The following is a 56,687-nucleotide window of genomic DNA, read 5'->3' on the forward strand; positions in this document are numbered from 1 at the left end:
CATGACCGGAAGCGCCTCCTCGCATTCGAGGTAGGTCGTCACCGTCGGCAAAGCCTGCAACAGCGGCTCGTGGCGTCGACTGAGAGCCTGATACGAACCGGCGACGAGCACGGCGCTGTTCGGGTTTTCGGCGATGAATTCATCGGTGTCTTCACGACTGTCGTTCCAGGAAGAGTGGGAATCGCAATGGTACGGGTAGCCGAATGAATCTTCGGCATCGGCGACGCGTACTGCCTCGACACCGTTCACCAGGGCGGTATGGTGCTCCTGAACCTCTGTAGAAGACCCGTCCGGCAGTTTTAGCACGGCCCTTCCGCGCAGGATTGTAATCATGCGAAGGGACGCCGAATTGTTCAGGTCGACCACCCAGGGCGGCTGAAGGGATGCGCGACAGACCATGGCGCCGTCGGATCGGATTCCGCGTAGAAAATCACTCAAAGGGTCCATGACCAAACCATAGACGATCGAATATCGGAACCCGATGGTGAAGCATCGACGGTCCGCCGGATTCGGCGTGTACTTGACCCGTACACGTTGAACAAAGGAGACCATATGAGCCACAAAGGAAACGCCCTCGTCGTCCACCCCCATCACCGCGATGATTCGTTCACCGCCACCCTTGCCCGTCTCGCCGAAAAGAACCTCATCGAAGCGGGGTGGAGCGTCGACTACCTCGATCTCGCCGCCGAAGGTTTTGACCCGAACATGAACCTGGCCGACCAGCCGGACTGGTTCGACCGGGACAAGGAGTACTCGCCCGAAGCCACCGCTCACATGGATCGTCTGTTGGCCGCGGATCTGGTCGTCATCGCCTTCCCGGTCTACTGGTTCAGCTTTCCCGCCCTCCTCAAAGGGTGGATCGACCGTGTCTGGAACTACGGCTTCGCCTATGGACGCAGCCGGCCACGACTGGCGGATACGCGCGCGCTGTTCATCGCCACGGCCGGAGCCACCGCCGATGAAGAAGGCACCGACGAGATATTGCTGCCCAGTCTCAACGCACAGGTCTATGGAACCGGGCACGTATGCGGCCTCAAAGAGACTCGGCTGCACCTCGTGTTCAATGCCGAGGGCGAAGGCGTCGACGATCGCGACGCTCACTATGCGGAGCTTCAAGCGCAGGTGGAGAAACAGGTGAGTGAACTCGCCGCGGCGGGCGAACGCTAAAGAGAAGAGGCCGCACCCGGAGGTGCGGCCTCTGACCAAGAAGAAAAACCCGTCAACGCGGAGGGCGACATGGCAAGCTCCAGAACGCCCTGCGACGAGTCGCAAACCAGAATTTTGATCCCGGCGGGAAACATGAGCTCCTCGCCGTCCACCGGTCCGCGTCGATCGGTAATGACCAGATCGCCCTGGTACAGAGTGAGCCGTGGTTTCCAGGACAAAGAGAACATTCGGTACCAATGGAGGGCGGAACCCTCGTATACGGCGTAACCGGGCGCCCAACCGCGTCCCGGAGTCTTAAATCGCAGATGAGCGGCCATCGGCATGGATGCCACCCGGCGAGTCAGTACTCTCCGGCGCAAATAGGTGAGCGCGAGGCACACTGCTAGCCCTACGACGATGGCGAGGAGGGCCAATAGCAGTGCGATCCACATCGTTACGCAGTCGCCGCCTCTACTTGACGGGCCGATTCGGCGAGAACGGTGACCCCGTCGGCGGTGATGGAAATGAATCCGCCGGTAACCTCGAAGTCGAGGCGCTCGCCTTCGGTGGTGTACAGGTGAACGTTGCTGTCCACGGCCACTTCGCCGAGCATGGGGATGTGGCCCGGGTAAACACCCAGTTCACCTTCGGTGGTGCGGGCGTAGACCGAGGAGGCCTCACCTTCCCAAATCTGGGCTTCCACCGCTACCAGCTTCACAGTCAGGGGAGAATGAGTAGCCACGGCTCTCCTTAAAGTCTTTTGAGAACGAGTTAAAGAAAAGTCTAGCTCAATTGTCCAAGTAACGTACAACACGCCACGCTGTCGCGGTATGAGCCGCGAACGGTGGCGGTGTTCCCGATCGAGCGGACCCTGACGGCCGGACTCGACCGAAAAGAGGGCCGCCCACGAGCTCGGTGTGAGCTACGTGGGCGAACTCTGTATTCGTTCTCTCTCCGGCCCCGACCGAACGTGGTCGTTCGGCCCTTAAACGCGGGCCCGGCGAGCCAAACGCTCGGGGTCCATGATGATGACGCTCTTTCCGTCCAGACGCAGCCATCCACGACCCGCGAAGTCGGCGAGCGCTTTGTTCACCGTTTCGCGGGAGGCCCCGACGAGCTGAGCCAGTTCTTCCTGGGTCAGGTCGTGCGTGACGCGCAGGACGCCACCGTCACGGGTGCCGAAGCGGCTGGCCATGTGCAGCAGGGCCTTGGCGACACGCCCGGGTACGTCGGTGAAGATCAGGTCGGCCATCGAGTCGTTGGTGCGGCGCAGGCGACGTGCGATGACGCGCAGCAGCTGCTCGGCGATCTCGGGACGGTTGGTCAACCAAGGACGTAGCGCGGTCTTGGACAGGCGAGCCAGGCGCGTGTCGGTGAGCGCGGTTGCCGTGGCGGTCCGTGGACCCGGGTCGAATAGGGCCAATTCACCGACCATGTCACTGGGGCCCATAACCGCGATGAGGTTTTGGCGCCCGTCAGTGGAGCGACGACCGAGTTTCACCTTGCCGGACATTACGATGTACAGGCTGTCCCCGGGCTCGTTTTCGGTGAAGACGGTCTGGCCCTTGTTGACGTCGATGTACTCCATCTCTTTGATGAGTGATTCGACTGCTTCGGGGTCGACGCCCTTGAAAAGGGCGGCCCTGGCCAATACATCTTCCATGTCCTTCTCGCACCTTTCTAGTGAGCACTCTGGTGAGCACTATTCATGCTGTATCTCTGAGTCTATGTCCGCGATCATGTCAAGAAAAGCAAAATGTTCCTTTTTATGACCGCACCCCCGTCATGACATCCACGTTCCCACGACTTCCCTGGTCAATCAGTGAACCTAAAGGCGCTTTAAAGAGTCACTTACGTAATCCACGGGAGTTCGACGTTCACGTGCTCTCGCTCCAGTGGCGTTTGTGTGGACCCGTTTTCGTGGGCCTCTGCGTATTCACTTTTCATCGGAGGTATAAAAACGACATTTAGGCTTAAACATCATTTTTTATCCACGCACTAATGTATTAGTACTTTACCGGATGAATTAAGAGGTGTGGTAACGCCCTCGTTGAGACTCCCTAGACGACCGGCCTCAAAAACCTCACAAAATGAGGACCCAGACGGCGTGCGAGCAGGAAGTCGCCAATGTCAATTCAGTGTGACGTTCTATAGCGTACTGCTAATTGTGACCGCTGCCCACACATGTGAGGACTGACTCAGTGCTCGTGCGTGCGTCTTGGTATCGGCGCGTAATCTGAATAACATTCTCCTTATCTTATTCACAAGATCACTCGTCCGTGCCGAGCCCCTGGGCACGGCCTCACGATTCCGCCGCGGGCTAGGTGCACGCCCCCGTTCCCACTTCCGCGTTGGAGGACAGTCCGGCCTCCAACGCCGACTGTGCCTCGTTCATGGTCAAGGCGTAACCCGTCTCGGGGTCGTCAAGCGCGGCCGCGAAAATGACGCCGATAATGTACCCGTCCGTGGTAAGAAGTGGACCGCCGGAATTGCCGCTGATGATTTGAGCGCGCAATTGATACACCTCACGTGTCGTCGAGCCGTTTTCATATATGTTCGGGCCCGTCACCATGCGCGAATCGCGGATTCGAGCCGCGGTCGGAGTGTAATCACCACCGCCCGGATAACCCAACACAATGGAGTCCTCCCCGTCGGGAGCCGGTTGGTCCGCCAAAGGCAGGGCGGGGGCCTCCAGCCCCGGCACGTGGAGGATCGCCAGGTCGGCGTCGGAGTCGAACACCGTCACCCGCGCGTCGTACCTCGCGCCGTTCGACTCCACTTGGACGGAGTCGGTTCCCGCCACCACATGTGCATTGGTGACGACACGGTCGTCGGCGTAGACGAACGACGAGCCTTCGATCTGGCGACTGCACCGCGACGCCGAACCGTGTACCTTCAGCACCGAGGCCTCGGCGTCGCGAACCAACGGAGACGCCGCCAGCTCGGGGTCGGGAGGCGGCACGTCCGGAGCGTCGGTAGGACGTAGACCGCCGAATACATCCGGAATTTCGGACGTGTTGAGCTCGTCGCGCATCGACTCGTAGACGCCTTGGACGGGCGAGGGCATGTGGTCGTCGATGGTGCGAACCAATTCGGAATGCCGCACGGCACTGGCGACCTCGGGGATCGACGACATGGCCAGGGGAGCGGCGATGAGCCACGTGGCCAGGAAAACCGCGCTCAACGAAACGATCGGTCCACCGATATGGTCGAGCTTACGGAGTTTCTCCCATCGCAGGTGACGCCGCAGCTTATGGCCGAGGAAGGTGCAGACGGCCTGGCAGATCAGGGCGGTGGCGAAAATGACAATCAGAGCGGCGAGCAGCTTTGTGGAAGGATCGTGGTAATACCCGGCGATCCAGGGGACCAGCTGAACCCCCAAAACGGCCCCACCGAGAAAGCCGACGAAGGTGGCCGCCGAGATGATGAATCCCTGCCGGTAACCGTGGCCCGCAAAGAGCAGGGCAAGTACCACGATGACAATATCAATGACCAGTCCACCGGTCTCACCTGGCATTACTCAACTCCCTACCTTATGAGCGCCGCTGCCACACCCTGCGTTGCTGTTCCAGGGAGAAAAACCGATCCGGGTCCCAATCGCGCTCCATGCCCATGTCGGAAATCAGCCACGAGAGAACTCCACCGGTGAACCCCCAGATCAACGGCACTCCGTCAACGTGAAAGCCTGGCCCGGTTCTTCCACTGGGATATGTGACGGTACCACGGTTTTCGGGGTGAGCCAGAGTCCGCAAGGAAACGCTGTGCACCGCCGCAACCTCGTTGACGTCAACCGGCTGAACCGGATGCGGCTCGCTCCATCGCGCCAGCACACAGGTGACGAGATAACTCGACACCGGTATCCACAACGGAGGCAGCTCCACCCCGATCTCGACACCGGCGGGTTTGACGCCCAGCTCCTCCTCGGCCTCACGGAGCGCCGCGTCCGTCGCGTCCGCATCGCACTCCTCAAGAGCGCCCCCGGGAAAGGACATCTGCCCGGGATGGTGCCGCAGATGGTGCGCGCGCTCCTGGAGCACTATCTCCGGTCCTTCGTCACCATCGGCGAGCAGCACCAAAACCGCCGCGGAGCGAGCCCCCGACGCCCGCTGTGCGGTCGGCAGAGACGACAGGGAACCCGACCGACCGGACTCGTCGTCCACCGCACGTAGAAGATCGAACCACCATTCGGGAGCATCGCTCATACACTCAACTCCAGACCGAAGGCATCGTTGGACCGCTCCACCAACGTCTCGTAATCCACCCCCGCCTCGGTGACGACCTCGGCGATAGACCCGTCGGGACGTACCAGAACGAGAGCCGGCAGGGCCGGAACCGAAAAGTCCCGACGCAAAGCCTCCTCCGGATCGAAAACACTCGGGAACGTCACCTCGAAGTCCTCCGCGAACCAGCGAGCGCGATCACGAGTATCACCCGTGTTCACCCCGACCACATCCACCTGATCGGAATGGCTCTGAAAGAAACGCTCCAACTCCGGCATTTCCTCCCGGCACGGACCGCACCAACTCGCCCACAGCGACAACACCAGCGGTTGATCCGTCGGTCCGACGGTGAAAGGCTCGTCGGTCCCCAAACACGTCAAGTCGTGATCGCCGACCTCGGCGATGTCCACCTCGGCCTCATAGTCACCACACGGCACCTCCCACGCCGGAGCGGCGTCGCTCTCCTCGAGTGGAGACGACGACGATTGCGACGGGGACGTACAGGCCGACAGCGCCGTCACCGCCGCCAACACCACACCCCACGTCAAACGTGACCGTTTCCCCGCGATCCTCATGCGCCGCCCTCCGCTGAGACGCCGGCCAGATCGAGCAACTCCACCCGACGATCCCCCTTCACCAGGGGTGCCGCCTCGGCCGGATCGGTGGGGCCGTCTCCGAACGAGGGACAGTAACGCGCCAGGGTACAGGCCCCGCACGCGGGTTTACGCGCCTGGCATACGCGCCTGCCGTGGAAGATGATCCGGTGACTGAACATGGTCCACTCCGATTCGTCCAGCAGCTCGCGCAGGTCGAACTCCACCTTCACCGCGTCCGAGTTCTCGGTCAAACCCAGTCGGCGGGTAATCCGCAGCATATGCGTATCGACGGTGATTCCCGGAAGACCGAAGGCATTGCCCCGAATGACGTTCGCGGTCTTACGGCCGATACCCGGCAGCGCGGTCAACGCCTTGAGATCCGACGGAAGCTCCCCGTCGTACTTCTCCACCAGAGCCCGGCACATCCCGATGATCGACTTCGTCTTATTGCGGTAAAAACCCGTCGGACGGATCAGCTTCTCGACCTCCTCCGGATCGGCGGCGGCGTAGTCCTCCGCCGAACGGTAGCGGGCGAACAGGTCCGGGGTCGTCTTATTGACACGCACGTCCGTGCACTGAGCCGACAGGATCGTGGCGATCGCCAGTTCCAGGGGGTTCGAGTAATCCAACTCGCAATGGGCGTCCGGATGCGCCTCGGCCAGCAGTTTATCGACGGTGCGCGCCCGGCGTTTTCTCGCCAGGTCGGTTTCGGTTCCATTCTTGGCAGCAGCAGCGGTCACAGAGCCAGTTTACGCGAAGCACACGACCTTGATAAGGCCGTGATAACCACTTCATACGCCTACGATCCCGCGCCCGACACGGCCCTACGCCTGGGACGCAAGCACACCGCCGTGACGACCAAAAACCCGACGGCCAGCCCCGAAGCGAGCAATTCCACCATCCCCATCCGCCGAGCCGACGAGGACACGCCCCCGGGGCCGAACGCCGCCGTGTCGGACTCCAGGGCCGCCGGAATGTCCAGCATCCCCGACCCCAGGTCGGCGGGCCCACCGGTCGCGCTCGCCAGCAACATATGACGTAGTTCGGCGACCCCCGCCTGCGGATGGGCCTCCCGTAGCAAGGCCGCCGCTCCCGACACGAGGGCGGTGGAAAACGACGTTCCCGTCGCTCGCCGGTATCCGCCGTCGGGAGCCGGAACCCGTAGTTTCGCCGACGGTGCGGCCAAATCCGCGGCTTCGCCGGTGACGGCGGTGGGCCAGCGCTCGCCGTCGGGGCCTACACCGGTAACGGCCACGGTCAGCGGGTCGCGGCCCGGGTACCAGATTTCGGAGTCTCCGCTGCCGTCGGAGTTTCCGGTGCAGGCAATGACCAGGACGCCGTGGTTGTCGGCGTATTCGAGCGCTTCGGCGAGAGCGTAGGTGGAGCGACTGCCTCCCAGGGACAGGTTGATGATGTCGGCGTCGTTCTGTACGGCCCATTCGATGGCGGTGGCGACCGTGGTGGCGTCGTGGTATTTGTTCTCATCGTCAAGCACTCGCACCGGTAGAACGGTGGCGTCGGGGGCCACGCCGGGGGTGGGGGAGTCCCGTTGGGCGGCGATGAGTCCGGCGATCGCCGTTCCGTGGCCGACCGGGTCGTGGTGTCCGAGGCGCTGCGCGGGTCGATGTTGTGAGTCCGAAGCGGGTACGTATGAGAGGCCGTCTGTGACGTTCGGAGCCAAGGCGGGGTGCGTGGCGTCGACGCCGGAATCGATGACCGCCACCGTCACGTCGTCACCGGTCGCGTGTTCCCAGGCGGTTTCGGTTCCGATGCGGTCGTGGTGCCACGATTGCAAGCCGTTCGAGTGAGCCGCGCTCGGAGCCAGGACCACGAGGTACATCGATGCTACGATGAGGCAAAGGACCGCCGACCACAATGACGACGACGTCGTCGCCATGGCCCCACCGTGGTGCGGTCGTCGACGTCGGGTGCGTGAGGGCCGCGTTCCAGCGAGGCCGTACACCAACCGACGCAGCATTACCTGCAGTGTCCGCATCATCCACATAATGTAGGGATGGTGGCACGAAATGTGCCGCAACGGCGGTAATGACACGAATTCGGTTTACGGTTTTGTGACACTCCCCCGCCCGAGGTAATACGTGCAAGGGTGTCACGCTAACGTGACCGAAGCACGCGATAAAATGAAGTCCCCTCGACAACCTGGCCTATTCGGAGACCGATTCACATGATCCAGAGATAAGAGTGCAGAGTGACTTAGTACGCCTACACCGCTGCGCACCATCTGGTGGATCCCGAGATGAACGGACTTCACGGTAGGAACGACAGCCATAAAGATGCGGTGTGTACGGCTCCAGTTCTTTAGGACCGCGAAAGGGAAGGAATAAGCGGGACACCAATGTGGGAACCTAGCAATGAAATCGAACACCGACTGCGGGAAGCGTTGAGAGCAGAGGACCAGGAAGGCTACTTTTCCATTCTCTCTCAAATCGAACTGCTTCTCCCGGTATCCCAAGACGACCCCTCCGGCGTCAACGCTTCCTGGGCCACCTGGACAAGCGATGATCGCACGCATGTTCTCGCATTCACTTCCGAGACGGCCATGAACGCCTGCCTGTCAGGAGGTGCGGGGCCCGCCAAACCGCACCGCTTGCCCGCTTTGGCGGCGGCGTGGCCCAATGAGCAGTGGTGGTTGGCGGTCAACCCCGGACTTCCCATCGAAGGCTACCTTCCGGCCTGGTTCGTTTCCGAACTCTCGTCCAGTTCACCGCCTCCTCAACCGGCTCCGGGGCCGCCGGCTCAGCAGCCCAACCCCGGCTTCGGCGGTTCGGGTATCGCCTCCGACGCGTTCGGCAATCGCTCGGGGCCGCCACCCGCCGACGACCGCCTCATGATGCCGCCCGCGCCGCATTCACCGGATCTTCCCCCCACTGCGGTCAGCCCCAGTGACCAACAACGACCTCCGGCACCTCCACCCGAGGGCGGGCTGCCGCGACGCCAACCCGCCACGGAGATGGATCCCACCAACCTGCCCGGGCCTCCGCCGAATCAGGCTCCGGCTCCATCGCCCGCACCGGCGGCCACGCCGGCCGCTCCCGGCGGTAATGCCGATCAGCTCAGCGAACTGACCGGCGCGGCGGCCGAAGAGGCGCTTACCTCCGCTGCGACCAGTGGGGACACCTCGGCGTTTCTCATGGCCCTCATGCGGACGACCGTGCTGCTTCCCGTACCGGACACCGAAGTGGCGGCCATGCGCGTGGGCGATCCCAACTTCCGGTGGGACTCCGACATCGTCGACGGCATTCACGGCATCACGGTCTTCACCACCAAGGAACGACTGATCGAGCGCATGGGAGAGCGGCCGTACGTGACGGTGCCTTTCGGTTGGCTCGCCCAGCACTGGCCGGGGCATCAGTACGCCCTGTACGTCAATCCGGGAACCACCGCCGGGGCCAATATGCCCGGCGCGGAAATCGGCTCGCTCATCAAATGGGCCAAAGCAAAAGACCTCCTGGAGTTCTCCAACCGTCTGGAACGCTCCCACTCGGAGGCCGCCGCCGCGCAACGGCAACGGGAACAGCAGAAACGCCAACCTCGTTCCTGGGTGAAACTTCTACCGCACCATCAGGTTCCGTACTATCTGGAACGCGGTTACGACCGCGTGGCCGGACACATCACCTTGGCCGAAGACGTCGCCGGATACACCTCACCGGCCGGGCTGTACTCGGGACTGCAGTTGGACTACAACACCAACTCCGATTTCCACCCCAGTGACAACGAAGCGCACGTCATTCGGTGGGTCGGCTATCGGACGGCGCTGTACAGTCCGAGCCACGAGAAGGCGAACGGAATTCGGGTGTATTCGGTCCATTCCATTCACCTGCCGCACGGGGCGACCATGTTGCGCCTGAACTCCACGGGCGAGGCCACCGAGGTCGCCACGTTCGACGCCGACCGGCGTGCGTGGATTCCGGTGGGGCCGTCCGGACCGGCGGCTCTGGAATCCGCCCCCGCTTCGGGCGCGGGCCACACACTCGACCAGCGTCAGGCACAACAGTGGGGAGGAGTCTAACGATGCGGGACGGATACATCGCACGGTGGAAAGGCGTCGAGTACGACTCCAGTCCAGACGGCATGCACGTTCGCCTCTATTCGCCGACCCCGGGCGAAGGCTTTGTACAGATCGAAGAAAACCGCTACCGCCGCGGCCTTCCGCTGGAGGAGCTGGACGATTTCTTCTACGTCCGCACCACCGCGCGGTGGCGTGGGGAGTCGTTCTACGTACTCGGGGAAAACGGTAACTGGATGCGGTTGGAATACACCGGAAACGATCCGAACGCCGTCGGCATCCTCGGCCTGGAGACCTATGACGTGGGCGTTTACCAGGTATGGGCCCCACGAGAGGAAATCACCGACATCGCGGAGGAATACATCTAGCTCGGCGACTCACATCGTAGGGAGCGGGAAGAGGTCTTCCCGCTCCATTTTTATGCCATAAAACGGGAATTTATGCACGTGAACGGTCCCGTCGCGAAAATAGCAGGGGGGTGTTAACACATCAATTTCGAGACGTAGTAGTCTAGAATCAATCCAACTAGCCGACCGGTAAGTTCACTGACATGAGTTCACAGATTTTTGACCTGGCCGACCGATACATCGGCGAACTGCTCACTCGCAGCCCCATGATGTCCGCACAGCTGGGCATCGACTGCGACCGCGACGTCGAAGACCTCGGTCCCGAGAGCAAACGCGAGAAGGCCGACCTCGATCGCCGTTCCCTCGCCGAGCTCAACGAACTAACCGCACACAGTGCCGCGGACGAACGCGCTCGCGTACATATGCGTGAGCGTCTGGAAGCGCAGATCGCCGCCTTCGATTCGGGAGAGTGGATGCGTGACCTACGGGCACCGTTCGGAACCATGCTCATGATCGTCGGACACTTCGACGCGCTGCCGAAAGAGACCGCCGACGACTGGAAGCGGATCATCCGGCGCGCCAACGGAGTGAACGAAACTCTACGAACCTACCGCGACACCTTGAACGTAGGGTTGGCGGAGAATCGACCGGCCTCGCGTCGCCAGGCCCTCGAAATGGCCGAACAGGCACGCAACTACGTGGCCGGACGGACCTTCGACAAACACCTGGACGCCTACGGCGACGGAGACCTCCGCGAGGAACTGACCCAGGCGTTCGACGCCGTATACCGCGCGTTCGAGGACTTCAGCACCTACCTGGAGAAGGAATACGCCCCCGGTGCCCTAGACGCCGACGGGGTGGGAATCGAGCGCTACCAGGTCGCCGCACGCCTCATGACCGGATCCGACCTCGACCTGCGCGAGGCCTACGACTGGGGCTGGGAAGAACTCCACCGCATCGAAGCCGAAATGGAGGCCGAAGCCGAACGGATCCTCCCGGGAGCAGGGCTCGACGAGGTTATCGATCACCTGTACCGCACCGAAGTCGTCGAAGGCCTGGACGCGTATCGCGCCTGGCTCGAAGAGACGCACGAGCGGGCCTTCGAAAAGCTCGACGGGGTTCACTTCGACATCGACCCCCGGCTGCGCGAACTCGACATTGAAATCCAAACGGACTCCAGCTCCGGAGCGGCCTCCTACAGCCGACCGAGCGAAGACCTGAAACGTCCGGGCAAGACCAACTGGCCGGTTCACCGACGGGACGTGTTCCCCGTCTGGGACGAACTGACCACCGTCTTCCACGAAGGCGTACCCGGACACCACCTGCAGATCGGACAGCTGCGCGTGGTGGGAGACAGCATCTCGCGATTCTCCAAAACCAATATGCCCAGCGCCTACACCGAAGGCTGGGCCCTGTACGCCGAGCGTCTATGCGATGAGCTGGGCTGGTTCGAAACGCCCGCCACGCGACTGGGCATGTTGACCGGATCGGCGACCCGCGCGGCCCGAGTGGTCATCGACATCGGCCTGCACTGCGGCTTCGAGATCCCCGGTGCCGAAGCCGAGCGACACGGTGCGGAGTGGAACTTCGACGTGGCGCTGGACTTCCTGATCAACCGCGGCCGCATCGCACCCGATCGCGCTCGCCCCGAGATCGTGCGCTACGCCGGATGGCCGGGCCAGGCGATCACCTACAAACTGGGGGAGCGAGCCTGGTTGGCCGCCCGTGACGAAGCGAAACGCCTTCAGGGCGAGAACTTCGACCTCAAGGCCTGGCATACCAAGGCCCTCAACGCCGGTCCCGTGGGACTGGACAACCTGACCGCCGTCCTAGCGGACGTGACAAACGAATGAAGACCTTATTCTCTAGGGGGAACTGCCTGGGTATCTGGGATTCCCAGGCAGTAGAAAGGCGCCGACTTCTGGTCCTTTGGTCGGCGCCTTTCATTATGTCCAAAACAGCGAAGAATCTAACTCCATGATGAAATAAGTTCGTTGACCGTTATCTGAATATCGTCGCCGACCCGATGCAGATCCTGCTTCTCCAGCTCGGCCAAGGAAGCAGTGAGCTCATCGGCCCGAGCCTTACCCGGCAACCGCAGCAGCCAGGTGCGGGCCACATTGATCTGGCGGTAGTCGTTGAGATCGTCATGGAGCCGTCCAGCGGAATGCGCGATATCGGCCACCGCCGTACCCAGCACGTCCTGCGCCGCCTCGGCAAGGAACCGAGTCTCCCGGGCCGATTGACGAGTCAATTCCCGAGCGGCGTTGATATCGGCCGCATGGGACATCTTGGCGTACGTGTCCAGCAGATGAGTGCGCGAACGACTGATGATGTCCATCAGGCTACTGGCGGGGCGCTCGCCGTCGGGAGTCAGTTCCGGATGGTCGGAAAACATGCGTACCCGTGCCAACAGGGCCGCGACCCAGGTTTGCTCACATATCCGTTCGATGTCGTGGTAGGAATCGCGGCGTTCTTCCAGCAAGGTGGAATACCAGCTGGGATAGTGGTCCGAGTCGACCGACAGCTGCTCGAACCGATGAGCGAAATGCTCGGCCAGCGTCTCCAGCTCCTGTGTTCGCTTCATCGTATTAAGAAGCTGCTCCAGCTGCGGACCCGCCAAGGGGACGGTGACGAAAAGATGCCGGTAACCACGGATGGCGGTGCGCACTCGATAGATGTTGGCGCGCGTGTCGGCGGCCGAATGCGGCTGTGCTCGGAGAGTGTCGGCCAAGGCGGTGTTCAAGCCGTCTATGTGATCACCGATGTAGTCGGCGATGACCAGACCCGCCGGCGTGACGGTGGGAGTTTTGAGCGTGGCGGTAGCAGACATGGCGGTTCCTCATTCAGTGGTTCTACTGCTGATCTTAAGGCACAAACGGGCCTTATGGTGCGGCTTCGGTGGTACCGGGTTCGCTGTGCGGTGGCAATACGCGATCGTGGTCGCGGGCCGTTTTACGGCAGGGCCCGCGAAATGGCCTCGCGCAACGACAGGCTCGGACGATGGATCAGGTCGGTCAAATCGCTGGAGACGGAATCCAGATCTCCACGTGCGATACCGGCGTCGCGGTCGGATTTCATGGACGCTACTTCCAACGACAGGCCCTGGTCCTGCAAGGCATCGGTGAGGGCCTCCGGATCGAGTTGTTCGAAGTTGACCGTCGTTCCGGACAGGCGCGTCAGCATTTCGGCGAATTCTTGATAAGTGAAGGGTTCGTCGCCGGCAAGCTCGAAGGTCCGATCGATCCCGTGATCTTCGGTGAGAAGAACCGCCGCCGCCTCGGCGATATCGTTGCGGGAGGCCGCCGCGATGCGCCCCTTGCCCGCCGCGCCCAGCATGGTGCCGGTCTTGAGGTAGTGCGGAATATAGTGCGTGTAATTCTCCAAATACCAGGTATGGCGCAGGAAGAGGTGGGGGATGCGGTTTTCCTTGATCAGCTGTTCGGTACCGACGTGCTCGGTGGCCAGCGCCATCATATTCGTATCGGCGTTGAGGATCGACAGGTACAGCAGGAGACCGACACCCTCGTATTTGGCCGCTTCGACGACGTGTTCGGCCTCTATCAGGCGTTTGCCGATGTCGGGGGCGGGGACGAAGAGCAGTTTCTCCACGCCTTTGATCGCGGCGTGAACGGTGGCCGCCTCGTTGTAGTCGACGCGACGAGTGGCGACGCCCTTGTCCGCGACGGCGGATTCGGAGTCGGGATCTTGCACCAGGGCGATGATGCGTTCGGCTGGAACCCCGCGTTCCAGTAGGTTGTCTATGGTCAACGACCCGATAGGACTGCTGGTCACCGTTACACCGATCATGACGACCCCTCTCAGAATGAAGCATGGTTACGGTCACGATCAAATCACAATCGGTCGCCGCTGTTGGCCTAAAAGTCGACTTCGGTCGGCATATGCGGCCGTATCGTCCATTTCGTCGACTATGAAAAACAGGGTTGTGCCCCCGATGGAACACAACCCTGTAATGAAAAATATTCTCAGTGTTTATCGCGCCAACGCCTGCGCCAAGGCGACGAATGCCTTACCTCTATGGGAGATACGGTTTTTCTCCTCCGAGGAGAGCTCGGCGCTGGTGACGTTCTCCGACGCTTCGTCGGGGTAGAACAGCGGATCGTAGCCGAAGCCGTTCGTTCCCTTCGCCGCTCGGCCCAGGCGTCCGGTCATCTCTCCGAAGAAGACCTCTTCGCCCCCGTCGGGTCGGACCAAAGCGGCGGCGCATACGAATCGGGCACCGCGATGCTCGTCGGGAATATCCGACATCTGATCCAGAAGGAGCCGGTTGTTCGCTTCATCGTCTTTCTGGGAACCCGCCCAGCGGGCCGACAGCACACCCGGCATCCCGTTCAAGGCGTCGACCGCCAGTCCGGAATCGTCCGCCACGGTCACCAAACCCGAATGCCGGGCTCCGTCGCGGGCTTTCAACAGTGCGTTTCCCGAGAAGGTCAATTCGGTCTCGGCCGTTTCGGGAAACGACTCCACGTCGTTCAGCCCGACCAATTCGACCTGAGCGGCTTCGGCCGACAGGATGTCGCGCAGTTCGGCGAGTTTCCCCACATTACGCGTGGCAAGAAGGATTTTCACCACAGATTCCTTTTCGATCCTTAGGAGAGAAGCGTGCGGGCCTGCTGCGAGGCCAGTTCCTTACAGCCCTTTTCCGCCAGGTCAAGAAGCTCGTTCAGCTGGGCCCGGGTATAGGTGGCGTCCTCACCGGTGCCCTGAACTTCGACGAACTCGCCCTGACCGGTGAGGACGACGTTCATGTCGACCTCGGCCTTGACGTCCTCCGCGTACGGCAGGTCCAGCAGGGCCTTGCCGTCCACGATCCCGACGCTGATGGCCGACACCGAATCGCGCAGAACCTTCTCGGGCTTACGGGCCAGTTTCTGGTCCTTCAGCCACTGCACGGCGTCGTGCAATGCGACATAAGCGCCCGTGATGGAGGCCGTGCGAGTTCCGCCGTCGGCTTGGAGCACGTCACAGTCGAGGGTGATCGTGTTCTCCCCGAGGGCCTTGAAGTCGATGCAGGCGCGGAGCGAACGGCCGATGAGGCGAGAGATCTCGTGCGTACGTCCGCCGATCTTGCCGCGAATCGACTCCCGGTCGGAACGCGAATGCGTCGAACGCGGCAGCATGGCGTATTCGGCGGTGACCCAGCCTTCTCCGGAACCACGCCGCCAGCGCGGTACTCCGGGCTGCACGGAGGCCGTGCAGAGCACGCGGGTGTTTCCGAACTCCACGAGCACCGATCCTTCGGGGTTCTGGGTCCAGGAACGGGTGAACGTCACCGGACGCAACTGGTCGGCGGCACGGCCGTCGGGGCGGGACACCTTGGCGGAAGCACCGGTCGAGGCGGTTGATTCTTGAGACGATGAAGAGCTGTTCAACATACGATCCAGCGTAGAACAGGACGTGTACTACAGGCACACTGGCATCGACCTCTGCGAGATACGACTAGTGGCACATAGTAGAGTAGAGGCTGTTCCAAACGCGCGAGTGGCGGAATTGGCAGACGCGCTAGATTTAGGTTCTAGTGTCTTAGGACGTGAGGGTTCAAGTCCCTCCTCGCGCACCGATGTCTACCCCACGGTCGCCGACCGTGGGGCTTCATTTTTCTCCGCGTGCTCCAGTGCCCAGGCGGATCGTCCGGGGATGGGGCGATCGTCTTGGTAAAGACTTTGATAAGAGCGCGGCAGTCGTATTCCGCCTTCATACGGATGGCTCAGTGACGGAGCGGTTCGTGGTAAGGCGCGAAATCCTCAAGGAAGTTTCTCTGGAAGCTTTTCCGCATCGCAAATTGTCGCAGTTGCTTATTATCGAGATTCATGACGTCGAGATGCTCTTCAATCACGATTAGTACCTGTTCAAGCATTGATTGAAGGTCGTGATCATCCCAGATGGCTGAGAGGTTCCGGTCAAACTCCTTCCGTGATTTCTTTCCAATTTGGAACGAATGTTGGTTGCCGAACAGAAGTTCCTTAACGCCGGACATGAGGTACCACCGCAGTGGTCTGTATATGCTCTGGATCTTTTCGCGTTCCAGGAAGTAATCAATGCGATAGGCGATGCTGGCGGCAGCGAAGTGCAGGTGCGGAGAGACATTGAGATCGAATACTCGACTCCCATAATTCTCGAACTGCGCTTGCGCGCGTACGGCTGCGCGGGGCTTGCGGAGGAACGTGGCAACAAAGGCACGAGTCAGCCGGTTGGGTGTAAAGACGCGTGCGGAAGGTAGATCACGATAACGGCCATCCTTGCGCTCGTAGAAGATGTTCCGATCATTACTCTGATGCGACCGGAAGACCGCCTCGATGGCTTCGTGAACATCGGCGCGGGCAGCCACGTATTCCGGTGCCACGGCAGTTTGACTGTTGAGTCCGGAGATAATCTCGTCGATGTGGTAGACATTGTCGACCTCGGCCAGCGTGACACGGAGATATACATCGGACAGTTGACATCGTTCATGGTGGAGCACATGGCTGGTTTGGGAACCGTCGACAATCTGCGGATACGTCAGGTCGAAGGCACCGCTTCCCTCGTTGACCGAGGTGGCGATAATAGTGACGCCACTGTTCAACACGGGGAATCGTTGCTTTTTGTCGGGATCGCGAAGCGTATCACGTATCTCCTGGTTGACGTCATTCTTGTAACCATAGAAGATCCGGACGTTCTCATCAAAGATCGATTCCCGGAGGCTTCCATCGTCGCTGGACAATATGTCGGATACGAAGGTCTGCGCCGGAACGTAGGCGGTATACACTTTAGCGATACCGGGCATGGGCGGTAGTTTGGTGAATTCCCTGCCGACGATAGGCAAAGAGGCCGTCGATACGCGCTTCAAACGTTGATAGCCCCGCGACAGCGCTGCTCGACTCACGGTTTCCACCGACGCATCATAGTTCAGCGCGCCAAGGTCGTCCTCGAACGCTTTAGCGTCTCGGCGAATCTCCTCAGAAACCCGTTCGCCGGTGGTCGCGTAAGCGATCGTAACTTTAATCTGCCGCGACAGCCTCCGAGGATTGTCCCCGAGAAAGCTGAGTATCTGCTTGAGTGTCTTTAGCTTGGGGTGCGTATTCGCCGGTAGTTCACGGTGTGAATTGAAGAGGTTAAGGCACCGGGTGCGAAAATGGTTGAGTTGCTGGTCGCTGAAGCTGGGGGAGGTCTTCGCCTGAACCGCCACGATATGGAGAGAGATCTCCTTCCGGGATTCCACGGTCTTCAGCGCTTCCTCAAAATCTGAGAAAAGTTCCCCACCAACCAGAATAGCCACGGCGTCGCTACCATGATCACTACCGTCCCCGATAACAAACGCACTCGGATCGAACTCATCCAAGTAGAAGCGGGGAAGAACACTGGCGAACGCGAACGCCTCGAACCGCGCCGGTTCACTCCACGTCGACAGCGACTCGTAACTGTCACAGAACTCAGCAAAATCAGGGCGAATGGTGGGATTCATGGCCATGGACGGTCTCCTTAAGACTTGCTAGCGAGATCCAGAACATCATCATCGGAAGGAGCGCTGGGGGAATGCAGCGTCAAACACATACGACTGTGAAACGCCGAATTCGGCGCGTTTTCTCCCACGAGATAAAATTCCCCACGACCGAGACCCTGGAAATTGAACTTTCGGGACGATATGCCCGCTGCAATCTCCTCGGCCCGTTTCACCTGAGTAGGCTGCACCAACCTGCCATAGACATGGGTCATGCAGTTACCGATAATCTGATTGTCGATACCGCTGGGCGACTGCGTCGCAACCAACAACCCCAGACCGAACTTACGAGCCTGCGACGCTATTGTCCGAGTCGACTGCAAACTCGCCGTTGACTTTTGCGAGGGGGCGATGGTTTGCGCCTCGTCCAACACCAATAGAGCCTGAGGAGTCCCACTCGACGACGGATTCTTCTTCACCCAGGAAAACAAAGCATTGTTCAAGCGATTAATGAACGTCTGTCGCGGCTCATCCCCCGGCAAGCCAGACAGATTCACCACCGATACACGACTGCGCGCACCGTTCTCCGGCGTCAGCAGTTCCGAGACATCAGTAGTCCCATAGCCGCCACCGAAAAACCTGTCATTGACGCTAAGCGCCGTAAGCGTCTCCGCTATGTTGTCGGCGATCTTGAGGGAATCATCGAAAGACTCGGTAATGTTGCCTTCCCTGACGAAGGCAATGAAGTCCTCCATGCTTCCGCTGCCACGACGCGCGAAACCCTCCAGACACTCGCGGAGCACCGCTTCTCCCTTGGTTTTGGTTCGCGGCGTGAAGTTCAACCTGGGAAGAAGAGTCTCACACGCATTATCGATCGCGGTGGCGAAGTCATCGGGATCGTCCATGGCTGCCGCGAAATCCGGGAAAACGGGGAACGACAGCGGACGCCCCTTCACCTTGTTCGGCGTCCACACCACGACGTCGACGTCACTGGCGAAACTCTTCGCATTGTCTTCATCAACCGGAGTCCAACTGCCGGGCGTATCCTCCCGGCCACATTTGAGCAGCGACAAGTCGTTGTTCGGGTCGACAACCACCACCGAAATCCCCGACAACGCCGCCTGTTCAATGATGCGTTTGAGAAGAACCGTTTTACCCGAACCGGTACCCGCAACAATGGCAACGTGTTCGCGAAGCTTCTCGGGGCGTACAAAGACGGATTCCTTCGCAACGTCCCCCAGCTCTATAGGCCGTTGCGGCGCATCGTCCGAATCAGAACGCTGCATCGGGAGGTGGACAGAAGCCTGTTCGTCTTCGGGGGTACGCGTAGCTGCGGAATCGACGGCGGAGGACGGATCGTCGGCAGAATCGGGAGATGGTGCCGGAGAGCGGAGGAAACTCTCTGGAAGATTACTCAATGCGATATCGATTGTGTTCCCGGATTGTTGTGGCGCATCGTCATTGGGCTCTGGTTGCGATACGCCCTTGGACGGGGGGAGATATTTGGCGAACGAGAAGTCATCACACGGTCGGCGAGTCTGCAGCCAGGCGGTCAAGCCCTCGTCGTTTTCCTCCAGGAGGCGATATAGGGCGTACATCTTCGCACGTTCAAGCCGGTTGACCGCTACGACGTCGCCGATATCGGAGAACTCCGCGATCCGTTGCAGCGCACGCGACTTCAAACCCCGGTGACATTCCTCCGAGATAATCAAAATCGAGCGCTCGCCGGGACGAACGCTAGGACGTTGGTGGTGTGTGCGGAATTTGTTCAACTTGGCGGTGACACCTTGACCGGCGGTTGTCGCGGCCACTCGAACGTTCCAGCGGGATCCTTCAGAGTCGATTTCCTGCAGGAAGGCCGGTGCGTCCGCATTGTTGCCGATCCCGTAGGGCGACAGATCAAGATCCATTCGGTTGTTTTGCCGTCGCAGGCATTCCAGAATGGCTCGCGTGACGTTAGGCAGAAGTTGCTTTTCGCTGTCCTTGTTGAAGTAGACCTCATCGGGGTCGCATTGCTCGGTCAACTCCTCAAAACGGGTATCGAATGAGTTCGTTCCGTGCGGCGCAAGCTCGGATAGATCCTCGTCCGATATGGTCAGCGATCCTGATTCCGCTATGTTCCGTACGGCTCTTTCAATGCGTCCCAGGAATTTACGGAGACTGAAGTGGGGCGCTGCGGTGAAGAACGATTCCGGAAAGGGGTAGGTGTTGTAGGGAACGTCCACATCTCGATAGGCAGGCGCAAGTAGGGCTGCGGTGAGTTCTTTGGCGGCGTTGCTGTCGGGAATCCTGCCGAGTTGAATATGATCGGTGAAGCGTCCATCGGCGGCTTCTGAAGCGTGGGATTTCAACAGCTCCCAGGTGGAGAAGATACAGGACATCATGATCATGGACCGTTTCGACTTGTCGCGAAGGTCCATGAGACATTCGGTGATTTCGACAAGATGCTCTTTATCCGCCGGTTCAGCCGAACCGGATCCGATGCTGACGTTCCTGACCAGTTCGTCCGTCTGGTCGATCGCAATGATCGTTCCACCCGCATAGGAACATAGATTCAGAATGTCTGAAACGATTTTTTCTGCGGTTGGCATGGAGGAAGTCGGTGGCCCCCATTGCCCTTCGGGGTCCAGCGGTCCTTCTCCACGCAAATATGATGCTCCGGCTTGATTCATATAGGGGTCGCGGGAAGTATTGTGTAGGAGCGCTCGTATCGTTTCATTTCTCATACGGTAGAAATCGATATCCGAATCCGCTACAGCACGCAACATCGCTTCAATGCCGTCGCGGTCAACGGAACTGCCTAGACGGTGACGATTGTCGTCATCAAGCTCGAATGCGTCGGCGATCTGTGTTATCAGGTGCTGGACTTGGCTTCCACCCCTGCTATGTGGTCGGCTCAGAGCGTCGTAGAACCCCGTGGCGACTTCGCTCCACGGATTCCCATTACGACTGAATTGCAATGGCACGAACAACCCATCGTTTGATTGAACATGTCGACGGGTACGACGTAGCAGATGAGTCTTTCCCGATCCGGGCTCACCGATGAGCGGGAGGATATGGGGGCTGCGTTTGATATCGTTGGACAGTTTGCCAAATTCGTTGGTGATGATGTTGAACGCCGAGCCGTTGATGGACGGAACATCCACGCGGCCTGAATCCGACCACAGTTCCTCTGACGTCATCGCCGTGTCGAGGGATATGCTTTTCAATGCATTGATAACATCGTCAGACATTGCGGCCTTTCATAACGTAGTGCACCTTTGTTCCGCCCAAGAACCATCCTGCGTCGTGCTGTTCTGGTGTAACGCTCGCACGGTTTTCTTCAGGCGCTACTTGAACGATCCCGGCCTCAAACAATTCGGTGAGGACGGCATCGATTTCGTCCTTGTCAATTGGTGCCAGTTCGGAGCGAAGTTCCTGGAGTGGAACCCAATCGCCATCGGCTGCGTCAAGGATGTTGACGACCTCGTCCGCTGCATCGGGCGTGGTATCGTCCTTTATGCGAGTCAGGACGACACCCGCGATCGAGCTTCCATTCGCGCGGTTAGCAGCGGCCAGAGTCTGAGTTATGGCGTGTAGGACCCGAGCTGATCGACCAGTGAGGCTGCCTTTGGGAACAACATCGCCATTTAGGAGGTCATCGACAAGATCCCAACCCGGATCGGTCAGGGTGTAATACAGGGGATGTCCTTGTCCACCATCGATGAGAAGCTTCTTGGCGTCCTTGATTCGTTGGCGCTCCTGAGGTCGTGTTTTGAGGCCAAACCGTTCGACCAGCTCTTTATTGGGAACCTCATTGCCGTCGAGAGCGGCTACTCCAATGAGGAGGTTGTATTCGGGAATTGTGACATTAGTGAAGTCTGACATTAGATTTCTTTCACAGGGCAGGTAAAATACCGGTTCTCTCAAAAAGCTAGCAGTGCCTTGGAGAAAAGTAAACGGCTACTTGTCTCCAAGGCGTACTTGAGTTCCGGTTACGTCGTGATACCGAATGCGGGGAGTGCTCAAATCGGTTTCGTGGCATTGCTCGCGCAAGTCGCGGTGAAATCGGCGGATCCGATGGCAATGGTCTATAACCATCAGCTCTAGTTTCATTCCGCTACTCATCGAGTCTGAGTGAGTACCGACTGGGCGCGACCATAATCCTCAACCGATTTCGGTATTAAGAACCCCTGGAAGCCCTTCAGAACGCAGGTGGACTAAAATCGACTAATGCTTCAGTGGAACTGCAGGTCCTGAAGATAGCCCCCGCCCACGCGGGGATAGCTCTATTTCTGGTGGCGACACGATCGATATCGACCGGTAGCCCCCCGCCCACGCGGGGATAGCTCTGATCGTCCCACCTGTATAGGAGCAGAGACGTAGTAGCCCCCGCCCACGCGGGGATAGCTCTAGTTGGTATGCCTGCACGCATTCTGCGAGGGTCGACATCTGGATGTGAATACAAATCTAAGGATGTCGGCTTTGATGCTTGAGCACGGCAGATCCGGGACAGACCTATTTCCAACAACCCGCTGCTCTGGACGTCAGGCTTCCGACTGGGTTGTAGCAGTTCATTCTCGGAATTCCCGTTTCCTGCCAGGCGTGAGTTATGCATTGTCACACGTGGTCGATACAGTGCTGGTATGGCAGCGAATATACCTGCAGGACACGACATTCGAGATAGCAACGAAAACCCCTTCATTCGTGGGCTGGTCGGGGCGCTATGGGGTAAGTCGGCTAAAAAGGCTGGTGGCCGTACGAATCTGCTTATCGGGCACATGCTTGATACCGCTGCTGTGGCGGAATTGATCTGGGACCAATACCTATCAAGGGGCCTGAGGCGACGGTTTGACCGTTTTGCTGGTGGACTGGGCCGAGGTCGGAGATTGTTTGTGTGGTTGTGTGCGATTCATGATCTGGGTAAGGCAACGCCAGCGTTCCAGCATTGCAACGAGGTTGAGGCGCTTCGCCCCCGCGAGGCGGGGTTGACTTGGAACGAAACGCGCGTTGCGGCAAAGTTTTGGCGGCATGACCGTCTTGGGGCGGTGTTGCTACGGAACGAACTTAAACGCGTTTGGAGTCGCAGACAACTGTCCTGGGTTTGGCCATTGGTGGCGGGACACCACGGTGAGTTTCCTACTGTGGGGAATCTTCCTACTCCAAGTGGATTCGGTGAGCATTTCGGCGTAGGTGACGGCTGGCGGGACGCGCAGCGCGGATTGCTGGAAATGGTGACTGAATCGGTCGGGTTTGCCAACCTTAAAGACGTCGAGCCGGTCGAGCGGCCCACTCGCGCTGATCAATTGGCGATTGCGGGATTTGTTGTCATGGCTGATTGGATCGCCAGCAACAGCACTGATTTTCCCGGTATTGACGAAATCGACTACATAAGTCTCGAAGTTTCAAGGGAGAGAGCAGCACAGGCATGGCGACGGTGGCGACTACGCGGAGGATGGGCGAATCTTGCCGTGCCATCCTCAACGATCGACCTGATCGGCAAACGGTTCAACAACGTCGCGCGGGAAAGCCAATTCACGGTGGTGGAAGCTGCACATCAGATTGAATCACCGGGGATGCTGCTTGTCGAAGCCCCGATGGGGGAGGGCAAGACAAAAGCTGCCCTCGCTGCATCAGAAGTGTTGGCGGCACGCTTTGGATGTGACGGGGTCTTGCTGGCGATGCCGACTCAAGCAACTTGCACACCAATGTTTGAGGAAGTGGTGAATTGGGTGTCGACCTTCGATCCGGAGTTGGTCGATGAGGTTCAGCTCCTGCATGGGAAGAGGCAGTTCAACCAGCTATGGAAGGAAATTTGGCATAACCGTCCTTCGGAGAACGATGTAGATGATTTCGGTTCGATCGCGGAGGACGAGGATTTCGGCTGTAGCGCTGGCTCACCATCCTCGGTTAAGGATGGTGAGTCGAGGCCGGAGTCGTGGTTTCACGGACATAAGCGAGGCCTTTTGACCGCGTTCGGTGTTGCCACTATCGATCAGCTCTTGTTCGCAGCCACCCGTACTAAACATGTGATGCTGCGGTTTGCGGGGTTGGCTGGAAAAGTGGTTGTCATCGATGAAGTCCATGCCGCCGATATCTACATGAGCCAGTTTCTTTACGAGATACTGCGCTGGCTTGGTCAGGCTCGAGTTCCGGTGGTGTTGCTGTCGGCGACGTTGCCCCAACACCAACGGCAGGCCTTGTGTGATGCGTACGCAGAAGGAGCGACAGGCCGTACCGACTCGGTGCAGTTGCCAGAGAGTTTTGCCTATCCACGGGTGAGTTTGGTATGGGGAGAGGGGAATGAGGCCCGAACCGATGTTAAAGCTGCTGATCCGTGGCGTGACGATTTCCAGGTTGCGGTTGAAGTCGTGGAGGATACGAGCGATGACGGTGGCCCGGTCGTCGATCGGGTCAGGAGTGATCTGCGAGGTGGTGGGACCGCATTGGTCGTGGTGAACTCGGTTAAACGAGCTCAGAGGATCTACGAGACATTGCGAGACGGGTTCGAAGGTGACACGCTGTTGCTGCTTCACGGTCGTTTGGATGATGCCGACCGTGCTGAACGGACGGCCCAAAGTCTGAATGCTGCACAAGCTGATCCTGATCGTGACCCTACTAAGCGGCAGGTGATCGTTGCAACTCAGGTGGCTGAACAATCGTTCAACATTGATGCCGATCTCCTGATCACGGATGTTGCACCAATTGACCTAATATTGCAAAGAATTGGTCGCCTGCACCGTCACCCGTCGACACCGCGACCAGATCGTCTGCGTGAGCCGAGAGTAATTATCACAGGTTTGGCATGGACTGACACGGCACCCGACTTTCATTCTGCTTCCGAGGCCGTATACAGTTCGAATCTTCTGTTGCGTTCTGCGGCACTGATTGCCGAAACCATCGCTGGTGGAGCGGTGCCGGCGTCGTGGCGGGTTCCGTCGTGCGTTCCGCAGTTGATATCCGACGGTTACAGTGATGCTTTTGTCTTCCCGGATAGTTGGTGTGAGGCAGCAGAAAAGGCAGAGATTGAATGGGAGGCAGACCAAGAACGGCGTGCGGAGACCGCGGCGTACTTTGTGCTGAGTGAAGAGGCTAAACGTGGGGCACCGTGTCTGGATGGATTGCACCATAAGCCGACGCACGCGTCTGAAGGTGAGCTGCATGCGGCAGTTCGCGATGGCCCTTCGAGCGTTGAGGTCGTCATGGTGCGGCGCAGTCCTGAAGGATATACGGCGATGAACGGAACTCGGCTGGGATCGAATGGGGAAGTCTCGAATGAGGCGCTCGATGATTTGCTTGGTGGGGTTGTGCGGTTGCCGGCCAAGTTTACCGACGAAGCTGAGGCACAACTGACAACTCTTCCGGGATGGGAAGGGCATACATGGCTTGGTTGGAGCAAAGCACTTGTCCTCGACCAAAACGGCGAGGCCGACCTAGGCGGTCATCGATTGCGTTACGACTCCGAACTTGGCCTGCAAGAGGTCAGGGGCCGCTCCTAAGACACGGCCCCTCCCCGCGTTGGCAGGGGCTACCCCGTGTCGATATACAAACTGGGAGTACCTCTGCGTGGGCAGAGTCGTTGCGACCATATCCGATTTATCGGAATTCCGACAACTATTCATCCGTTCGTACTATATATAAACTGTTTGTCATGCGCTAAGTTGGAAATATGACGAACCGCGAGCCCCCAAGCGGCCCAACTGATTGCACGTATAATCTTCTTGATCGACCAGCATTGTCCGTTGCGTACGTCAGCGGATACACCGCAGAAGTGCCGATTCCTGAAGCGTTTCTAGCGGCTGATGAGTTGACGGACTTGGTTGTTCCTGTTCCGACGATGACCCCGGCTCTTTTCCGGCAAATCCTGCTGCCTATATTCTGGTCGGCTCTAGGTTTCCCCCGAGACACCGATGAATGGGCTGAACGATTTGAACAAGGTCGGTTGTCCGAAGTCGAGCGTCGCCGATTGATCGATTATTTCGAGAAGTACCACGACCGGTTTGACCTCATGGACCCGCACCGCCCGTTCGGGCAGGCTCCAGGACTTTCATCACCGAGCGGTGAGAAGCCGACCAGTCTGCTTCTGAGCCATATTGCCACTGGCAACAACGTCCCGTTGTTTACGCCGTTCACCGACGATACCGGACCTGGCCTAACTCCGATGGAGGCGCTGGCCGCGATGGCTAACTGCCAATGTTGGGATACTGCAGCGTTGAAAAGTGGGGCTGTCGGCGATCCAGAGGTTACCGGCGGTACGACCAAAGGGAACCCGAAGGGGGTCCTTGGGGAACTCGGTGTGGTGATGCCATTGGGGCGTACGCTATACGACACTCTGATGCTCAATACGCCGGTGCGATATCAGGGGCGGTCCGAAGACGATCGTCCGCACTGGGAAGTCGACGAAGCGCCTGGTCCGGTATGGGCCAAACGAACGGCCAAGGGCCCGTTGGATTTGATGACCTGGCAGGGGCGGCGTATCCGACTTGTCACCGAATCTATTTCTGGGGATCCAACGGCGACTGGAGTGGTGTGCACTGCAGGTGATCGGTTGAGTATAATACCCGAATGGGAACCGCACACTCTGTGGCATCGGGCTAAGGGGACCAAGGATTCACCAGGAAGAATGGTGCCGAAACGTCACCAGTCGGGGAAAGCGGCTTGGCGAAGTCTTGATGCGCTGCTGGCGGTGCCCCGACCGTCGAATAGCAAGGACATTGCTACCTCTGACTTGCTGCAAGGTATTGCCGACTATTTGGCTGATGACGTTATCGCCGCTGATTACCCGCTTCGTGTAGCGGTATTCGGCTTGGAGTACGGCACGCAGTCCGCAGTGGTGGAGAACGCGATCACTGACGAAGTACCGATTCCGGTCGCGGCGCTGATGGAACATGACAGTCCGGTTAAACAGTTTGTGCTAGACATGGCCGATCAGGCTGAGCGACTGCGTAAGGCAATCAACAACTATCAGAACAACCTCCGGAATGCCGCTGGTGGCAGTGCCCTGGATTGGGATAGAGGGGCACATGTGGGATCCGAACTAATCGCAGCACTGGACGGTCCGGCACGGCGTCTATTGGCCGAAATCCAAGCTGCCGGCCAGAACCAGGAACTGCTCAGGGCGGCAAAAGCCAATTGGGAATGCATCGCCTGGGATCAAACCGATAGATTGCGCAAGAGCCTGGCGTTTTCAATACCGCCGGAGGCCATTATCGACGCGTCCGGTGGAGACAACACTACTGTCCGAACCGTCAACCGCGCGAACCATTATCTGGTCGCAGCGATGTGCAAGGCTCTCCCAGAAGAACACGAACGCAGGAAACGTAACGCCGAACGAAATGAGACGAACGATGCCTGAATCTAAGCGTGAATATCCGCCGAAGTTCTGGGAAGAGTTTGACCCAGGCGAGCCCTATGCTGGAGCCGATATCGCGCGGTTGCTACGCGGCCTCGGAGAACCGCCTGGTCGCAACGTCGATGTGATGATGCACTACAGGGTCGCCATTCGGGACGCCACCTTTTACAGCGGTTGGCCGGACCGGAACCTGACGGCCGAACACAACACCTTGACGCTCTTCGCGCTCCACCAACAGTCTCAATCTAAATTGATGCATGTAAAAGGAATTGGGCTAGGGGAAGCGCTCCGTGCCCTGCGCGAGCATAGCGAAACCAGTGCCGATGCTCTCGATCGTAGGGTCAAGGCTCTGGTCGGAGCCGATGATGTTGAGGAGCTGTATGAACACCTTCGAAGCCTTGTTCCCCGACTGCGTGGAATCGGACAACGGCTCGACTACACGAAGCTGTTTTTTGACTTTTGGCATTGGCACGACAACGACGACGAGCACCGTGGCAGGGTCCGCCTCGCGTGGGGTGCCCAATACAACAACCTGCGGCGCAAGAGCGACAACAATAAAGAATGATTGACGAAATCACCCCTAGATTCGAGAGGAAAAATTAAATGTCTCAACGACTGTTTGCAGATGTATCCATCATCCAATCCCTTCCACCGTCGAATGTCAACCGTGACGATTCCGGGAGTCCGAAACACGCCGAATTCGGAGGAGTCAAACGCGGCCGGATCGCTTCACAGAGCCAGAAACGACATGCTCGAATCCATTTCGCCTCACATCTTCCCGAACTCGACCGAGCCACTCGCACCAGCCGGATTCAACAGCTCCTAGACGAGCGTTTGGCTGAACATGCAGACGACGACACCGCGCGACGCCTCGCCGTTGCTGCGGTCGACTCGTTTGGGATTGATCGGAATAAAAATAACGACGAGAATCTGTCCTACATGCTTTTTTGCGGGTATCGACAAGTTGACGCTATGGCCGACACGATTATCGGCGAGCTCGATGAACTGAGTGGGATGGAAAAGGCTGCACTTGACAAACGCATGAAGAAGCTCAACCTGCTCGGCAGCCTTGAGTCAGGAAATCCGGCCGAGGTCGCACTGTTCGGACGGATGGTAGCCAACGTTACCGACCTAAACGTCGATGCGGCCGTCCAAGTCGCCCATGCCGTTTCCACCCATCGTATCCACAATAAGTTCGATTACTTCACTGCCGTCGACGACGAAAATCGCGACAACTCCGGCGCCGCCATGATCGGAAACATCGAATTCAACTCTGCGACCTACTACCGCTATGCGACCGTTGGTATCCATCAGCTGCTGAACAACCTCGGTGACAAGGATCTAACCGCAATGACCGCCACCGAGTTCGTTCGCAGCTTCGCGCTGTCCTTGCCCACTGGTAACCAGAACGGATTTGCTCACCATACCCGTCCACATGCTGTTGTTGTTGCGCTGCGATCCGACCAGCCAGTCAATCTAGTCAATGCGTTTGAAGACCCGCTTAAACCCCACAGTGAACGTGGTTTTGCCTCTCGATCGGTCATACAGCTGGCCCAGGAAATGAAGCAAACAACAGATATTTGGGGTGAAGCGCCGGGTGCGGTTCTGGCAACCTACGCCACCGGAAAGGACGAAACCATCGTGAGTGAACAGTTCGGGCCAAGCGTGCCGTTCCCTGAACTCACCGGGTCCTTGCACACCAAGATCGCCGAGTGGCTCGAGTCCGGGGACTTGAAATGACGAAGCAGGATGCAAGCCTCTACATGTGCCTAGCCGGACCTCTGCAGGCTTGGGGAGGATCGAGCCAGTATTCGTGGCGCGAGACCCAAATGGAGCCCACAAAATCCGGGATCGTAGGACTTCTGGCCGCTGCGGAAGGGCGAACCCGTGATGCGGCCATAGACGACTTGACCGAACTGCGGATGGGCGTGAGGATCGACCATTCTGGTCGCCTCTTGCGTGATTTCCACACGGTTTCCGATTACCGAAGCCGACCTCTACCCTCAGCCAAAGTCAAAAAGAATGGCAAGCAGGAACCCAAAACGGGGAAAGATAAACTCGCGCCACTCGTGACCCGTCGGTTTTACCTCCAAGATGCCGTTTTCGTTGTTGTCGTCACAGGAAAATCAGACACTATCGAAGGTGTAGCACGCGGGTTGCAACGCCCGGCATTCCCGCTCGCGCTCGGCCGTCGCAGTTGTCCCCCTTCACGACCGATCTTTCTAGAAAAACAAATCGGAGAAGACACAAGCGACCTAAGGAAACTGCTGGCTGATGTGCCGTGGCAAGTGACTGCCCGTCGTCATCGAGAGAACGCCGGTTCCCAGGTGACATTGCCGATAACGTATGACGACCCCACCGGAGCGGAGACGCTTGGCGATGTGCCTGTCACGTTCAATCTCAAAACCCCAGGACAGCGTGCCTCCCGTAGGGTGCGACGCGATGTTGTCACCGTAGCGACCGGCAACAAATCGTCAGCATCCGAATCACGTTCCAACCATGACCTGTTTTCCCTATTGGAAGAGTTATCATGCCATTTCTGACGAAGATCCCCGTCAATCCGTATCGGACGGCATCGGTAAGACTGTTGGGCAATCCGCACCTCATCCACGGAGCAGTGTCCGCAGGCGTACCCGGCGACCCGAGGGCCGAAAGGCTACTGTGGCGGCTTGAAAAGGACGACTCCTACCGCCCCTCTATCATTGTGCTCACGTCGACGCGTCCCGACTACACGCATATGAGCGAAAAGTATGGGTGGCCCGAATCTGATCACGGTTTTCCAACTACGTACGATTACGACCGGCTTCTCTCACGGCTTGACGTCGGACAGCAATATCATTTCCGGCTTACGGCGAGTCCCGTCCAAAACAAACGGCGTCCTGACAAACTCACAGAAGCTCAACAACGGCGTCAGGCTACATGGGATAAAGAGACGGGAACGGCCGCCGAACGCCGACTGCGCGGACACCGCGTACCTCACCGAACGGTAGCCCAGCAACGGAGATGGTTCATAGAGCGGGCGCGCGCACGTGGTTTCGAGATCCTTCCCTCCACTCAGTCAGATGCGGTTATCGATACCGGCGAACCAGTCTCAGATGAGGTCGACTATCAGGTGGCTGTTGTGGAACGTCGAGACGTACGTTTCCGAAAACGTGGTAATACCAATCCGATCACCTTTCCATCTGCGACATTCGAAGGGGCTCTACGTATTAGCGACCCCATCCTGTTCCGTCGAACTCTTCTTGAAGGATTTGGCCCCTCCAAAGCCTACGGTCAAGGTCTACTTACCGTGGCCCCTTTGCAAGAAGGTGGCACTTAATATGGCCGAACCATGGTGGAAAGCCGGCCCACAGGATCTACACCGAATCGAAGACCGAATATCGAGTCTCTACGTCGAACGCTGTCATATCGACCGTGATGACAATGCGGTTGTACTAGTGAATAAGTACGAAACCGTTCACGTCCCGGCTGCCTATCTGGCAGTTCTCCTCATTGGTCCGGGAACTCGGATTACTCACGCAGCGGTCGCACTACTCGGAGATTCAGGAACGGCATTGTGTTGGGTTGGCGAGCGCGGTGTACGGATGTATGCCGCCGGACTCGGCTCTAGCAGAGGATCGAAACTCATTACGCGACAAGCGTGGCTCGTCACCAGGCCAAAGGAACGTGTCGAGGTCGCTCGTCAGATGTATGGAATGCGATTTCCTGATGAAGACCCAAGCGGACTGACCACAAAACAGATGTTTGGCCGAGAAGGTACAAGAGTCCGTCGCCTATATACATGGCATGCCGAACGTACAGGTGTGCCGTGGACGAGTCGGCAATACGTGAAAGGCGATGCGTTTGCCGCCGGTGACGATATCAATCGGCTTCTATCTGCGGCGAACTCCGCCCTATATGGAATTTGTCATGCAGTTATTACCGGGATCGGAGCGAGCCCGGCCCTCGGGTTCATTCATACCGGTTCAGCGGTTTCGTTTGTGCTTGATATCGCCGACTTGTATAAGGCCGATATCTCGATCCCTATTGCATTTGACCTTGCCGCCCGAGGTTTGTGCTCTGAACGGGACGCCCGGGTCGCGGTACGAGATGCCGTTGTTGAGGAGCAGTTGTTGTCCAAGATCGTCTCTAATGTCAAAAGCTTGCTGTTGCAAGACTCTGAGGCGGAGAATGAGGATCGAAACGAGATTTGGGGCGACGGTGATCAGACCGTAGATGGTGGTCGCAATTGGGGTGACTGGGATGTCTTCGACGAGTTCCATCTCGATATTCTGGGTCAAACAGGACATGCCGCTGAGGTAGGTGAGTCGTGACGGTCATCGTACTCATCGCAGCGCCTCGAGGATTGCGCGGGCACGTGACAAGATGGCTTCTGGAAGTTGCAGCCGGAATTTTCGTCGGCACTGTTAGTAAGCGGGTGCGCGATTATATATGGGAAATTACCCGTGCGCGGATTGGTGATGGCCAAGCGGTCATGATTGAGCCGGCTGCGACTGAACAGGATTGTGCTTTTCGAACTGCGGGTCGCGAACGTTGGAAACCAACTGACTTCGACGGCTTGACACTGTTGGCCCGACCGAGAGATCCGCACGAGCCTTAGGGGCCAAGTGAAAAAGAGGCGGACGAAAACCGGTCAAAGTCGTGATGGAGGTGCAGGTCGTCGACTGTAGCCCCCGCCTACGCGGGGATAGCTCCCGGCACGGCAAATCGGACCCAAGCGCGCAGACGTAGCCCCCGCCTACGCGGGGATAGCTCTCGGCACGACGGCGGGAATGTGGGAACTGTAGAGTAGCCCCCGCCTACGCGGGGATAGCTCCCACTACCCAACAGTGCGATGACGACAATCCCCGTAGCCCCCGCCAACGCGGGGATAGCTCTACTCACGCCACCGGTTCGTACCGGGTAGACCGGTAGCCCCCGCCAACGCGGGGATAGCTCAGGTCGCTCATTTTGTGGTGGGGTCCTGTCGGGGCTGCCCACCTACCAGAGCCCCGACAGGACCGGGGTTCTCTCTCCTACAGCGCCGGTTACCAGGAGAGAGAACCGGGAGTAAAGATCATGAATCCTCACGCGATGCACAGTGGCGGACGCGTTGACCCGGCGCGGGTTCGTTGGTTAGTGACGGGATCATTTGGGGCGCCACCGGCGGCGTGGCCCCGGTACGACGCTCCCTCTCGGTGTTGTCCGATCAGGATCGAGGTGTGGCGACACGGCCGTATATAGCGTGTGGGCCAGTCGGTCGATCCAGGCGGTGTCAGTGACGGTGTGTTGGAACAGCCGGTCATCGTAGAGCACGATGGTCGGCCGGAGTGGGTTGGCGCAGTTGGCCAACACGTCCGGAGGCCGGTATTCCACCGTCACTCGGTCGTCCCGCAGTGTGTCCGACAGGCTCTGAAAACCACCAGCACCCGATTCGGACGTCGTACCGTCGACCGCTGCTTCCACGCCGCCACCGGAGTTGGTGGTAAGGAAGAGGAATACGTTTGAGGTCGACACGTCGAGGCGTCCGTGGAACCGGTAGGTCTCGTGGCGGATGGTGCCGAGGTTGAACGTCCCGATGGGGAGATAACGAACCGGCATACGCACTCACCGCCCTCACCTGCTGTTCGGCCGCTTGGGTTTGCGCGTGGGCCTGGTCGTGTCCGTGGTGTTGTTCCCACGGTTGCAGGCTCCTCCGCCCATGCGTGTGCGCCCGTATCTGGGTCGGTGTCTGCACCCGTGTTTGTGGAGTCAGGAACCCGTCGCGTTCGCTATATCTGTTCCATCGCGTGGGTGTGGGTGTGCGTTTGTGGAAGAGTTCCTCGATGGCGTGGGCGAGGCGGTCGCCGAGCTTGAACGACTCCCGCCTGTCTCGTGGCAGGAGGCGTTGTTGTGCGGCCGTTTCGGTCCAGACGGGCCGGTCGCAGGCCCTCGCGTCCCATTGAATCGCCCCCAATACCGTCGTTTCCCCGTCAGAGTTGATCGCGAGGATGGTGGCGGAGGTGAGCGAGGCTTGCCGCAACTCGACCCGATAATCTCGCCACCGGATTGCTGTGAGGACTTGTCCGTGGGTGGGATAGCCTCTTTTCTCCGGTGTTGTGGCTTCACCCAGGCGGTGCTGGATGGGGATTTCTTGGCGTTCGTATACCGACCGTCGCGGTCGGGAGACCCGTCGGTGGGCATATGGGCGCGAAAGTGACGTGTTCTGGTTGGTGGACTCGTGGTGGGCGGGCTGCCGGTAGGCAGGCTCAGCGCCGACGGGCCCGTTGTAGGTGGACTGCTGGTGTCCCGAATTTTGGTAGGTGTCGGTGCGTTCGTGGTAGGTCGAACGTCGTTCGGTCGATGTTTGGCTGGTGGGCCATTGATTGGTGAGCGTTTGGTTCGCTTGACGCTGGTGGGCGTTCTCGTGGTGGGTTGAACGTTGCTCGGTGGGCCGGTTTCCGGTGGTGTCGTGGTGGGTGGACAGTTGGCGGGCCGGTTGTTCGGTAATGGCCTGGGCCGGCCGGGCACCCATCGACTCGCCCGATGCATGACCGCTCAGCGGTTGGTGGGTGTTGTGTTTGTGGTGGGTCGTGGACCGGTAGGCGCTGCTGAGGTAGGTGACGGGCTGCCCGGTCGTATTCCAATCTGCCGGTCGTCGAGTGCGACCGGACGGCGACTCGACGCGATGGGAGATATACCGATTGTCGACCGTATGGCGGCCCACTGGTTGGGAGCTGCCCACGGTAGCCCCGGTCGTATTTGGTTCGCCCGATTCATCGCTGGTGGTGTCGTGCCCGGCGGCGACGTCGAGTCGCGAATTGTGGTGGCGTCCCGGATCGTGGTGGTGGTTCGAGTCGGGATGACCTGTGGCCTGTTGCTGGGAGCCATGGCCCGGTGTTTCAAGAACAGTCGCACTCAAACGTGGTGAACTACTGGTACGTTTGTCGTCTCCCTGGGGTGCTGTGGTGACGGTGGTGAAGCCCGGTCGTATCTCCCATGCCTTCGAGCGGATGAGGATCATCGATACCGCCACCGGGTAGGCGATGAGTAGGACTTCGTAGACGGCGAACAGGTCGTGTGAGTTGATGTTCATTGCACCGCCTCCACGTCACAACCAGCCGGTTTGATCGATTCCCTGTCGTGATCGGTCGGTTGTGTCGGTTCAATATCGGGACAGACTCGAATCCGGTTGGCCTGTGTGGTGGCGGCGAGGTGCACGATCCAGGTTTGGATCTCGTCGGGAAGCGTCCAGTTGTTGTGTGGACGGATGTGTTGTCCGGTCGTGTGGACGAGTGCGGCGAGTTGGCCGTCAACGGTCACCCATAGGGTGGGGCGTCCGAAGCGTTGAATCATATCGACGCGGGAGCTCTCCCACGTCAAAGTGCCTATCAGTTCAGGCATGTCGGTGATCTCCATTCTCCCCAGGTTTGGGGGATAGGTGAGAAACAAAGAAAACGGTCGAGGCGAACCGGCCCCACCGATCACCGCCGAACCAGTCGAATCCCGTGTTCCAAGTTCCCGTTCCGTAGCGGAGTCACGAGCGCTGTATGTCCGCTCGTGGCCCTGTTGTGGGCATGACGGGATAGCCGTGTGATCCCTGACGGGTTTAAACTCTGGCCCGTTTTTTGGACACGCGCCGATCGGGAATTAGCTGGTATTAGCGGTGAATGCGGTGAAGGTGCCGGTCAGGCGGCAAGTCAGTAATAGCTGACGCGCCCGGCGACACCGGCTCGTGACTGGAATTGAGCGTGCGAATGCACTACGATGAGTGAGAACACGAGACCTCCTTTCGGGGTTTTGTTGTTGGAGGCGACTCGCCAGTCACAAGTTGGTAGCTTTTCCTGGCGAGTCGCTGTCGTCGGCAAACTGGATGTTTGCCAAAGACCCCGGGCAATCATCGGGATTACCCAGCGTTGGTTAGTGTCGCGTATTGCTAACGCAAAGTCAACAAACACAAGCGCGTGTCGCGCAAACAAAAACCCGAGCCAGGTGTCACATACCCGACTCGGGAGGTCGTGCGAACATGTACGCGCAGTGCGTTAGCGGCTGTTACAAGCGATTTGCCCAGTCTACCGCGTCTGATTTTGCCGTGCCTGACGTGGACAAGATCTCGTCCATGTTCTGTAGCGCTTCCTGGAGCGTCCCAATACCATCGGAAACCAGGCTGTTGCTGGAGCCATCCATAGCCTGCTCGATGATGGCAAGCGCTTCCTCTGCCTGACCGCGAGTGCCTTGAACTTGGGCGTCGCATTCGGTGCGGATGGAACCAATGATGCCGTGAACCGACGATTTTAGTTCAGAGATGGATCCGAATGGTCCGGCTGTTGCACTGTTGTTTGTTGTGCTGGAACTGAACCATGCTGTTGCGTAGTGTTTGCCGCCCTCGGCTGCCAATGCTCCAGCGGAGGCGCCCATTGCTACGCCCGCTGGTCCCATGGCTTTCAGGCCGCTGACTGCGCCAAGGATTGACCCGGCGGAGGTGAAGGCTGCTTTTGCTACGTCGCCTCCGGTGCGTGGGCGGGTTTCCTTTTCGACTTTCTTGAAGTCTCTCATGCGTTGGCCAGGTACTTTGCCGGATCCGATGCGTTTGCTCATTCGATTGGCTCCAGGAATCCGAAGTACATCGATACGAGTCCTAGCAATCCACCGAAGGTGGTCGTTGCTACGGATTCGGGGGTTTCGTTTGTGAATGCTTCTGCGATGAGTTCGCAGGCACGCCATGCTGATGCTTCGCGGTGAGAGAGGGCCCAGATGTCGCGTGTCCATCCGTCGATATCGGCGTAATCACCAGAACCATCGGTGATTCTGTATTGTTCCGGCTGTTCTGGCGCGCTTCCTACGGCTGCGGCGGTGGGGATTACTGAGACTTGAGAGAGGAAGGCTGTGATTTCACTGGTGGTGGGTTCAAATTCCTTAAGGGCACCAAGCGTAATCAACTTGTCTATAACTTGGTCCAGATCATCCGCCTGGGAATCGTCGCTCTCGCGTTTTACCGCATCTTTGCAGGTATCACGAGTGACTTTGAGTTCATTATGAAGTGACGGTTCTGCGTGTGCTGCGTTCCAAGTTGACCATTCAATGGACGTAAGCTCTTCAATGCCATCGCCGATCATAAGGTCGAATGATTCGATCTCCTTCTTCTGATTGAGGATCGGTCCTAGTGATTTTCCGATGGGGGCGATGATTTTTGCCATCTTGACGGTCTCCTAGATCGTGTCTTTGCACTGCTCGATGATGGTTACCACCTGTTCAATTACAGCATTTGGGTTGGGAGGCATTACCTGTCGTAACTGCAGTGGGGTGCATCGATTACGATCGACTACAGACCGATTAACGCATCCACTTTCTGGAGGTAACTGAAGTATGTCGCTTGATGAAGTACAAGGTCAGATCCTGTCCGACATGCAAGCTGTCGAAGAGCTCGAAGCGAAACTCAACGAAACCAAAAACTCCATCAGTGAAGTAGCCGGACAACTCGAAGCTCTCAACTCAGGAAACGCCGGATCCGTCCGCAACGCCGAAGCCACCTACGACACTCTCCTTTCCACCGCCGCCGCACTGAAACAACAAGCGGAAGAGGCCTCCACTCATATCTCTGCTGCTCAAAACAACTAGGGCCAGGCGTATCCATGGGTTTGGAAGAGGCTAATAGTCACAACCAATCCGACCAGCAAGCGGTCCATGAACTCACCACACAGCTACAAGGCACCCTCTCTACTATCGAAGACGTCCGGACCACCCTGGAATCACTGGGAGTCGGAGGCGACGCACACCTGACCGGTGAGGCTGCCGATCGGTACAACGACCTACTATCCATAGCCGCAGAGCTGAGCCAGCAGCTTGAAGAAGCCGGAAGTCAACTCCAAGAGGCAATGGAACCACCGGGTAGCGGCACCAATGCCAGTACTGGAGGTGGAAACAGTGGCGATGTTCCCTTCACCGTGACCGTACAGAGCGAAGGCGACCCTCAGATATTCAACGAACCTGGACCATTTCAGAAAGAAAGCCACAACGCCGACGCTGACTCCGGCAAAAGTAAGATGCGTCGAACGATGCGAAACATGGTACGTAACGTTGGGGACCTAAAGAAGGCCGTTAACGATCACGGTACTTCTATGGAATCGACTGTCAAACACAATCCAACAACAGGCGAACGAGGCACCCTTGTGGATACGACACCGGCACCCCAGAATCCGTCAACCGTTCAACCGCCGTTGAATGCATTCAACCCCGTTGACGCGACAGTGCACCTTGTTATTCTTGGAATCGGAGTTGTAGAAGCAGCCTCACGAGCGAGGAAGAAGGATTCTGACTCATGACAGATCAACTGCACTATAGGAAGACAGTCGAGGCTGTTGCCACTAAAGACGTTAATAAGTTCAAACAGCTTCTAGAGTCATTGCCGGAAGACCAGGCACAGAAGTATATGACGTACCTGGCTGCGCTTTTTGCTGCCTTCCTTGAGGAGTACTTCAAAGATGGTATTAGCCGTGATGCCATCGCCGGTCTTGTCAACAAGCTGAGGTATGAATATCGGGAAGCCACCGAACCGAAATTCAACGCCCTCACCGCTGAAGGAGTCATACGAGGATCAGCGGGAGAACCACACCTTATGGACGATATTCCCACCAATGACGTCGTCCACGTCCAGATGATGGTCATCGCTGCCCTGGCAACAGAAGGAACCACGACCAGACCTGATCTATACAGATTTCTGAATGAAGCCGATGCGATAATGGCTGAATGGGATACGCCAGAGGAATAAGACACTGCCCCACCTTGCCCGTCATTTCCCAGCCAGCATAGGAAATTTACTGACATACAGAAGGACGGGCGACGGTGGAAAATAACGACTACTTTATGAAGACCATGAAGGCTCACACTCTCGGGCGTACCGAATCAGTTGAATTGATCCAAGGGCTCCCGAACGATGGCGATTGGGGACTATTTACTCTGTCGACCTTTTCGGTGCTGCTTGAAAAAGCCCTGGACGACGACACCAGCCAATCCGCAGTTAAGCAATTTGTTGAACGAGTTCGATATGCATATCGAAGGGCTGACCCACCCTTCAATGGCTTGATCCTCGAAGGACTCATTCGCGGTCTTCTGGGCGAAGAAGCTTTCCTTGATGAGATCACGCCCGAACAACAATACGAAGCTCAGATGTTGACCATCCGCTATGTCGCAGAGACCGATGAGCATGTGAAGGCGCATATTGACACGTACTTGACCGACGCCGCTACGCTGGCTGATCAATGGAGCGAGGAAACCAGTGAAGGGTGCTGATCGTGGTAGATGATGCGCACTATCGCAAAGGAATCACCAAGAAGTATCTTCGTTGGTGCGATTCCGTCAACGGCGCGTTGGCAGATTCTAGTGGGTGTGAATGAACCCTATTCCTGAGAAGGCAGCGCTACACGCTCATACTCTGGGATAATGGTCAATCCGTCGCGTTGCGCTGTCGCGGTAATCAGTATTGACCTTGAGCTCGTTTTCTGTAGCTCGCTGTTTCAGCAGAGAATCTCTGGTGTCAGTGCGATGCATGTCGCGAAGTACGCATCCGAACTAATGCGTCGCGGTGATGCCGTTAGGGTTTGAGGCGGTTTTCAACGGCATCACCAAGGACATGGGTTGGGACGTAGATTGTGGTAAGCGATTGGTGGACATAGGGCATCGCTCCGGATCGATTCCAAACTCGCGTTCTACCCAATGTTTGCCTTCGGCGGCGATACCTTCGAGAAGGTGTAGCGCATGGTTAAATCCGGAGACGTCGAGGTTGATGGTGGGAGCTTCGTCGGGAGATTCCGTTGTATCGCTACTGACTTCCGGATCTCTGACGCTGATATCGATCTCCGGACCATTCGACAGTATCAACTTGAGAGTGAATGCGGCGCTGGAGCTTTCGGTTACCTTGGCGGAGGCGACGGCATCGAAGCGGTAGTTGTTTCTCGTCTGCCCGGAGAATTCACCGGTTCGAAAGTTCAGGGTTGAGCTGATCTCGCGCACACCGTCTCTGGTGATTAGGAAGAGTCGGAGGTCGTAGCGACTGTACCGCCACTGCCCACCGGGAACCTTACGTCTCTGGCGACTGCGAGCCGGTGCTTGAATGACAGCATAAGCGAGGACGTCATGCCACGAAAGGTGGTAGTGTTCCAGGGCATTGTCCAAGAGCGCGGTCTTATCGCAGTACAGCCAGGTTTCCATTTCACCTTCGGTGGGACGGGTCGCCACGAGTTTGGCTTTCCAACGCTTGAACTCCACAACCCTGGCATGGAATTCTTCTTCCATATCTGCGCTCTCGTCGCGAACTCGCCGAAGCTCAGTGTTTTGGTGCAGCCACAACCGCACCGCCATCGGAACGGCCACTATAGCCGCTATGAGGGCGATCGATCCGATAAACGGAGATTCCGGAAGTGCTGTTGTCACGATGGGAACGACGGACGCCAGTACCATTGCGCCACACAGTATTGTGCGTGCCACCATCGCAACTGGAAGACGGTAACGGACTCGGTAGCGAGGTAGACGGCCTTGCCGCCATTGCTTTCTGACATCGCGTGCGAGGAAGGCAATCAGCCAATTCACCCGTTCTGCGAGAACGCGTTGTTCCCGATACATCAAGGTGATCTCGGATCGCAAGCTGTTGCGAATCCCTGAGGTCGCCATCAACCAGTTTTCGACCTCTACGCCGTTGGGCCGATATTTGCTGAAATAGAATGTGAAATTGCGGTGGACGGCTGAGGCGAATCCACTGCCTCGCGGTCCTGAATCGTCGGCGATTGGGCGGTAACGTTCAGCCTCGGTTTTGAGGCGGTGGGCCCGGAAGTGCCAGTCTGCGAGACTACGACATCCAACTGCGGAGAAAACGACGGCTGCCAGGTAGGCCGCGATCGCCGTTATGTTTCCCGCGATCGCTACCGACCATCCCAGGTATCCCAGGGACAGAACGGACAACGTGGCAGTGGTGAAGAGGCGGAATCGATCGGCTGAGTGGAACGACGGCGGACGGGGTACCTGCTGGCGCGGTGGAATGGGATCGGGATGAAAATACGCCCAGATCCGCGCAAGTCTGTCATTGCCGAACCGTTCCACTCTGGAACGATCTCTGGTTTCCTTCCAGAGCTTGTCTCTAATACCGCCTGACAAGATCAGTCCCAAATCACGATCGATCTTGGCGCGGATATCAGGAGGCAGTATCAGGATCTTCTTCTCGGTCTCATCAGCAATGCCTTCCGCGTTAGCCAAGTGCGACAGGAGATCTCCGACCGCTTCCAATGCCTGTTGGTACACATCCTGCGGATCGGCAGCAGCGTCGTTGCATAGGATATCGAGGCGATCTCGTTCGCCATTCGATAGGTCCCGGTACGACCGTTTGCTCAGTATCGCCAATATCCAATGGAACCGAACTTCCGGATTGTTCAAGCCGTCTGCTACTGCCCCTGCGATCGCTTCTTCGGCTTTGAAAGGAACTCCATGGTTCAAGTATCTGACCCCGACGTTGTATTTCACCGATGGAGGTGAATCTTCATAGTAGACGTATATATCGGAGTCATGGATCTCGTCCGCTTGGATTCCGACATGGGAACCAGCGGCGGCGAAATTGGAGGTGCCGGCGGAATACGGCGGTTCGTTGGAGAATTCGTCACTCATGACAGACCGTTCACCGCCGTGATCACTAGGGCGATATTGGCGGCGACGTTTGTCGTCTCGCCTGCGAGACCCCGGAGCTTCTTGAGCGCCAATACCGATTTCTTCTTATCGCCAGCACTTGGATTATCCAAACCGGATGCGGCAGTATCGATCTCGTTCATTGCTTCGCGGTAGACATCGTCATCGATCTCGCCGTTGGCGTAGTTGTTGTCGAGGTGCGTACGCAGCTTGTCGACGGCGGTCCGGGCATCGGTTTCAGTGGAACCGATCGACGGTGAATTGACCTGGACGGTACTTCCCGTTATGTTGGCGGCCTGAACTCCGACCGTACCGTGAGCCACGTTGGAAACGTGTGGGCTGTGGATGGTCGCAGGGGACGAATCGGATTTACGTGATCTCATGGGTTGGTCCTTTACTTCGTGCATGTATTCCTGGGCGAGTTGAACGGCGAACATCGCGGCGTGCTCGGCGGCCCGAGGTTGCCACTCGACGTCTCCGTCGCTGCCTTTCGTTCCGTCGGCTTTATCGCTGATTCCGCGTACGACGGCGATGTCGACGCTGTTGAGATGAGCGGCCTGAGCGACGCCCGCAGACTCCATCTCGATGGCGGTCGCGTCGTTGTAGTGGCGGCGAATCCATTGCGCTTCTCGGGAGACACGGGAGTTCTGTACAACCTCCCCAGCCGCGATCGGGGCCGATACCGCTGTAGGCGTTGGGGTCTCTGGTGGCAGGCGTTCGGTCCAGATGCCGGAGCGGATGATCTCGTTGGCGATCTGATCGATCAAATGCGGTGCTTCCCAAACACGCGGGCGGGCCTTGAGACCGTCGTCTTCGCTGGTGCCACCGTGATAGGCGTATACGCGGGACGCCACCACAACGTCGCCGAGTCCGGGGGAATCCCACAAGGCACCGGCGACACCGACGAAAAACACGGCCCGAGGAGCGAATTCGGTAACGGCCCGCTCGGCGAGAATTGCAGCCGGTTGATTTCCGGCACCGGTGCGCACGAGGGCGATCCGACAGTCGGAATCGGCCAGGTATCCAATGTCGAATCCCGTTCCGGCGTCGTGACGATACCTTTCGGGTTCCTTTATGTATTGCCGGACCGCCTCGAATTCGCAGTTCAAGGCTGTAAGGACCACAATGTCCACCATCGTTACTCTCCTAGGTCGTCGGTGGTGTCGGGACGGGACAGAGGCGGGTGCAGGACCGTTGCCGGTCCGGCTCGAAACACCCGCGCCGGGCGACCCCGTTGCGGGCGGAGGCTCGTCCCGGTGGCTTCGATGAATCCGGGAGTGCGCTGGACTTTGCGGTAGAAGTTGCGCATGTCGAGGCGAACGCCCCAGACGGCTTCGTAGACGCGTTGCAGATCGGCGATAGTGAACGTGTCATCGCAGAAAGCCGTGGCGAGCGGCGTGTGTTCCAGTTTTATGCGGGCCTGTTCGACGGCGTCGGTGAGGATCTGGCGATGGTCGAAGGCCAGTTCGACTTTGTGGGAGAGAACGTCGTCGACGGGTATCCAGGCGGCTGCGGCGGCGTCGGTTCCAGCGGACGGTTCGGGTAGGCCCGGTGCGATGGTCAGGTAGGCGACCGATAGGACTCGACCTCTGGGGTCGCGGTCGGGTTTGCCGTAAGCGCCGAGTTGTTCGATGTGCAGTTTTGAACCGTCGAGGTCGGCTTCTTCTTGCAGTTCGCGTAGGGCGGCGTCGTAAACATCCTCTTTGGAGTTGTTGAGAAATCCGCCGGGGAGGGCGTGTTGTCCCTGAAAGGGTTCGATTCCGCGTTCCACGAGCAGTACGTGGAAGGTTGAGGCGCGCAGAGTGAGAATGACGAGGTCGACGGCTACGAGTACGGCGGGTGGTGTCCATGGTTGTTCGTTGTCGGACAAGAAAATCTCCTTTTACTGTCAATATGACAATAAGTGTAGGGTGAGGATTAAGCCGAATGCAACCCCCTCAATGCCCTTGGATCGATTCCGTCCAGTCGTCGGTGGTTGTTGAGCGGTGTGGGTAATAGGCGAATGTGCGACAATATGTGGGAACTATCCGTGCGCGGATTGGTGATGGCCAAGCGGTCATGATCGAGTCGGCTGCGACTGAACAGGATTGCGCTTTTCGAACTGCGGGTCGCGAACGTTGGAAACCAACTGACTTTGACGGCTTGATGCTGTTGGCCCGACCGAGAGATCCTCACGAGCCTTGGAGGCCAAGTGAAAAAGAGGCGGACGAAAACCGGCCAAAGTCGTGATGGAGGTGCAGGTCGTCGACTGTAGCCCCCGCCTACGCGGGGATAGCTCCCGTTGTCCGGATCGAGAGTGGAGAGCAGGGCAGTAGCCCCCGCCTACGCGGGGATAGCTCGCCGCCGAAATCGCGCGAAAGCGACAGGCGGCCGTAGCCCCCGCCAACGCGGGGATAGCTCTGGCGCGGTGGTGTCCGTGATGATTGGTTGTCGTGTAGCCCCCGCCAACGCGGGGATAGCTCTTCGCCGAGATGGTTAGCCAACTCCTACCTGGAGTAGCCCCCGCCTACGCGGGGATAGCTCCTCCCTCGTCAGACGGCCTGGACAGTGTGGACCGTAGCCCTCGCCAACGCGGGGATAGCTCCGAGACGATGTGGGTACAGTGGTGCGTCCACGCGTAGCCCCCGCCAACGCGGGGTTAGGTCGTCGATCGAGCGATGCCTCCGGCTGTCGTTCCTTCTGGCCTACTCACCGGATTCCAACCCTGACGACCCGGTAGGAAACGTGTCAAGAACCAAGGCGTCGCGCTCCCTACCTTGCGTATGGCATCGGAGTCGTCGCAGGCACTGATCCCCATCACGGCGGGAATGATGTCATGGAATGCTTTGGCCGCTTTTGGAATCGGTGCGGGGATATCAACATTCGGGGCGGGAATGGAACTCGCCGTGTTCGTATTCGTGGTCTGCGGTGCGGCGACGATCCTCGTGCTGGTCAATGCGCGTCGTCCGGCCCTGAGGTCGCTACAGGCCAGGGTCGACGGTTGAGGGATTGGGACTTAATGATGCGGCGGATAGCGGTGTGGGGAGCTCTACGAACGCGTCCCCACACCGAAAAGACTATTCCGCCAGGTCCAACTTCTTCAGGACGCGACCGACGTGGCCGGTGGCTCGCACGTTGTAGAGCGCCTGCTCGATCCGACCTTCCTCGTCGATCACGAAGGTGGACCGGATGACTCCCTTGACGAGCTTGCCGTAGTTCTTCTTCTCTCCGAAAGCTCCGTACGACTCCAGAACGGTCTTGTCCGGGTCGGACAGCAGCGGGAAGTTGAGCCCGTCGCGTTCGACAAACTGTGTTAGCTTCTCCGGCGTATCGGGCGATATCCCGAGGACAACGTATCCAGCGTCCTTGAGGGTCTGGAAGCTGTCTCGGAAGTCGCAGGCTTCTTTCGTACACCCCGGCGTCATGGCCCGGGGATACGCGAACAGTACTACCTTGTGGCCGCGCAGACTCGACAAGGAGAACTCCTCGCCGGTGTCGGAGGGGAGGGTGAAGTCTGGTGCGGTATCTCCTGGTTCAAGTTTCACAGTCACGGGATTCAGAATACTCGTCCTTCCTGACAAACATCTGAAAGTCCCCGGTTCGTAATGGAGTTAAAACACCACACCGCATTCGCCTACTTCGGCTGTCACGGCGACAGTGGCGATAGGCCTGCTTACAGTGCTCTCGGACCTCCTCGAACGGGTTTTCGTCACGCGTTTATAAGCGTGACGAAAGGTAGAAGTCCTCGAATAACCCTGGATACGTTTGCCTCACAAGCGAAAACACCTGGCAAGAGGAGGAACGATGACCGCGCAGACAGGATCGGTCGCTCCATTCATTCCCCACCGACCGACGGAAACACCGAGGCACCTGGCACCTGACCTGGCCAGGGGCTTCATGCTGCTACTGATCATCATCGCTTATTCGGGCGTGTACCTCACCGCCGACGATATCGGCGGATACGGGCAAGCCTTCGGCGGTTCCGTGGCCGATCAGGCCGCTTCGGCAGCATCCGCCCTATTGCTGGAGAACCGAGCGTTCCCCCTGTTCGGGGTTCTATTCGGCATTGGGATCGTCATGATGATCGACGCGCAGAAGCACAAAGGAATGTCACCATCGCAGTCCCGACGCCTGTTGCGCCGACGCAGTCTCTGGCTCTTGGCCTTCGGAGCGCTCCACGCCTTGCTCGTCTATCCGGGCGAGGTGCTGGCCGCTTATGGCGTCGCGGGACTGGTACTGGGATGGCTCTTCTTCCGCTCCAATAAAGCTCTCACGATTGCCCTGTGGATAACCGGCGCCTATTACGCCCTCATCGTCGGCGTGGGATCGATCGTCGCCGGAATCGCGATGGACGCCTCCGGCGAGCAGGAACACGGATTCGGAGAAATCGGGGGATACCTGACGGCAGAAGACTGGATAGGCCGCGCCGTCGGTATGGTTGCCGCACCGGCAGTGAACACCCTGCTCTTTCCCATGTTCATCTTCGTACTTCTGGGAATGTGGCTCGGCAGGAGGGGCTATGTGCAAAATCCCGACGCACATCTGCCGGAACTGAAACGCCTCGCCTTCACCGGGATTTCGATATCTCTGGCAGGCGCTCTTCCACTCACGCTCGCCGGATTGGACGTTATCGCGGTGTCGGGCGGGCAGTTCGTCATGCTGTTCGGTCTCCAGATCCTGACCGGTATTGCGGCTGGAGTGGGCTATACTGCTCTCTTTGCCCTCATCGCACGACGGTTGCAGCGGAAACCCGGGCCCATGACCAATGCCCTGGCAGCTGCGGGCCAGCGGTCCATGTCCGTATACCTCTTCTGCTCGGTGTGCCTGGCTCTCGTACTTCACACCGACCTGATCGGGCTCGGCGACCATCTCCACAGGGCGAGCGGAATGGCAGTGGCCCTGGGCGTCTGGACGATCGGCGTGGCGCTCGCGGTGCTGCTGGCGCGGAGTGGGAAGCCCGGACCGGCCGACGCGCTGTTGCGGCGCTTGGTTCGGACCAAATAGCAATGCAGTCCTCGGTATCAGATGTCGGTCATCTCACCCCTTGGTAGTGCGGTTGACAGCATACGATCGGCTATTGCAATATACTTGCAATAGCTCGATAGCGAGTTGTGTTTCCACGACTGTTCGAGGCGTAGACGTTTCTCGAAATAGTGTGTGTGACTGGGTGCCAAGCCTGGTTGCGTCCAGGCCTCGAACAGTCACATGACGACTCCCCGGTCGAAAGGCTTGCCTATGGAACTCGCTCTCCATATACCGAATGGAATCATCAACATTCCCACCTCGGCGATCTTCGGCGTCATTGCCCTGATCGCGGTGGGATTCTCTCTGTACAAAGCCCGTCAAGACCTGGATCAACGGCTCGTACCCATGGCCGGATTGGCCTGTGCGTTCATTTTCGCCGCCCAGATGATCATGTTCCCCATTGCGGCCGGAGTCGCCGGCCATCTCCTGGGCGGCGCCTTGGCGCTCGTCCTGCTGGGGCCGTGGCTGGCGATCGTATGCGTCACCGTCGTACTGGTCATCCAGGGGCTCATGTTCGCCGACGGCGGTTTGACCGCTCTGGGGCTTAACATTACGAACATCGCCGTACTGACGGCACTCAGCGCCGCGCTCGTGGTAGCGGTGGGCCTCAAGATCCTTCCGCGCACGAAAGTGGGAGTCACCGTTTCGGTCTTCCTCGCCGGTTTCGTGAGCGTCTTGGTATCCGTCCTAGGGTTCCTCGTTCAATTCGCCATGGGCGGTGAACCGCTCGGGCAAAGCTTCTCGGCTTTGACCGGAGCCATGCTCGGCAGCCACGTACTGATTGGAATCGGTGAAGGCCTCATCAGTGCCTTCGTCGTGATCACCGTCGCCGCCACCCGCCCGGACCTGGTGTGGGCCTTGAAAGGCCGGCAGCTCAACACGGACGACGCCAAGGAGAGGACACCCCAAAATGCGTAGTACCACGAAATTCATCCTCGGTGGCCTACTCGCCACTCTGCTGGTCGCCGGAGTGGTCACCCTGTTTTCCTCACCGAACCCGGACGGCTTGGAAGCCTCGATCGACGACGGCTGTGAGTACGCCGACGAAGAGGTCGTGTCAGGCGAATGCATCGCACAGCAGGCCGGGGAGCATGAAATCGGCGGACCGTTCGCCGACTATGACGTCAGCTTCCTGAGTGGAGAGAACCTGTCGGTGTCCGTATCGGGGATCGTCGGGGTCATCGTGACGATGCTGCTGGCGACCGGACTGTTCTGGCTGTTGGCACGGCGTAGTCCTGCGGAGAAGCAATAATCCATGAGTGGAGCGCATGCCGAGGTGCTTTATGTACCTCGGTCCACTCCGGCTCACCACCTGCCGCCACAGGCCAAGATCATGGCCTTGGCGGCTTTTACCGTTCTCGTGGTAGTCACTCCGCGTACCGAGGTTCTCGCCTTCGGGTCCTATGCCGTCATACTGCTGGCGTGCATGGGCCTTGCGCGGATCAGCCCGATACGAATCCTCAAACGCTCGGTGGTGGAGCTGCCCTTCCTCCTGCTGGCGGTGGCGTTTCCCTTCCTCATGTCCGGCCCGACAGTGGAGCTGTGGGGCCTGGCGGTGTCAGAAGCGGGCCTGTGGGCGGGATTCAATCTCGCCGCCAAGGCCACGCTCGGAGTATGGGCGGCACTGCTCTTTTCGGCCACGACTCCGATCGCCGATATCCTCGCGGGCCTGTCACGCTTGAAACTCCCCGATTTGATGGTGGAGATAGCGGCGTTTGCGGTGCGTTACGGCCATTTGACGTGGGCGGAAGTGACCGCCCAGAATCGAGCCCGTCTGGCGCGCGGTTACAATCCGCGTTTCCTTTGGCAGGCCGCCGCCATCGCCCGTGGTCTGGGAACGATCTTCGTCCGTAGTTTCGAACGCGGCGAGCGCGTCTGGATGGCCATGACCGCTCGCGGCTATACCGGGCGTTTGCCTCTGGACGTGCGGCCTCGGCCGTGCGGGGTGTCGGAGTGGGCGGTGGCGTCGACTCCGGTGGTGGCGGCTGCGGCCGTGCTGGCGGCGGTGTTGGTGTGGTAGCGGAACCGAAGTTGGAACGAATCGATGTGAAGGAGTTGTGGTGGCGGCGGTTGACGTGAGGGATGTCGGATATCGCTATCCGGACGGGCATGAGGTGTTGCGGGACGTGTCGCTCTCGGTGCGGGAGGGTGAGCGGGTCGCGGTGTTGGGGCCCAATGGGGCCGGGAAGACCACTCTGATGTTGCTGTTGGCCGGTCTTCTGCAGCCGACGACCGGGACGGCGTCGGTGGCGGGCACGGTTCTTGATCCCAAAACGGTGCGTGAGGTTCGCCGGAGGATCGGTATTGTGTTTCAGATTCCCGACGATCAGTTGTTCATGCCGACCGTGGCGGCGGATGTCGCCTTTGGTCTCGCTAATTACGGCGTTACGGGCGAGGATCTGGACAGGCGTGTTGCGGAGGCCTTGGCGGACGTGGGGTTGAGTGACGTGGCCGAGCGGGCTCCGCATCACCTGTCGGTGGGGCAGCAGCGTCGTGCCGCGTTGGCGGGGATTCTGGCGATGCGTCCTGATTGTGTGGTGTTGGACGAGCCGTCGGCGAATCTGGATCCGGCCGCCCGGCGGCAGTTGGTCGATGTGGTGCGGCGGGAAGTGTCGACCTTGATTCTGGTGACGCATGATTTGCCGTACGCCCTGCAGATGTGTTCGCGGGCGGTGATTTTGGACGATGGTCGGGTGGCCGCTGAAGGGCCGGTCGCCGAAATCCTGGCCGATGGGGCGCTTTTGGAGAAGCATTCCTTGGAGTTGCCCTTTGGGTTTTCCCTGCGGGCGGCTCTGGCGGAATTGGCGTGAGGAAGCCGCCCGTGACAGCGACTTCCTCCTTGGACGGGTCTATTTCGCCGATTCGATGTCGGATTCGATCTGGGCGATCAACGCTTCGGAGTCGGCCATTTCTTCGCTGCTGACCTTCTCTCCGTTGATGAACAGCGTCGGGGTTCCGCTGATGTCGTCACGGTCGAGGGCGCTGTCGTTGGATTCGTCGATCCAGCCGACGTATTTTTCGTCGTTGACGCCGTCTTCGAATTCCGAACCGAAGTCGTAGTCTTCGGCGATGGTGATGAGTTGGGAGTTGGTGAGGGTTTTACCGGAGCCTTCTTCGGGTTGGTTGTGGAAGACGTCCTGTGCGTACTCCAGGAATTGGATGTCGTCTCCGGTTTCGAGGGCGTTGATGACGGCGTTGCCGGCTCGGCTGGAGAATTCGCTGTTTTGATTGCTGTCGAGGAAGTTGAGGATGTGGTAGTTGAGGGTCACGTCCTCGTTCTCTACCCATTCGATGAGTTTCTCGCCGTATTCGCTTTCGAACTGCTTGCAGACCGGGCATTGGAAGTCGACGTAGAGGTCGAGGGTCACCGGTCCGTCGCCGAGAACGAGTCCGTAGTCGTCGGTGGTCGACGTTTCCGGGTTGACCACTTCGCGGTTTTCGTCGTCGCCGCTGTTGAGATAAATCCCGAGTCCGATGAGACCGCCGATGAGGACGATGGCGATGGTGACGACGGTGCTGAACAGTATTGTCTTGCGTCGCTTTTCGGCGGCCTGCTGTTGTTGCATCGCGGCAACGGCCTGCCTACGGGAATTAGTGCTCATGAATGGGTTCCTTATCGGGTCGGATAGTAACGTCGATGCGTTGTGCGGTGATCTCCGGGTTCGTGACCACCGCACCGATCCTCTTGTTGCGTTAATCGGCACAACGAGGTAAACGAGTATTAGACGCGGCCGCCTCGTGAGCCGTTCCTGATGGTGACTGAGGCAATAGGTGCTGTGGTGGTGCGGTGACTACCAGGTTCCGAAGGCGTGTCGTGAGTTCTGATCCAGTTGGAAACAGAGTTTGGACAGGTCTTTATTGAGGAAGTGTGCGATGTGGCGCACGGTGTAGGCGGTGAGGGCCGGTTCGTTGCGGTGACCGCGCACGGGCATCGGGGCCATGAACGGAGCGTCGGTTTCGACCAGCATGAGTTCCGCCGGCACGTATGTCAGGGCCTTACGTAGCTCTCCGGCGTTTTTGAAGGTGACGTTTCCGGCGAAGCTCATGTGGAAACCGCGTTTGGCGCATTCTTCGGCGAAGGTGTAGTCGCCGGAAAAGCAGTGGAAGATCACCCGGTCGGGTGCTCCTTCGTCGTCGAGGATCGCCAGGCAGTCGTCGTGGGCCTCACGGTCGTGGATGACGAGGGTTTTATTGTGCCGCTTGGCCATTTCGATATGGGCTCGGAAGGACATGCGCTGTAGGTAGCGCCCCTCGGGGCCGGTGCGAAAGTAGTCGAGTCCCGTTTCTCCCAGCGCGGCGACGCGGTCGCGGTAGGCGAGTTGGTCGATGTCGTTGAGCGCCTGGTAGACGTCGTTCATGATGGGCGCGTCATTGGGGTGCAGTGCCGCGGCGGCCAGAACTCGGCGATCATGGTCGGCGAGGTCGGCGGCCCACCGCGAGGATTCGACGTCCGTACCGACCTGCACGATGTGTTCGACTCCCGCTGTCGCGGCCTCGTCGATCCAGGAGGTGATCTGTGGTGAGGTCGGTTCCGCGATGACGGCCGCATCCGCCGGAAAACCCGCGTCGACGAGGTCGACGTGGGTGTGCGTGTCTACGACGGGGACCGGTAGGGCTTCGGGACGTGGCGCTGGATCTGTTTTAAACACCCTTCAAATGTGCCACGCCCACCGGCCAAGGACGCGAAATCCTCCAAACGTGTGTGGCCGCCGGAACCATTCCGACGGCCACGGTCACGGATTCGATTAGTTATTGAGCCGCTCCAGCTCCTCGTCGACGATGGAGGCGTCGAGTTTGGAGAAGATCGGCGTCGGTTTGGACAGCTGAGTGCCGACCTTAACGGGAACCGACTCCCAGGCGGGAGCGTCGTGGTAGTCGCCCGTGAGAATCGGGTAGGTTCCCGAGACCGCTCCGCCCTCGTCGAGGTCTTCCACCTCGTCGATGTACGGCATGGGGGCGAAGTTGCCCTGGCCGCCCAGCAGTTCGTGCACCTTCTGCGAGGAATGCGGGAGGAACGGAGCGAGAACGGTCTTCAGGTCGCTCACCGCCTGCAGAACCGTATGCAGCACCGTGGCCTGACGCTTGGGATCGTCCTTGAGCTTCCACGGTGTGGTGTCGGCCAGGTACTTGTTCGCGGCCGCGACGGCCTTCATAGCCTCGGACGTGGCCGCGCGAATCCGGTTGGAGCCGATCAACTCGCCGACGGTCTCGAAGGCCTTCGCGGTGGTGTCGAGCAGTTCGCGGTCCACGTCCTCCAGCTCCGTCGGCTCCGGGATGGCGCCGAAGTTCTTCGCCGCCATGGCGATGGACCGGTTGACCAGATTGCCCCATCCGGCCACGAGTTCGTCATTGTTGCGCCGCAGGAACTCTGACCAGGTGAAGTCCGTGTCCTGATTTTCCGGCCCGGCGGCGCAGATGTAGTAGCGCAGGGCGTCGGCGGAGTAGCGTTCCAGGAAGTCGCGCACGTAGATGACGATACGACGCGAGGAGGAGAACTGCCGCCCTTCCATGGTGAGGAACTCACTGGACACCACTTCGGTGGGGAGGTTCAACTTCCCGAGTTCACCGGGTTGTCCGCCCTTGGCACCGTCGCCGTTGTGGCCGAGGAGCATGGCCGGCCAGATTTCGGAGTGGAAGACGATGTTGTCCTTACCCATGAAGTAATACGAGATCGCTTCCGGGTCGTGCCACCATTTCTTCCAGGCTTCGGGATCGCCGGAGCGCCGTGCCCATTCGATCGAGGCGCTCAGGTAACCGATCACGGCGTCGAACCAGACGTACAGGCGCTTGTCGCCTCGGTCTTTCCACCCGTCGAGCGGGATCGGCACACCCCAGTCGAGGTCGCGCGAGATCGCACGCGGCTGCAGGTCTTCCAGCAGGTTCTTGGTGAAGCGAACGACGTTGGGACGCCAGCCCGTTCGCGTGTCCAGCCAGTCGTTCAGCGCGTCGGCGAAGGCCGGCAGGTCGAGGAAGAAATGGTTTTCCTCGACGAACTTGGGGGCCTCGCCGTTGATGCGGGAACGCGGGTCGATCAGGTCGGTGGGATCGAGTTGACGACCGCAGTCGTCGCACTGGTCGCCGCGCGCCGAATCGAAACCACAGTGGGGACAGGTGCCCTCGATGTAACGGTCGGGCAGCGTCCGGCCGGTCGACGGGCTGATGGCCCCCTGGGTGGTCTTTTCCAAGATGTAGCCGTTGTCGTACAGCCCGGTGAACAGGCGCTGCACCGTCGCGTAGTGATTGCCGGTGGTGGTGCGGGTGAACAGGTCGTAGGACAGGCCCAGACGGCGCAGGTCCTCGACGATGATCCGGTTGTATTTGGCGGCGGCCTCCTCGGGAGACAGGCCCTCCTCGTCGGCCTGCACCAGAATCGGTGTGCCGTGCTCGTCGGTACCGGAGACCATGAGTACGTCGTGACCGCGCATTCGCATGTAACGGGAGAATACGTCCGCGGGAACCCCGAAACCGGCAACATGCCCGATATGGCGTGGACCATTGGCGTACGGCCAAGCCAGCGCAGTCAATACGTGTGTCATGCAATTAATCCTATAGGTTCGACGCAGGTGCTCCAACTCGCCTGCCGTGGTCAGTCAGATATTGAGAGCGGTTCCATCGCCGTCACCGGTGCCCCTCTGTCGGCAGAACTACACTTACGAGGACGAGCGAGTTCGTGTTTTGGAACGATTTCGTGCCCGAATAATGATCAAATACCATTATGTCGGAAACGCCGCAAACGCCACATACCGAATTCTCCTGGAATCCGGGACCGGACGCGCCCAAAGTACCCGGTGCGCGACCCCCGCACGGTAGTCAGGACGAGGCCGTCGCCGCCATTACCTCGATTTGGGACAAACCAAGGAAAGACGACGACCGGACCCGCTCCCGGTCGATCCTCGGCGTCCCCGAACGGCGGCAACATCGGCGTCCGACCTGGACTCTGCCGGGAATCGTGGTGTTGGCCTGTGTCATGGCGTTCTTCGCCTGGGTGGCGGCACCCGCGACGATGCTGGCGTTGGGTTGGGGAGAGACGCAGCAGGTCGAAGTGACGACCTGCGCGGGCGGCTTCGCTCCGCAATGCAGCGGAATGGTGGTGGATTCGGATGCCTCGGTCCAGCCGTGGGAGGAGACATCGGTCGATCTGATTGGAGACGTGAGCGCCGCCGACGTAGGGCAAACGCGAGAGGCGGAGGTCGTCAACGACACCGTCTATATCGGTGACGATCTCGGCCTGTGGTTGCGAGCGCTCATTCCGCTGGGATTCTACGTCATCACAACCATGGTGTTCGTTTATGTAAGCGGTGCCGGACGTCTCTACAGTGGGAAGCGGGCGGCGCGCTTGGCGTGCGTGACGTTTGCCGGGGCGTTGTGGCTTGGCTTTGTCGGCGTTGGAGCGGTGTCGCTGTTTATCTAAAGGAGCGGGAGAAAAGCGTCCCCATCGCCACGTGGTGAGTTTCGCATTCATAGGCGACTTTAAGAATGTCAGGTTCGCCGTGCGGTAGGATGGAAAATTCGCAGACACCCCGGCCCGAGGGAACGGCCGATGGACGAGGCCCGTCCGTTCGGGGTTGTTTCTGGTGGCGTGCCCACGGTACACACTCCTAGGATACGGTTGCCCGCCGCCCTTGGGGAGTCAACGTAGCGAATCGTAGGGACAGTGAGTTTTGAACGCAACGACATCTTGGTTTGGACCCCTTGACCGAAAGCAACGGCGTGCGCTTTTTGCGATCGGGCCGACCTCCGTTCTGGCCGGAATCATTGTCGCCCTGTTGATGGCGCCGCTGACCGTGGCGGTGGGAGGTGCCGCGAAGGTGGGTTCCGAGACCATTATGGATCTTCCCGCCGATCTCGTGCTTCCGGCCGCTCCGAAGGCGTCGGTGCTGTACGCGGCGGATGGTGAGACCCCCATCGCTACGTTCGGCGATCAGTATCGTGTCGATCTGACCGCCGAGGAGATTCCGGAAACGGTTCGTGACGCCGTTGTGGCGGTGGAGGACGAACGGTTTTTCGAACACAACGGTGTCGATCCGCGTGGGGTGATGCGCGCGGCGGTCACCAATATGGGCTCCGGTGAGGCGTCCGAAGGTGCCTCCACGATCACGATGCAGTATGTGCGCCAGGTCCTCGCCTATACGGCCGCCTCTCCCGATGAGGTCGCGGCGGCCACCGAGGTCACTCCGGATCGTAAGGTAAAGGAAATGGGCTACGCGCTCGCCTTGGAGAAGGAGATGACCAAGGAGGAGATTCTTACCGGTTATCTCAACACGGTGTACTTCGGGCACGGCGCGTACGGTATCGGGGCCGCGGCGCGGACGTATTTCAATAAGACGACCGACGAGTTGACTCGGGACGAGGCCGCGCTATTGGCGGGTCTGGTGAAGAACCCGAATCTGTACGACCCGATTTCCGGTTCCACGGAAGCGGCGACCAAACGCCGCAATCACGTCCTGGAACGGGAATTGGCCAACGACTTCATCTCGCAGTCCGAATACACGTCCTATACTCTCCGCGACATCGAGCTCGATCCGCATGAGGACGACGGCGATCAGGGCGGGGCCATCGATTCCGAGTACGGGTTCTTCGTCGACTATTTTGAAAGATGGTGGTCGCAGCAGGAAGACTTCGGAGCCTCTCCCGAGCAGCGTCGGGCCCGTCTCGACCGAGGCGGATACGAGATCATTTCGACCCTTGATCTGGACATGCAGGAGGCCGCCGAGGAGGCCATTGAAGAGAACATCGCGACCGGTGAGTCCTTCGCGCTCGGGTCGGCGGCGGTCGAACCGGGTACCGGAGCGATTCAGACCATGGCCATCAATCGCAACTATTCGCTCGACATCTCCGACAACGGGGACAACACCGGCGGCCCGGGCAAGGGGACGTACCCCAATACGACCAATCCGCTCTTGAGCGGCAACAGTGACGCCTCCGGTTTCCAGGCGGGTTCGTCGTTCAAACTGTTCACTCAAATCGCGGCGCTGGAACAGGGATACACCCTCGACACCTCGATTTACTCGCCGTTTCGCTATCCCACCGGATACGCGGTCGGAGATGACGGACCGGCCAGTTGCGGCGGATTCTGGTGCCCCAAGAACGCCGTGTCCTCAATGCATGGAACGTTCAATATGTGGAGCGCCTTCGGACAGTCGATCAACACCTATTACGTGCAGCTGATCGAGCGTATCGGTGCGGAGAAGGTCGTTGACGTGGCCAGCCGCATGGGAATCAAATTCCGGGCGGCCAAGGACCGTTCCCTGGCCGACGACCCCGGTGGCTGGGGGCAGTTCACGCTGGGCGTTTCCGACACCACTGCGGTGGATCTGGCCTCGTCGTATGCGGTACTGGCGGCCGACGGCATGTACTGCAGTCCCATGCCCGCCACTGAAATCACCACCGGGAAAGGCGACACTACCGTCGTTGAACCCGAATGTCGTCGAGCCTTGGACACCGAAATCTCCCGTGCCGCCCTCGACGCGGCTCGCTGTACGACCGGATACGGAGCCGTCACCGGTAAATGCGGTGGAGGCGGGACGGCCTCCGATATGGCCAGACAGGTCGGCGGGCCGGTGGCCGGTAAGACCGGTACGTCCGACGAAGACCGCACCAGCTGGTTCGCCGGGTTCACCCCCAACACCGCGGTATCCACCTTCACCGGTGATCCCGACCAGCCCAACCGGACCATTCCCCGAAAATGGCGCGGTGCCTCGGTCGACGTTTCCACGCAGGTGTTGCGAGAGAGCTGGGACAACAACCCGGAGGGATCCTTTACTCCACCCGAAAGTCATATCCGCTGACGGTGATCGTCGGAGAGTGCCCACGCGTGAGGTGGGCACTCGTACGGTCTATTCCGATTCGCCGTACTTCCACGTCCAGGCGTAACCGGTGTCCTCACAGTCGAAGGCCGCTCCGCACAGCTCCAAAGGTCGGAAGGTATCGATCATGACGGCGAGCTCGTCAAAGGACTCCGCTCCGATCGCGCGCTCGGGGGCACCGGGCTGCGGTCCGTGGGTGAACCCGGAGGGATGCACTGAAATCGAACCCTGTTCGATTCCGGAACCCTTGCGGGCCTCGTAATCGCCTCCGGTATAGAACATGACCTCGTCGGAATCCACATTGTGGTGGTTGTAGGGAACCGGAATGGAATCCGGGTGATAGTCCACTTTTCGCGGCACGAAGGAACAGATGACGAAATTCGGTCCCTGGAACGTCTGATGCACCGGCGGCGGTTGATGAATGCGACCGGTGATCGGTTCGAAATCGTGAATGGAAAACACCCACGGATACAGACAACCGTCCCAACCGACGACGTCGAAAGGATGCTTGTCATAAGTGAAACGAGTCCACAGTGTTTGCGAACCGCGCCCCTTGTGCTGCACGTAAACGTCGACGTTGTCGCCCTCGAGTTGCAGGGGAGAGGTGGGTGCGCGCAGATCACGTTCGCAATATGGGGAATGCTCCAGGAATTGACCCCGTACCGATAGATACCGTTTTGGGGGAGTAATGTGCCCGGTCGACTCCACCACGAGCGTACGCAGGGGGTCGTCCCCGGTGGGAATGACGCGGTAAATCGTGGCCATGGGGATGATCAGATAATCCCCACCGCTGATATCGATTTCCCCAAAGGACGTTTGCACCGTCGCGGAACCTGATTCCACATAAATGCATTCGTCCCCGAGCGAATTGCGATACAGCGGACTCGTCACAGTCGCGTTCGCATAGGAAATCCGACAGTCTGCATTGGAGAGAAGAGGTTGTCGCCCGAAAATCGCGTCGTTTCCGGTGCCGTTCAATTTGTGCGTACGCAGATGTCGCGGTTTCAAGGGATGATTGGGACTGGGGGCGCCGTCATCGGGATTGACCACTTCGCTCGAACTGATGGCAGTGGGACGATAACGGTGGTAGAGGAGAGACGAATCGGAAGAGAATCCTTCCTGTCCCATGAGTTCTTCGTGGTAGAG

At 59.1% G+C, this 56,687-nt stretch carries 53 protein-coding genes, 1 tRNA gene and 2 CRISPR repeat arrays (2 of these 56 only partly in view); of the genes, 26 read left to right on the plus strand and 28 right to left on the minus strand.

All coding sequences use genetic code 11. From position 1 onward, the window contains the following. Window positions 1–591, minus strand: partial view of a cupin domain-containing protein gene (locus HALAL_RS0108365; RefSeq protein WP_156937672.1) — the 5' portion only. It extends 468 nt beyond the left edge of the window; the window shows 591 of its 1,059 coding nt (coding positions 1–591); the start codon lies at window positions 589–591; its stop codon lies off the left edge, out of view. Between HALAL_RS0108365 and HALAL_RS18580 the strand changes: the two genes are divergently transcribed. Continuing rightward, window positions 553–1,167, plus strand: a complete 615-nt coding sequence (locus tag HALAL_RS18580; protein ID WP_025273568.1) for an NAD(P)H-dependent oxidoreductase — start codon at window positions 553–555, stop codon at window positions 1,165–1,167. The two genes, HALAL_RS0108365 and HALAL_RS18580, sit on opposite strands and share 39 nt — an antisense overlap. On the opposite strand, the gene HALAL_RS0108375 is transcribed toward HALAL_RS18580, so the two are convergent. From HALAL_RS0108375 to HALAL_RS0108410, 8 genes are all read right to left on the minus strand, one after another. Then, complete coding sequence (locus HALAL_RS0108375) at window positions 1,164–1,598, minus strand: DUF2550 domain-containing protein (protein WP_051462841.1); 435 nt, start codon at window positions 1,596–1,598, stop codon at window positions 1,164–1,166. The two genes, HALAL_RS18580 and HALAL_RS0108375, sit on opposite strands and share 4 nt — an antisense overlap. Before the next feature lie 2 nt (window positions 1,599–1,600). Continuing rightward, window positions 1,601–1,888 (minus strand): F0F1 ATP synthase subunit epsilon, encoded by a 288-nt coding sequence (locus HALAL_RS0108380; RefSeq protein WP_025273570.1) that lies wholly within the window; start codon window positions 1,886–1,888, stop codon window positions 1,601–1,603. 243 nt (window positions 1,889–2,131) lie between these two features. Then, window positions 2,132–2,809, minus strand: a complete 678-nt coding sequence (locus tag HALAL_RS0108385; protein WP_025273571.1) for a Crp/Fnr family transcriptional regulator — start codon at window positions 2,807–2,809, stop codon at window positions 2,132–2,134. A gap of 657 nt (window positions 2,810–3,466) precedes the next feature. Beyond that, entirely contained in the window at window positions 3,467–4,663 is a 1,197-nt protein-coding gene (locus tag HALAL_RS0108390; RefSeq protein WP_029767608.1) for a MarP family serine protease, read from the minus strand. 16 nt (window positions 4,664–4,679) lie between these two features. After that, a complete protein-coding gene (locus tag HALAL_RS0108395) occupies window positions 4,680–5,348 on the minus strand; it encodes an NUDIX hydrolase (protein ID WP_025273573.1) in 669 nt (222 codons plus the stop codon). Further along, the gene (locus tag HALAL_RS17560) at window positions 5,345–5,941 is read right to left on the minus strand and encodes a TlpA family protein disulfide reductase (protein ID WP_025273574.1); all 597 of its coding nucleotides are present in this window, start codon (window positions 5,939–5,941) and stop codon (window positions 5,345–5,347) included. The genes HALAL_RS0108395 and HALAL_RS17560 overlap by 4 nt, the downstream gene beginning before the upstream one ends. Next, window positions 5,938–6,702 carry an endonuclease III gene (gene nth, locus HALAL_RS0108405; RefSeq protein ID WP_025273575.1) on the minus strand — a complete coding sequence of 255 codons (765 nt, stop codon included), beginning with the start codon at window positions 6,700–6,702 and terminating at the stop codon, window positions 5,938–5,940. The genes HALAL_RS17560 and nth overlap by 4 nt, the downstream gene beginning before the upstream one ends. A gap of 59 nt (window positions 6,703–6,761) precedes the next feature. Then, window positions 6,762–7,961, minus strand: a complete 1,200-nt coding sequence (locus tag HALAL_RS0108410) for a S8 family serine peptidase (RefSeq protein ID WP_169732424.1) — start codon at window positions 7,959–7,961, stop codon at window positions 6,762–6,764. Window positions 7,962–8,318: 357 nt separating this feature from the next. On the opposite strand from HALAL_RS0108410, the gene HALAL_RS0108415 reads away from it, so the two are divergent. The 3 genes from HALAL_RS0108415 to HALAL_RS0108425 all read left to right on the plus strand — a co-directional run bounded on the left by HALAL_RS0108415 (window position 8,319) and on the right by HALAL_RS0108425 (window position 12,189). Next, complete coding sequence (locus HALAL_RS0108415) at window positions 8,319–9,992, plus strand: SseB family protein (RefSeq protein ID WP_025273577.1); 1,674 nt, start codon at window positions 8,319–8,321, stop codon at window positions 9,990–9,992. Window positions 9,993–9,994: 2 nt separating this feature from the next. After that, a complete protein-coding gene (locus tag HALAL_RS0108420) occupies window positions 9,995–10,357 on the plus strand; it encodes a hypothetical protein (RefSeq protein ID WP_025273578.1) in 363 nt (120 codons plus the stop codon). A gap of 182 nt (window positions 10,358–10,539) precedes the next feature. Next, window positions 10,540–12,189, plus strand: coding sequence for a DUF885 domain-containing protein (locus HALAL_RS0108425; RefSeq protein WP_025273579.1), 1,650 nt, complete (start codon window positions 10,540–10,542; stop codon window positions 12,187–12,189). A gap of 116 nt (window positions 12,190–12,305) precedes the next feature. Here the strand turns inward: HALAL_RS0108425 and HALAL_RS0108430 are convergent, their stop codons facing one another. From HALAL_RS0108430 to rph, 4 genes are all read right to left on the minus strand, one after another. Then, the gene (locus HALAL_RS0108430) at window positions 12,306–13,169 is read right to left on the minus strand and encodes a CHAD domain-containing protein (RefSeq protein ID WP_025273580.1); all 864 of its coding nucleotides are present in this window, start codon (window positions 13,167–13,169) and stop codon (window positions 12,306–12,308) included. A gap of 122 nt (window positions 13,170–13,291) precedes the next feature. Next, window positions 13,292–14,146 carry an NAD(P)H-binding protein gene (locus tag HALAL_RS0108435; RefSeq protein WP_025273581.1) on the minus strand — a complete coding sequence of 285 codons (855 nt, stop codon included), beginning with the start codon at window positions 14,144–14,146 and terminating at the stop codon, window positions 13,292–13,294. A gap of 183 nt (window positions 14,147–14,329) precedes the next feature. Then, window positions 14,330–14,929 (minus strand): RdgB/HAM1 family non-canonical purine NTP pyrophosphatase, encoded by a 600-nt coding sequence (rdgB, locus tag HALAL_RS0108440; RefSeq protein ID WP_025273582.1) that lies wholly within the window; start codon window positions 14,927–14,929, stop codon window positions 14,330–14,332. A 17-nt stretch (window positions 14,930–14,946) separates the two neighbouring features. Further along, a complete protein-coding gene (gene rph, locus HALAL_RS0108445) occupies window positions 14,947–15,672 on the minus strand; it encodes a ribonuclease PH (protein WP_025273583.1) in 726 nt (241 codons plus the stop codon). A gap of 160 nt (window positions 15,673–15,832) precedes the next feature. Here rph and HALAL_RS0108450 point away from each other — a divergent pair. Continuing rightward, window positions 15,833–15,914, plus strand: a tRNA-Leu gene (locus HALAL_RS0108450). Window positions 15,915–16,064: 150 nt separating this feature from the next. Here HALAL_RS0108450 and HALAL_RS0108455 read toward each other — a convergent pair. From HALAL_RS0108455 to HALAL_RS0108465, 3 genes are read right to left on the minus strand one after another with little or no spacing between them, the layout of a single operon-like run. Continuing rightward, the gene (locus HALAL_RS0108455) at window positions 16,065–17,804 is read right to left on the minus strand and encodes an AIPR family protein (protein WP_025273584.1); all 1,740 of its coding nucleotides are present in this window, start codon (window positions 17,802–17,804) and stop codon (window positions 16,065–16,067) included. Window positions 17,805–17,815: 11 nt separating this feature from the next. Then, window positions 17,816–21,007: a helicase HerA domain-containing protein gene (locus tag HALAL_RS0108460; RefSeq protein WP_025273585.1), complete on the minus strand. Its 3,192-nt coding sequence runs from the start codon at window positions 21,005–21,007 to the stop codon at window positions 17,816–17,818. Then, window positions 21,000–21,641, minus strand: coding sequence for a hypothetical protein (locus HALAL_RS0108465; protein ID WP_025273586.1), 642 nt, complete (start codon window positions 21,639–21,641; stop codon window positions 21,000–21,002). Before HALAL_RS0108465 ends, HALAL_RS0108460 begins: the two co-directional genes overlap by 8 nt. 758 nt (window positions 21,642–22,399) lie before the next feature. Between HALAL_RS0108465 and HALAL_RS0108475 the strand changes: the two genes are divergently transcribed. From HALAL_RS0108475 to cas2e, 8 genes are all read left to right on the plus strand, one after another. Beyond that, a complete protein-coding gene (locus tag HALAL_RS0108475) occupies window positions 22,400–25,252 on the plus strand; it encodes a CRISPR-associated helicase/endonuclease Cas3 (protein WP_025273587.1) in 2,853 nt (950 codons plus the stop codon). A gap of 170 nt (window positions 25,253–25,422) precedes the next feature. Continuing rightward, window positions 25,423–27,108: a type I-E CRISPR-associated protein Cse1/CasA gene (gene casA, locus HALAL_RS0108480; protein WP_084471921.1), complete on the plus strand. Its 1,686-nt coding sequence runs from the start codon at window positions 25,423–25,425 to the stop codon at window positions 27,106–27,108. After that, window positions 27,101–27,670 (plus strand): type I-E CRISPR-associated protein Cse2/CasB, encoded by a 570-nt coding sequence (gene casB / locus HALAL_RS0108485; RefSeq protein ID WP_025273589.1) that lies wholly within the window; start codon window positions 27,101–27,103, stop codon window positions 27,668–27,670. The genes casA and casB overlap by 8 nt, the downstream gene beginning before the upstream one ends. A 38-nt stretch (window positions 27,671–27,708) precedes the next feature. Then, the gene (cas7e, locus tag HALAL_RS0108490; RefSeq protein ID WP_025273590.1) at window positions 27,709–28,845 is read left to right on the plus strand and encodes a type I-E CRISPR-associated protein Cas7/Cse4/CasC; all 1,137 of its coding nucleotides are present in this window, start codon (window positions 27,709–27,711) and stop codon (window positions 28,843–28,845) included. Beyond that, window positions 28,842–29,648, plus strand: a complete 807-nt coding sequence (gene cas5e, locus HALAL_RS0108495) for a type I-E CRISPR-associated protein Cas5/CasD (RefSeq protein WP_025273591.1) — start codon at window positions 28,842–28,844, stop codon at window positions 29,646–29,648. The genes cas7e and cas5e overlap by 4 nt, the downstream gene beginning before the upstream one ends. Next, complete coding sequence (cas6e, locus tag HALAL_RS0108500) at window positions 29,636–30,424, plus strand: type I-E CRISPR-associated protein Cas6/Cse3/CasE (protein ID WP_025273592.1); 789 nt, start codon at window positions 29,636–29,638, stop codon at window positions 30,422–30,424. Before cas5e ends, cas6e begins: the two co-directional genes overlap by 13 nt. A 1-nt stretch (window position 30,425) precedes the next feature. Beyond that, complete coding sequence (gene cas1e, locus HALAL_RS0108505; RefSeq protein ID WP_025273593.1) at window positions 30,426–31,418, plus strand: type I-E CRISPR-associated endonuclease Cas1e; 993 nt, start codon at window positions 30,426–30,428, stop codon at window positions 31,416–31,418. After that, complete coding sequence (gene cas2e / locus HALAL_RS19315; protein WP_084471923.1) at window positions 31,415–31,705, plus strand: type I-E CRISPR-associated endoribonuclease Cas2e; 291 nt, start codon at window positions 31,415–31,417, stop codon at window positions 31,703–31,705. Before cas1e ends, cas2e begins: the two co-directional genes overlap by 4 nt. Window positions 31,706–31,771: 66 nt before the next feature. Continuing rightward, window positions 31,772–32,043: direct repeats of the CRISPR family, unit length 28 nt; unit sequence GTAGCCCCCGCCTACGCGGGGATAGCTC. 343 nt (window positions 32,044–32,386) lie between these two features. On the opposite strand, the gene HALAL_RS0108510 is transcribed toward cas2e, so the two are convergent. The 4 genes from HALAL_RS0108510 to HALAL_RS0108525 form a co-directional block, all read right to left on the minus strand. Then, window positions 32,387–34,159 carry a hypothetical protein gene (locus tag HALAL_RS0108510; protein WP_025273594.1) on the minus strand — a complete coding sequence of 591 codons (1,773 nt, stop codon included), beginning with the start codon at window positions 34,157–34,159 and terminating at the stop codon, window positions 32,387–32,389. Next, a complete protein-coding gene (locus tag HALAL_RS0108515) occupies window positions 34,156–34,467 on the minus strand; it encodes a hypothetical protein (protein WP_156937674.1) in 312 nt (103 codons plus the stop codon). The genes HALAL_RS0108510 and HALAL_RS0108515 overlap by 4 nt, the downstream gene beginning before the upstream one ends. 648 nt (window positions 34,468–35,115) lie before the next feature. Next, window positions 35,116–35,661 (minus strand): hypothetical protein, encoded by a 546-nt coding sequence (locus tag HALAL_RS0108520; protein ID WP_025273596.1) that lies wholly within the window; start codon window positions 35,659–35,661, stop codon window positions 35,116–35,118. Next, on the minus strand, window positions 35,658–36,260 hold the full coding sequence (locus HALAL_RS0108525) for a hypothetical protein (RefSeq protein WP_025273597.1): 603 nt from the start codon (window positions 36,258–36,260) through the stop codon (window positions 35,658–35,660). Before HALAL_RS0108525 ends, HALAL_RS0108520 begins: the two co-directional genes overlap by 4 nt. A 169-nt stretch (window positions 36,261–36,429) precedes the next feature. Between HALAL_RS0108525 and HALAL_RS0108530 the strand changes: the two genes are divergently transcribed. The 4 genes from HALAL_RS0108530 to HALAL_RS0108545 all read left to right on the plus strand — a co-directional run bounded on the left by HALAL_RS0108530 (window position 36,430) and on the right by HALAL_RS0108545 (window position 38,352). Then, window positions 36,430–36,681, plus strand: coding sequence for a hypothetical protein (locus HALAL_RS0108530; protein ID WP_025273598.1), 252 nt, complete (start codon window positions 36,430–36,432; stop codon window positions 36,679–36,681). 14 nt (window positions 36,682–36,695) lie between these two features. Then, a complete protein-coding gene (locus HALAL_RS0108535; protein WP_025273599.1) occupies window positions 36,696–37,385 on the plus strand; it encodes a hypothetical protein in 690 nt (229 codons plus the stop codon). Further along, on the plus strand, window positions 37,382–37,831 hold the full coding sequence (locus tag HALAL_RS0108540) for a hypothetical protein (RefSeq protein ID WP_025273600.1): 450 nt from the start codon (window positions 37,382–37,384) through the stop codon (window positions 37,829–37,831). The genes HALAL_RS0108535 and HALAL_RS0108540 overlap by 4 nt, the downstream gene beginning before the upstream one ends. A 74-nt stretch (window positions 37,832–37,905) precedes the next feature. Continuing rightward, window positions 37,906–38,352, plus strand: a complete 447-nt coding sequence (locus tag HALAL_RS0108545; RefSeq protein ID WP_025273601.1) for a hypothetical protein — start codon at window positions 37,906–37,908, stop codon at window positions 38,350–38,352. Between the two features lie 279 nt (window positions 38,353–38,631). Here the strand turns inward: HALAL_RS0108545 and HALAL_RS0108550 are convergent, their stop codons facing one another. Genes HALAL_RS0108550 through HALAL_RS0108560 form a run of 3 tightly spaced genes read right to left on the minus strand, consistent with a single transcriptional unit; the run spans window position 38,632 to window position 42,601 of the window. Next, window positions 38,632–40,713, minus strand: a complete 2,082-nt coding sequence (locus tag HALAL_RS0108550; RefSeq protein ID WP_025273602.1) for a hypothetical protein — start codon at window positions 40,711–40,713, stop codon at window positions 38,632–38,634. Next, on the minus strand, window positions 40,710–41,867 hold the full coding sequence (locus HALAL_RS0108555) for a 5'-methylthioadenosine/S-adenosylhomocysteine nucleosidase family protein (RefSeq protein ID WP_025273603.1): 1,158 nt from the start codon (window positions 41,865–41,867) through the stop codon (window positions 40,710–40,712). Before HALAL_RS0108555 ends, HALAL_RS0108550 begins: the two co-directional genes overlap by 4 nt. A gap of 2 nt (window positions 41,868–41,869) precedes the next feature. Continuing rightward, complete coding sequence (locus tag HALAL_RS0108560; protein WP_025273604.1) at window positions 41,870–42,601, minus strand: NUDIX hydrolase; 732 nt, start codon at window positions 42,599–42,601, stop codon at window positions 41,870–41,872. Between the two features lie 188 nt (window positions 42,602–42,789). Here HALAL_RS0108560 and HALAL_RS19320 point away from each other — a divergent pair, with 188 nt between their 5' ends. Then, window positions 42,790–42,960, plus strand: coding sequence for a type I-E CRISPR-associated endoribonuclease Cas2 (locus tag HALAL_RS19320; RefSeq protein WP_342670473.1), 171 nt, complete (start codon window positions 42,790–42,792; stop codon window positions 42,958–42,960). A 21-nt stretch (window positions 42,961–42,981) separates the two neighbouring features. Next, a CRISPR array of direct repeats spans window positions 42,982–43,376; the repeat unit is 28 nt; unit sequence GTAGCCCCCGCCTACGCGGGGATAGCTC. Window positions 43,377–43,487: 111 nt separating this feature from the next. Next, window positions 43,488–43,715 (plus strand): hypothetical protein, encoded by a 228-nt coding sequence (locus tag HALAL_RS0108565; RefSeq protein WP_025273605.1) that lies wholly within the window; start codon window positions 43,488–43,490, stop codon window positions 43,713–43,715. A 72-nt stretch (window positions 43,716–43,787) separates the two neighbouring features. Here the strand turns inward: HALAL_RS0108565 and bcp are convergent, their stop codons facing one another. After that, the gene (gene bcp / locus HALAL_RS0108570; RefSeq protein ID WP_025273606.1) at window positions 43,788–44,261 is read right to left on the minus strand and encodes a thioredoxin-dependent thiol peroxidase; all 474 of its coding nucleotides are present in this window, start codon (window positions 44,259–44,261) and stop codon (window positions 43,788–43,790) included. A gap of 253 nt (window positions 44,262–44,514) precedes the next feature. Between bcp and HALAL_RS0108575 the strand changes: the two genes are divergently transcribed. From HALAL_RS0108575 to HALAL_RS0108595, 5 genes are all read left to right on the plus strand, one after another. Further along, entirely contained in the window at window positions 44,515–45,714 is a 1,200-nt protein-coding gene (locus HALAL_RS0108575; protein ID WP_025273607.1) for a DUF418 domain-containing protein, read from the plus strand. 231 nt (window positions 45,715–45,945) lie between these two features. Beyond that, a complete protein-coding gene (locus HALAL_RS0108580) occupies window positions 45,946–46,653 on the plus strand; it encodes an energy-coupling factor ABC transporter permease (protein WP_025273608.1) in 708 nt (235 codons plus the stop codon). Next, window positions 46,646–46,987 (plus strand): PDGLE domain-containing protein, encoded by a 342-nt coding sequence (locus HALAL_RS0108585; RefSeq protein ID WP_025273609.1) that lies wholly within the window; start codon window positions 46,646–46,648, stop codon window positions 46,985–46,987. The genes HALAL_RS0108580 and HALAL_RS0108585 overlap by 8 nt, the downstream gene beginning before the upstream one ends. Window positions 46,988–46,990: 3 nt before the next feature. Continuing rightward, complete coding sequence (gene cbiQ, locus HALAL_RS0108590) at window positions 46,991–47,755, plus strand: cobalt ECF transporter T component CbiQ (RefSeq protein WP_025273610.1); 765 nt, start codon at window positions 46,991–46,993, stop codon at window positions 47,753–47,755. A gap of 40 nt (window positions 47,756–47,795) precedes the next feature. After that, window positions 47,796–48,545 (plus strand): energy-coupling factor ABC transporter ATP-binding protein, encoded by a 750-nt coding sequence (locus HALAL_RS0108595; RefSeq protein WP_029767620.1) that lies wholly within the window; start codon window positions 47,796–47,798, stop codon window positions 48,543–48,545. A gap of 39 nt (window positions 48,546–48,584) precedes the next feature. Here the strand turns inward: HALAL_RS0108595 and HALAL_RS0108600 are convergent, their stop codons facing one another. The 3 genes from HALAL_RS0108600 to metG form a co-directional block, all read right to left on the minus strand. Then, on the minus strand, window positions 48,585–49,337 hold the full coding sequence (locus tag HALAL_RS0108600; RefSeq protein WP_035534455.1) for a DsbA family protein: 753 nt from the start codon (window positions 49,335–49,337) through the stop codon (window positions 48,585–48,587). A gap of 189 nt (window positions 49,338–49,526) precedes the next feature. Beyond that, window positions 49,527–50,384, minus strand: a complete 858-nt coding sequence (locus HALAL_RS0108605) for a TatD family hydrolase (protein ID WP_025273613.1) — start codon at window positions 50,382–50,384, stop codon at window positions 49,527–49,529. Between the two features lie 96 nt (window positions 50,385–50,480). After that, complete coding sequence (gene metG, locus HALAL_RS0108610; RefSeq protein WP_025273614.1) at window positions 50,481–52,271, minus strand: methionine--tRNA ligase; 1,791 nt, start codon at window positions 52,269–52,271, stop codon at window positions 50,481–50,483. Between the two features lie 179 nt (window positions 52,272–52,450). Here metG and HALAL_RS0108615 point away from each other — a divergent pair, with 179 nt between their 5' ends. Together HALAL_RS0108615 and HALAL_RS0108620 are read left to right on the plus strand one after the other, a co-directional pair. Continuing rightward, on the plus strand, window positions 52,451–53,146 hold the full coding sequence (locus tag HALAL_RS0108615; RefSeq protein WP_025273615.1) for a hypothetical protein: 696 nt from the start codon (window positions 52,451–52,453) through the stop codon (window positions 53,144–53,146). A gap of 250 nt (window positions 53,147–53,396) precedes the next feature. After that, window positions 53,397–55,523: a transglycosylase domain-containing protein gene (locus HALAL_RS0108620; RefSeq protein WP_025273616.1), complete on the plus strand. Its 2,127-nt coding sequence runs from the start codon at window positions 53,397–53,399 to the stop codon at window positions 55,521–55,523. 48 nt (window positions 55,524–55,571) lie between these two features. Here the strand turns inward: HALAL_RS0108620 and HALAL_RS0108625 are convergent, their stop codons facing one another. Beyond that, window positions 55,572–56,687: the 3' portion of a homogentisate 1,2-dioxygenase gene (locus tag HALAL_RS0108625; protein ID WP_025273617.1), read on the minus strand. Its footprint extends 72 nt past the window's final position; only the last 1,116 of its 1,188 coding nucleotides appear in the window; its start codon lies off the right edge, out of view; the stop codon is at window positions 55,572–55,574.

Source organism: Haloglycomyces albus DSM 45210 (genome assembly GCF_000527155.1).
In the GTDB taxonomy this organism is placed as follows: Bacteria; Actinomycetota; Actinomycetes; order Mycobacteriales; family Micromonosporaceae; genus Haloglycomyces; species Haloglycomyces albus.

What these genes read in the sequence shown, in the direction of transcription:
- HALAL_RS18580 (WP_025273568.1), top strand. Translation starts at nt 553, where the DNA reads ATGAGCCACAAAGGAAACGCCCTCGTCGTCCACCCCCATCACCGCGAT.
- HALAL_RS0108375 (WP_051462841.1), bottom strand. Translation starts at nt 1,598, where the DNA reads ATGTGGATCGCACTGCTATTGGCCCTCCTCGCCATCGTCGTAGGGCTA.
- HALAL_RS0108385 (WP_025273571.1), bottom strand. Translation starts at nt 2,809, where the DNA reads ATGGAAGATGTATTGGCCAGGGCCGCCCTTTTCAAGGGCGTCGACCCC.
- HALAL_RS0108390 (WP_029767608.1), bottom strand. Translation starts at nt 4,663, where the DNA reads ATGCCAGGTGAGACCGGTGGACTGGTCATTGATATTGTCATCGTGGTA.
- HALAL_RS0108395 (WP_025273573.1), bottom strand. Translation starts at nt 5,348, where the DNA reads ATGAGCGATGCTCCCGAATGGTGGTTCGATCTTCTACGTGCGGTGGAC.
- HALAL_RS17560 (WP_025273574.1), bottom strand. Translation starts at nt 5,941, where the DNA reads ATGAGGATCGCGGGGAAACGGTCACGTTTGACGTGGGGTGTGGTGTTG.
- HALAL_RS0108410 (WP_169732424.1), bottom strand. Translation starts at nt 7,961, where the DNA reads ATGATGCGGACACTGCAGGTAATGCTGCGTCGGTTGGTGTACGGCCTC.
- HALAL_RS0108415 (WP_025273577.1), top strand. Translation starts at nt 8,319, where the DNA reads ATGTGGGAACCTAGCAATGAAATCGAACACCGACTGCGGGAAGCGTTG.
- HALAL_RS0108420 (WP_025273578.1), top strand. Translation starts at nt 9,995, where the DNA reads ATGCGGGACGGATACATCGCACGGTGGAAAGGCGTCGAGTACGACTCC.
- HALAL_RS0108425 (WP_025273579.1), top strand. Translation starts at nt 10,540, where the DNA reads ATGAGTTCACAGATTTTTGACCTGGCCGACCGATACATCGGCGAACTG.
- HALAL_RS0108430 (WP_025273580.1), bottom strand. Translation starts at nt 13,169, where the DNA reads ATGTCTGCTACCGCCACGCTCAAAACTCCCACCGTCACGCCGGCGGGT.
- HALAL_RS0108435 (WP_025273581.1), bottom strand. Translation starts at nt 14,146, where the DNA reads ATGATCGGTGTAACGGTGACCAGCAGTCCTATCGGGTCGTTGACCATA.
- HALAL_RS0108455 (WP_025273584.1), bottom strand. Translation starts at nt 17,804, where the DNA reads ATGGCCATGAATCCCACCATTCGCCCTGATTTTGCTGAGTTCTGTGAC.
- HALAL_RS0108460 (WP_025273585.1), bottom strand. Translation starts at nt 21,007, where the DNA reads ATGTCTGACGATGTTATCAATGCATTGAAAAGCATATCCCTCGACACG.
- HALAL_RS0108465 (WP_025273586.1), bottom strand. Translation starts at nt 21,641, where the DNA reads ATGTCAGACTTCACTAATGTCACAATTCCCGAATACAACCTCCTCATT.
- HALAL_RS0108475 (WP_025273587.1), top strand. Translation starts at nt 22,400, where the DNA reads ATGGCAGCGAATATACCTGCAGGACACGACATTCGAGATAGCAACGAA.
- casA (WP_084471921.1), top strand. Translation starts at nt 25,423, where the DNA reads ATGACGAACCGCGAGCCCCCAAGCGGCCCAACTGATTGCACGTATAAT.
- casB (WP_025273589.1), top strand. Translation starts at nt 27,101, where the DNA reads ATGCCTGAATCTAAGCGTGAATATCCGCCGAAGTTCTGGGAAGAGTTT.
- cas7e (WP_025273590.1), top strand. Translation starts at nt 27,709, where the DNA reads ATGTCTCAACGACTGTTTGCAGATGTATCCATCATCCAATCCCTTCCA.
- cas5e (WP_025273591.1), top strand. Translation starts at nt 28,842, where the DNA reads ATGACGAAGCAGGATGCAAGCCTCTACATGTGCCTAGCCGGACCTCTG.
- cas6e (WP_025273592.1), top strand. Translation starts at nt 29,636, where the DNA reads ATGCCATTTCTGACGAAGATCCCCGTCAATCCGTATCGGACGGCATCG.
- cas1e (WP_025273593.1), top strand. Translation starts at nt 30,426, where the DNA reads ATGGCCGAACCATGGTGGAAAGCCGGCCCACAGGATCTACACCGAATC.
- HALAL_RS0108510 (WP_025273594.1), bottom strand. Translation starts at nt 34,159, where the DNA reads ATGAACATCAACTCACACGACCTGTTCGCCGTCTACGAAGTCCTACTC.
- HALAL_RS0108515 (WP_156937674.1), bottom strand. Translation starts at nt 34,467, where the DNA reads ATGCCTGAACTGATAGGCACTTTGACGTGGGAGAGCTCCCGCGTCGAT.
- HALAL_RS0108520 (WP_025273596.1), bottom strand. Translation starts at nt 35,661, where the DNA reads ATGAGCAAACGCATCGGATCCGGCAAAGTACCTGGCCAACGCATGAGA.
- HALAL_RS0108525 (WP_025273597.1), bottom strand. Translation starts at nt 36,260, where the DNA reads ATGGCAAAAATCATCGCCCCCATCGGAAAATCACTAGGACCGATCCTC.
- HALAL_RS0108530 (WP_025273598.1), top strand. Translation starts at nt 36,430, where the DNA reads ATGTCGCTTGATGAAGTACAAGGTCAGATCCTGTCCGACATGCAAGCT.
- HALAL_RS0108535 (WP_025273599.1), top strand. Translation starts at nt 36,696, where the DNA reads ATGGGTTTGGAAGAGGCTAATAGTCACAACCAATCCGACCAGCAAGCG.
- HALAL_RS0108540 (WP_025273600.1), top strand. Translation starts at nt 37,382, where the DNA reads ATGACAGATCAACTGCACTATAGGAAGACAGTCGAGGCTGTTGCCACT.
- HALAL_RS0108550 (WP_025273602.1), bottom strand. Translation starts at nt 40,713, where the DNA reads ATGAGTGACGAATTCTCCAACGAACCGCCGTATTCCGCCGGCACCTCC.
- HALAL_RS0108555 (WP_025273603.1), bottom strand. Translation starts at nt 41,867, where the DNA reads ATGGTGGACATTGTGGTCCTTACAGCCTTGAACTGCGAATTCGAGGCG.
- HALAL_RS19320 (WP_342670473.1), top strand. Translation starts at nt 42,790, where the DNA reads ATGATCGAGTCGGCTGCGACTGAACAGGATTGCGCTTTTCGAACTGCG.
- HALAL_RS0108575 (WP_025273607.1), top strand. Translation starts at nt 44,515, where the DNA reads ATGACCGCGCAGACAGGATCGGTCGCTCCATTCATTCCCCACCGACCG.
- HALAL_RS0108580 (WP_025273608.1), top strand. Translation starts at nt 45,946, where the DNA reads ATGGAACTCGCTCTCCATATACCGAATGGAATCATCAACATTCCCACC.
- HALAL_RS0108585 (WP_025273609.1), top strand. Translation starts at nt 46,646, where the DNA reads ATGCGTAGTACCACGAAATTCATCCTCGGTGGCCTACTCGCCACTCTG.
- cbiQ (WP_025273610.1), top strand. Translation starts at nt 46,991, where the DNA reads ATGAGTGGAGCGCATGCCGAGGTGCTTTATGTACCTCGGTCCACTCCG.
- HALAL_RS0108600 (WP_035534455.1), bottom strand. Translation starts at nt 49,337, where the DNA reads ATGAGCACTAATTCCCGTAGGCAGGCCGTTGCCGCGATGCAACAACAG.
- metG (WP_025273614.1), bottom strand. Translation starts at nt 52,271, where the DNA reads ATGACACACGTATTGACTGCGCTGGCTTGGCCGTACGCCAATGGTCCA.
- HALAL_RS0108615 (WP_025273615.1), top strand. Translation starts at nt 52,451, where the DNA reads ATGTCGGAAACGCCGCAAACGCCACATACCGAATTCTCCTGGAATCCG.